The following is a 57,671-nucleotide window of genomic DNA, read 5'->3' on the forward strand; positions in this document are numbered from 1 at the left end:
CACCCCGGCCCGGCCAGAAGTACCGGCCGCCCGACCCGTCGAGGAAACACCAACCGCCTCGCCCATCCGAGCCACCGGCCCGCCAGGAAGCGCCGGCCCCGGCCCGGCCAGAAGTGTCGGCCCCCGGCCCGCCGGTCGCCCGGCCCGTCCGGAAGCTCCGGTCGCCCGGTCTGGTCGGAAGTGGGGGCCGGTCAGAACAGGCTGAGCAGGGCCTCTGCCGGGTCCGTCAGGCCCGTTTCGCCGTCCGGGAGGGGGAGTTCGAACCAGACCGTCTTGCCGCGGGGGGTGCGGCGCGAGCCCCAGGCCGCGCTGAGCAGGCCGACGAGCTGGAGCCCCCGGCCGCCCTCGTCCGTGTCGCGGGCGCGGCGGCGGCGCGGCTGGACCAGGCCGGAGTCCCACACCTCGCACACCAGGGTGCGGTCCAGCAGGAGCCGCAGCCTGATCTCACCCTCGCCGTACCGCAGCGCGTTGGTGACCAGCTCGCTGACCAGGAGTTCCGCCGTGTCGACGAGCGGTTCGAGGTCCCAGGCGAGCAGCCGGCCGCGCGCGTGCTCCCGCGCGCGGCCCACGCTGCGCGGCTCGCGCGGCAGCGCCCAGTCGCCGACGGACTCCGCGGGCAGCCCCTGGACGCGGGCCATCAGCAGCGCGATGTCGTCCTCGCCGTGGTGGGTGTCGAGGGTGTTGAGGACGTGGTCGCAGACGTCCTCCAGGGGCTGGGCCGGATCGGTGAGCGCGCCCACGAACGCCTGGAGCCCCTCGTCCAGCGGATGGTGGCGCGACTCGACCAGGCCGTCGGTGTAGAGGGCGAGCAGCGCGCCCTCGGGGAGTTCGACCTCGACCTCCTCGAAGGGCTCGCCGCCGACGCCGAGCGGCATGCCGGGCGGCACGTCGAGCATCAGCGCGTGCTCACCGGGTTCGACGAGGACGGGCGGCAGATGACCGGCGTTGGCGAAGGTGCAGCGCCGGGTCACGGAGTCGTACACCGCGTACACGCAGGTCGCGAGGTAGACCTCGGAGAGGTCGGCGTCGCGCGGCTGGCGGGCGGTGCGGGTGGCCTGCTGGACGCCGCCGGGCGTGCCGAGGCCGCGGGCGATCTCGTCCAGCGCGGAGAGGACCTCGGCGGGTTCGAGGTCGAGCAGCGCCAGGGTCCGTACGGCGGTGCGCAGTTCGCCCATCGCGACCGCCGCGCGCAGACCGCGGCCCATGACGTCGCCGACGACCAGCGCCGTGCGGTGCCCGGGGAGTTCGATGACGTCGAACCAGTCGCCGCCGACCTCCGTCGCCGCGTTGCCCGGCAGATAGCGGCAGGCGATGTCCAGGCCGGACGCCTCGGGGTCGCCGGGCGGGAGCAGGGACCGCTGGAGTATCAGCGCCCGTTCGTGCTCGCGCCGGTACAACCGGGCGTTGTCGATACAGACCGCGGCGCGCGCGGCGAGTTCCACCGCGAGCTCCCGGTCGCGGTCGCCGAACGGCTCGCTGCCCTTGGTCCGGGAGAACCGCGCGAGTCCGACGACCGTGTCGTGGGCGACCATCGGGACGGCGAGCGTGGACTGCACGAGCCCGCCCTCGTCGGCCGGGACGCTGCGCGGGCGGGCGGTGCGCAGGGCGTCGGCGCAGGGCGAGTTGAAGGCGAAGTGGTGGACCGAGCCGACGGGGACGGCGGCACCGCCGTCGCCGAAGGGGGCGTCGGAGACGGCGCTGGCGTAGGCGACGCGGCGCAGTTCCGCGCTGCCGTCGGCGAGGCCGGGCGGGGTCTCGTCGCCGGCCAGGAGGCCCTGGTAGAGGTCGACGGTGGCCAGGTCGCAGAAGCCCGGGACGACGACGTCGAGGAGTTCGCGGGCGGTGGTCTCCAGGTCGAGGGAGTTCCCTATCCGGGCGCCCGCCTCGTTGAGGAGGGCGAGGTTGCGCCGGGCGTTGGCGGCCTCGCGGGCGGCGGCGCGGCGGGAGGTGATGTCGGTGCCGAGCCAGGCGATGCCGATGGGCCGGCCGGTGCCGCTGTGCACGCGGTAGAGGTTGATGGCCCAGTGCCGGCGCTCCTCGGACCCCGGCAGGAAACCGCTGATGTGCATGTCCGTGATGGAGTCGCCGGTGGCCAGGACGCGGCGCATGACGGCGACGACCCGCTCGGCCTCGCTGCGGGGCAGGTAGTCGTGGACGCCCTTGCCGCGGTGGTCGTCGGGCGTGCCGCCGAAGATGGACGCGAAGCGCTGGTTGGCGCGGCGGACCCGCAGGTCGGGGTCGATCAGCAGGAAGCCGAAGGGAGATTGACCGAATATCGCCTGCGAGGCGGCGAGGTCGGTCTCGATGCTGCGCAGGGTGCGCACGTCGACGACGATGCAGACGGCGGCCCTGTCGCCCTCGGCGGTCCGGGTCGGCATGACGTAGACCTCGGCGAGCCCTTCCTCGCCGCGCCGGCCGTCCGGGGTGTCCGGCATCCGGAAGGGGACCACTCCGGTCCATTCGCGTCCGTCGAGGATCTCGGCCATCTTCCGCTGGCCCCGCTCGCGCTGGTCGGGGTCGACGAACGCCTCGATGGGGTCGAGGCCGACGGCGCGCTCGGCAGGGATGCCGAAGAGCTGTTCGGCGCGCAGGCTCCACTGCTCGACGTGCCCGCCGGGGCCGATGGAGAAGGACGCCACCCGGATGTAGTCGTAGATGGAACCGGGCGGGCTGCTCTGCCACATGGCGTCACCGGCCGGGGCGACGGCCCGACCGGCCCCCGCCCTCACCCGGTCCGACGGGTCCTCGGACTCCGTGGCCTTCGCTGGTATCTCGCTCACGCGAACCGTCCCCTCCAGCTCACCGCGTCCGGCACCGGTCACCGGGGGCGGCTGCCCGCAGTATCCAGCACTACGGCGCCGCACGGCACGGTGTTCACGATCACAGCACGGTCCGGGCGGCTCCCGGACCGGCCGACGACCGGACTGCGACAACACTTCCAGTCTTCTAACCAGGGAACACGGCGTCGAACCGCCCGCTCCGGTACCCGTCCTCGACCCGGGTCGCGCGCTCGACGCCGAGTGGGGGTGTGTACACCGGTTCCTCCCGGATTCCGGCACGGTCCGGGGCGACCTGAATCACCCGGCGATCGGCCGTTCGCCCGCGCGGTCGCTCGCCGCCCGGGACCGGGGGCCGGTTCGGGACCGGGGTCGGGTCGGAACCAGGGGTCAGGTCGGCACCAGGAGTTCGAACCAGACGGTCTTGCCGTTGTCGCCGGGGTGGGTGCCCCAGCGGCTGGACGAGCCGGCGACGAGCTGGAGTCCCCGGCCGTCCTCGTCCTCGGGCCGGGCGGCCCGTTCGTGCGGCAGGTCGGGCAGCGGGTCGGAGACCTCGACGCGGAGGGTGCCCGCGGGGTCGGCGGGGCGCAGCAGCCGGACGCCGATGGGGCCGGTGGCGTGCCGCAGGGAGTTGGTGACCAGCTCACTGACCAGCAGGGCCGTGATGTCGGCGACGCAGTCGAGGTCCCAGTCGCGCAACCGGTCGCGGACCGCGCGGCGGGCGGTGCGCACGGCGCCGGGCTCCGCGGGAAAGGTCCACTCGGCGCTGCCGCCTTCGGTGTCGATCACGCCGATCACTTCCCAGGCCAGCGAGCCCACCCATGCCGGAATTCATGGGGTCAATGGGCACATACCCCGGATCCGGCAGGCAGTACCGCCGGGATCGGCGCCCTGTGGAGGGCCGGGTGTTCGGCCTGTTCAGCGCGTTCCCGCGGCCATGCGGGCGGCCACCTCGCGGACGGCGGGCATGTCCTGGTCGAGCCAGTCCACGGACCAGACCTCGTCCGGGGCGAGCAGGCGGAGCGCGTCGTGGTCCTGGAGGGGCGCGGGGGCGGCGGAGCCGGGGCGCAGCCGGGCGGTGAACACCCGCAGCACGTACGGCGCCCGCAGTGGCCACTCCCCCGGGACGCGCTCGGTGATCTCCGCTTCGACGCCCAGTTCCTCGCGCAGTTCGCGCTCCAGGGCCGCCTCGGGCGTCTCGCCCGGTTCGACCTTGCCGCCGGGCAGTTCCCAGCGGCCCGCCAGCTCGGGGGGTGCGCTGCGACGGGCGGCGAGCAGCCGGCCGTCGTCGAGCAGGGCGGCGCCGACCACCACGATCCGTTCCGTCATGCGCAGGAGCCTATGGGAGCGCGCCCGGTCAGCGGCGCACGCCCTCTCCGGCCTGCTCGATGCGCTCGACCCAGTAGAGCTGCTTGTGGCCGCGGTCGTCGAGGCTGTCGGCTATCTTCTGCGCCTCGGCACGGGTCGCGTACCTGCCCACGCGGTAGCGATTGCCGTTGTCGTCCTGCCGTATGACCAGCCAGGGCAGCGGGACCGTGCCGCTGTCGCTCATCGAGCCCCCTCGCCGTACGCCGCCTCGCCCTCTAAGGAAACCGCAATCCGCATATGCCCGAGCGTACGCCTAACCTTCACGCTGCGAATACGGCTTTTCACAAAGAGGTACGCAACCAGCCAGAACGCCGGGGGCGCACGATACCGAACGCGCCCTCCGGGAACCGGGTGACACCGGAGGGACAGCATACCGGTGCCACCGCCGTCACCTGCGGGAACGCGCGAGCGGCCACAACCGGCGCGGACCGGCGGAGTGCATCGGACGGAGTGTCAACCGCCTTGGGGTGTGCGCTACTTCACTGGAAGGTGGTACGACACCCGGTAACGGTCGGCCGGAATCACCACGTCCGCGGTCTCCACCGGGCGGCCCGAGGCGTAGTACGTGCGCTGCACGACCAGGACGACATGGCCGGGGACGCCGCCGAGGGCGTGCAGTTCCTCGGCGAGGCCGGGGCGGGCGCCGACCTCCTCGGTGACGTTGTCGACGATGACGTCGATGGCGCGCATGCGCTCGACGACGCCCATGCCGCCGAGCGGGCCCTCCTCGGGCAGCATCACGGGGGTGCGCCCGGTGACGGCCAGGGGCTCCCAGGAGGTGGAGAGCATCATCGGCTCGCCGGCCTCCCGGAACAGGTACTTGGTGCACATCACACGGTCGCCCGGCCGGACGCCGAGCCGCTCGGCGATGGCCCGGCTCGCCTCGGTCTGGGCGCTGCTGGACTCCCAGGTGCCGCGCGCGCCGACGTCGGTCTGCTCCTGGCGGAACGGGGTGGCCCCACCGTCCGGGCGGTACCCGGAGCGGGCCACCCGCCGTGGCACCGGCCGCTCGCGCACATAGGTCCCCGAGCCGGAGCGGCCCTCCACCAGTCCCTCGGCCATCAGCACCTTGCGCGCCTCCAGGGCGACGGTGTCCGACACGCCGTACTCCTCGCGGATGCGGGCCTGCGAGGGCAGCCTCGTATGAGGCGGGAGCGAACCGTCGACGATCTTCCTGCGGAGATCACCCGCGACACGCAGGTACGCCGGCTGCTCACCGAAAGTCACTGGCCGCTCCCATCAGATTGTACAGACAGCAACAGCGTGGCAACCGTGGGTTGAGCCGTGCAAGCAAAGGCCAGAGAATCACTCGATGTGATGACAGTTGGCCGGGGAGGGCATCACCCAGGCACTTTCTCCCCCCTCTGGCCGACCTCACACCTGCATGCCGCCACCGTCGGTGCCACCGTCCGCGCCGCCGCCCTGACCGCCGCCCGCCGGGCCGTCGTCCGGCGGGGTCGTGGCGAGGCCCAGAGCCTTGCGCGCGGTGACCGTGCGGCCGGGGTCGAGGAGTCCGGCGCCCTTCTCGTAGTGGGTGGCGAAGGCGTCCGCGTCCGTGGCCTCCGCGGCCGCCGCCCACTCGTCGCGGGCCTCGGTCAGCGTGGGCAGCAGGTCCGTGACCGGGCGCTTCGCGCCGGCCGGCCAGTCGTGCGCGGCCAGCATCCGGGACTGCTCCGCGAGCGCCGCCGCGACCCGGCCCGCCCACGCGCGGTGACCCGGCAGGTCGTCCTCGACGTACTCGGCGACGGGCGCGCTGTCGAGGGCGGCGTTCAGGACGTGCGCGGCCCTCAGATAGGCGACCTGGTCGGCGTCGAGCACGGTCTCGTCGTTGCGCAGCGAGCCGGTCAGGTCCCCGCCGGCGTCGGCGCTGCCGAACACACAGGTGACCTCGTGGTCGCCGGCCCGCCAGCTCTCGGGGGTGGGGGTGAGGTGATAGAGGTCCACGTCGTCGGGCACGGCCCAGGAGTCCATGGCGTAGCCGTCCTGGAGGCCGTAGCAGCGCTCGTCCGCCGTGTCGGCGACCCGCCCCTCGCCGGGATAGGGGCCGGCCGGCAGCCGGAAGGTGGCGAACACCTCGCCGTCGTGGCGGCCCGCGCAGGACACGCGGTCGATGTCGTACGTCTCGCCCTCCAGCGAACCGCCCGGCTCGTCGAAGCACTCGCCCCGGCTCAGCGTGATCCCCGCGCCGCCGCGCGCGCCCTCCTCGACGCCCTCCCAGAAGGAGGAGGCGCCACCCGTGGCCAGCACCAGCACCCAGGCCGCGAGCCCGAGCCCGGACAGCACCGAACCGCCGATCGCCAGCCCCCGGCCGCGTTCGCCCCGCGCGCGGATCCGGCTCAGCGCGACGAGCCCGAGGACGAGTCCGACGCCCGGCACGCAGCACAGGACGCCGAGCACGAGGGAGGCGACGGCGAACCCGTCGACGGGCGCCGGGCTGGTGTACGGGCTGTAGCCCTGGCCCCAGGCCGGGTACGGCGAGGGCCCGTAGGGGCCCTGCGGATACGGTCCCGGGTCGTACGGCCCCTGAGCATACGGCTGTTGGCCGTACGGCCCCCCGGGGTGCGGCGGCTGCCCGGAGGAACCCTGCGGGTACTGCCCCGACCAGGGCTGCTGCCCTTCGGGCTGGTGGGGGCCGGTGGGCGGAGGTGTGGACACGGGTACCGTGCTCCTGGACTCGGACTGCGGCAGTGGGGAACTGACGTACGACTGGGCGCATGGTAAGCGGGTGAAGGGGTGGGGGCGTCATGCAGGTCGCACATCGGACGGTCGCCGCGGTGAACGGGCTGACCGCCCGCTGGGCGGGGACCGCCGCGGGGTCCACGGTGTTCTCGGCGGCGGGGGTGTGGCCGCTGCTGGGCTTTCTCGCGGACGGGGCCGACGGCCGCGCGCGGGCGGAGCTCGCGGCGGCGCTCGGGCTGCCGGCCGACGAAGCGGCGGACGCGGCGCGGGAGTTGCTGGACGCGCTGGAGTCGATGCCGGGCATGGCGGCGGCGCTCGGGCTGTGGACCGAGGGCACGCTGGAGCTGCGGGAGCCCTGGCTGAAGGGGCTGCCCGCGCAGGCCCACGGTGTGCTCACGAAGGACCTCGACGCCTGCCGCCGCGCCCTGGACGGCTGGGCGCACCACCGGACCGGCGGGCTGGTCGAGCGGCTGCCGGTCGCGCTCACCGAGGGCGCCCTCTTGCTGCTGGCGAGCGCGTTCGCCCTGCACACGGACTGGCCGCGCCCGTTCACCGAGGTGATGCGCCGCCCGGACGCGGGGCCGTGGCGCGGGCGCGCGCTGCTGGGCCTGCACCGCCGGGGCGTGCGCCCCGACCGGGCCGGGGTGACGAGCACCCGCGACGGCCGGGTCACCGTCCTGAAGGTCCCCGGCGACAACGGCCTGGACGTCCATCTGCTGCTCGGCGACGAGCACATGACGCCCGGCCAGGTGCTCGGCGCGGGCGTCGGCGTGCTGGAGCGCGGGCTCGCGGTGACGTCCGGGTGCCGGCTGCCGTACGGGACGGCGGGACCGGGGCTGAGCGTCACGCGGGAGCCCACCGACACCCCGCAGCCGCTGGCCCTGGACATGACGACCGTGGCGTTCGACGTGCGGGCGGACCACGATCTGCTCGCCCTGCACGGCCTGTTCGGACTCACCTCGGCCCGGGACGCGCGCCAGGGGCACTTCCCCGGTGTCACTCCCGCGCCGCTCGCGATCGGCGCGGCCGGGCAGTCGGCGGTCGCGCGGTTCGGTGCGCTCGGCTTCCGGGCCGCGGCGGTCACGGCCGTCATGGCCGCGCCGGGCGGCGTCCCGCCGCAGCCCCGGTACGAGACGACCGTCGTCCGGGCGGTGTTCGACCGCCCCTTCGGCTTCCTCGCCGTCCACCGCGAGACCCGTCTGGCCCTGACAGCGGGCTGGGTCGCCGAGCCGGCCGCGTACGGCGCGGGGCCCGCCGGGGGCTGAGCGCCGGCCGGAACCGCGTTGTCAGTGGGCCCGATTACTGTGACCGGCACCTGATCGAGAGATCGTTCGGCATGGGCCGGCGGAGGAGGGGCTGTGCGGCGCTGGGAGTTTGTCGACGACGGGTCGTCGAAGTTCTGGGAGGCGGAGGCCGAGGGCACCACGGTCACCGTGCGCTACGGGCGGGTGGGGGCCCAGGGGCGCACCCAGCTGAAGGAACTGGCGTCGGCCCCGGCCGCGTCGGCGTACCTGGCGAACAAGATCGCTGAGAAGGAGCGCACCGGCTACCGGGAGGTGACGGGGGACGCCTCTCCGGCGGTCGTCCCCGCGCCGGACCCGGCTTCCTCGGACCCGGCTTCTTCCTCGGACTCGGCTTCCGCGCACGCGGAGGAGTCGGTTGCGGCGGTGGGGCCCGCCGCCCCGGTCGAGCTCCCCGACGAGGACTCCTTCGTCCTGCCCGCCCCCTGGGCCCGCCAGGTGTTCCCCCGGCGGGGCGGGACACGGCGGAGCGTGGCCGAACCCCACCCGGAGGCAAGGAAGCTGACGGACGCCCGGCTGAAGGACGAGGCCGGGTGGGTCGAGGCGATGCTGGCCGCGCCCAAGAGCGACCCCGTGATCGTCGAGGCCACGCGCGCGCACCTCGCCGGCAGCCCGACTCCCCTGGGCGCCGCCGTGGTGGCGGCCCTGACCATGCACTGGAAGCTCCCCGACAACGTCTTCGTGGACACCTGGATCGAGGAGCACGGCACGGCCTTCGCCGCCCGCGCGGTGGTGGAGTACTTCTCGGTCGAGGCCCACTACCAGCAGTCCGGGGGCCATCGCCAGGACCCCTGGCTCGCCTTCCGCCCGGCCGGCTCCGCCGACGGCCACTGGGCCCGGCCCAAGTTCGCCGACCGGATGCGCTTCCTGCTGGCCGCGGCCGACGAGGAGACGTACGCGCGGGTGGTCACGGCGCTGGCGGACTGCCGCGACGACGCGACCCGCCGGATCGTCGTGTCGTACCTGCTGCCCGGCGAGCAGACCTGGGTCACCGACAGCTGCGCGGACGTGCAGCGGGCCGACGCGACCCTGCGCTCCATGCTGCTGTGCTCGGTCACCTCGCCCGAACAGCTGGCCGCCTTCGGCCGACGGGCCGGACTCGACTGGAACGGCTGGACGATGGCGACGGTCGCCACGCTCGCCGAGGGCACGGGCACGGCGTTCGCCCCGCTGCTGGACGAGGCGCTCGACACGGCGTACGGCTCGGACCGCACGAAGACGTTCGCGGGCGCCCTGCTCCAGGTGCCCACCGACGACGCCTTCCGCGTCCTCGCCGCGCGCGTGGAGGACAAGCACGTCCGCCCCGTCCTCCTGGAGGCGATGCGCCGCTACCCGGTGCGCGCCCTGCGGCTGCTGGCCGAGACCGCGCGCGGCCCCGCCAAGTACGCCTCCCTGGCCGGCCGGTTGCTCACCTCGCACGTGCTGTCCCACGCCGACCTGGCGGCGGCCGTACTGGCGGACCTGCCCGCGGAGACCGCCGCCGCGGTGGAACCCCTGCTCGACCGCGCGGACCGGGTGCCGCCCGCCCCGGCCGAGGCGCTGCCTCCGCTGCTGGTCGCCCCGCCGTGGACACGCAAGCGCACGGCCCGCAGGGCTCGTGTGGCCGCGAAGCCGCCCGCGGCCCCCGGACCGCTGGTCGACTGGCGGGACGGGGAACGGGAGGAGTGGGCGAACACCCAGTCCTGGTACGGCAGGTGGCGCACCGCGAACGACTGGGGCCGGGAGATCGAGACCCTGCGCACGGGCGGGCAGTTCAAGAACGTCCGTGACGTCCGGCTGTTCGTGGACGGGCCCGAGGACACGGTCCGCCCGCTGCTGGCCGTCTGCGCACCGGAGGACTACTGGAACGGCGAGGAGTCCCTCAAACCCGTCGCCGCCAAGTGGGGTGTGGCGGCCCTGCCGCTGCTGCTGCGCGCCGCCACCCGGCACCCCGCCACCCTGGGCTCCCTGCTGCTGCCCTACCGGGACAGCGAGGTCGCCGCGCTGGTGTGCGACTGGCTGGCACGCCTCAAGTCGGCCGACGCGACGGCCCGTTCCTGGCTGACCCGGCACGGCACGGCGGCCGTCCCCGTGCTCGTCCCGCACGCGGTGGGCCCGGCCGGCACGGTGCGGCGCGGCGCCGAGAAGGCGCTGCGGCTGCTCGCGGCCGCGCACGGCGACGAACCGGTGACGGCCGCCGCGGCCGCGAGCGGGGCCGAGACCGCGGAGATCGTCGCGGACCTGCTCGCCGCCGACCCGCTGGAGAGCGCCCTGCCCGCCCGGATACCCGCCGTCGGCGCCTGGGCCGACCCGGCGCTGCTCCCGCAGATCCTGCTCACCGAGGGCGGCGCGCTGCCCCCCGACGCGGTCCGGCACGTGGTGACCGTCCTCGCGCTGTGCAAGCCCGGTGATGCCTACCCCGGTCTGTCCGTGCTGCTCACGCACTGCACCGCCGACTCCCTCGCAGCCTTCGCCTGGGGTCTGTTCGAGCAGTGGCGGCTGGCCGGCATGCCGTCCAAGGACAGCTGGGCGCTGCACGCGCTGGGTCTGCTCGGGGACGACGAGACCGTACGGCGCATCACCCCCGTCGTACGGGCCTGGCCCGGCGAGGGCGCGCACCACCGGGCCGTGGAGGGCCTGGGCGTGCTTGCGGAGATCGGCTCGGACATGGCGCTGCTGCAACTGCACGGGATCGCGCAGCGGGTGCCGTTCAAGGCGCTCAAGGTGCGCGCGCAGGAGAAGATCGCGGAGGTCGCCGAGGGGCTGGGGCTCACCGGCGAGCAGCTGGGCGACCGGCTCGTCCCGGACTTCGGCCTGGACCCGGACGGCAGCACGGTCGTCGACTACGGCACGCGCCGCTTCACCGTCGGCTTCGACGAGCAGCTGCGGCCGTACGTGCTGGACGCCGACGGCAAGCTCCGCAAGGCCCTGCCCGCCCCCGGCGCCAAGGACGACCCGGAGCTGGCGCCCGCCGAGCGCAAGCGGTTCGCCGGGCTGAAGAAGGACGTCCGCACGGTCGCCGCCGACCAGGTGCGCCGTCTGGAGGCCGCCATGGTGACCGAACGGTCCTGGTCGGCCGCCGAGTTCAGGGACCTGTTCGTCGCCCATCCGCTGCTGTGGCACCTGGTCAGGCGGCTGGTGTGGCTCAGCGTGGGCGACGGCGCGGTGACCGCGTTCCGGGTGGCCGAGGACCGCACGTTCGCCGACGTGCACGACGACGAGCTGGAACTGCCCGAGGACACGACCGTGCGGCTCGCCCACCCGCTGCACCTCGGCGACGAACTGGCCTCCTGGTCCGAGCTGTTCGCCGACTACGAGATCCTCCAGCCGTTCCCGCAGCTCGGCCGCGCGGTGCACGCCTTCACCGAGGAGGAGGCGGCCGGCCACCGACTGACCCGCTTCGAGGGCGCCACCGTCCCGGTCGGCAGGCTGCTCGGTCTCACCAAGCGCGGCTGGGAGCGGGGCGAGCCGCAGGACGCGGGTGTGGAGCGCTGGTTCCACCGCCGTGTCGACGACGACCGCTATGTGGTGATCGGCCTGGACGGGGGCATCGCCGTCGGCATGGTCGACGCCTTCCCCGACCAGACCTTCGAGAACGTGTGGCTCGACAGCAGCCCGGGGGACTACTGGAGCAGCCGCTCGTATCCGCTGCGCTTCGGTGACCTCGGTCCCGTCGTCGCCTCCGAGATCATCGCCGACCTGACCGAGGTGACCGCCGGATGAGCGGCCCCGAGGAGGTCCTCCAGCGCCCGCCCGCGGAGGTCCGGTACGCCGGCGAGCTGGCCGCCCTGCGCGCCGCCGACGACGGTCACCGGCCGCCGGGCTGGCAGCTGAGCCTGCGCGCGGCGCGCACGTTCGTCGTCGGCGACGAACAGACGGGGATCAGCCGCAAGTTCGTCGGCAACGTCTCCCTGGTCGAGCGGGCCCTGGTCACCCTGGCCACCAACCGCGGTCTGATGCTGGTGGGCGAGCCGGGCACCGCCAAGTCGCTGCTGTCCGAGCTGATCGCGGCGGCCGTCAGCGGCAGTTCGGCGCTCACCGTGCAGGGCGGCGCGGCCACCACCGAGGACCAGATCAAGTACTCCTGGAACTACGCCCTGCTGGTCTCCGAGGGGCCGTCGGCCCGCTCGCTGGTGCCCGCGCCGATGCTGCGCGGGATGGCCGAGGGCCGGATCGTGCGCTTCGAGGAGATCACCCGCTGCCCGCCCGAGGTGCAGGACTGCCTGCTGTCGCTGCTGTCCGACCGGGTCATCACCGTGCCCGAGCTGGACGGGCCCGAGGGGCTGGTCTTCGCCCGGCAGGGCTTCAACGTCATCGCCACCGCCAACACCCGGGACCGGGGCGTCAACGAGATGAGCGCCGCCCTCAAGCGCCGCTTCAACTTCGAGACGGTGTTCCCCATCCCGGACTTCGACACCGAACTGGCCCTGGTCGAGGCCGAGGCGACGGCCCTGCTGCGGCAGTCCGGGGTACGCCCTGCGCCGCGCCGGGACGTGCTGGAGGTGCTGGTGGGCACCTTCCGCGAGCTGCGCGGCGGCACCGGGCAGGGCGAGCGGACGTCCACGGTGATGAGCACCGCCGAGGCCGTGTCCGTCGCCCACGCGGTCGGCGTGCGCGGCTGGTTCCTGCGCGGGGAGCCGGGCAGCGCGGCGGACGTGGTGGCGAGCCTCGCGGGCACCGCCGCCAAGGACAGCCCCGAGGACCTCGCCCGGCTGCGCCGCTTCCTGGAGCAGGAGGTGCCACGCCGTCCGGGCCCGCAGTGGCAGGCCCTGCACGACGCCCGCCATCTGCTGGCCGACTGATGGAGAGCGCCGCCGGCTCCGCCGTGTTCCTCGGCGTACGGCACCACTCGCCGGCGTGCGCCCGCCTGGTGCGCGAGACGATCCGGTCGCTGCGGCCGGCGTACGTCCTGGTGGAGGGCCCGGCCGACATGAACGCCCGGATGTCCGAGCTGCTGCTCGAACACCGGCTGCCCGTCGCCGTGTTCAGCCACTACCGCGACGAGGAGCGCGTCGCCACGTCCTGGGCTCCGCTGTGCGCGTACTCCCCGGAGTGGATCGCCCTGCGCGAGGGGCACGCCTCGGGGGCGCGGGTGCGGTTCATCGACCTGCCGGCCTGGCACCCGGCGTTCGCCGACCGCGGCGAGCGCTACGCCAACCGCTATGCCGACGCCGAGGCCCGCTACACGGAGGCGACCCGCCGCCTGTGCGAGCGCTTCGCGGTGGACTCGCCGGACGCCTTGTGGGACGGCCTGTTCGAGATCACCGACTTGGACGACGACCCGGGGGCGGGGCCGGCGAGACGCGGGACCGGGCCGGACGACCTCTGGCCGAAGCCGGACGGTCGCCGGGCCGGGTCGGAAGACGTCCGAGGCGGGTCCGACAGCCTCCGAAGCGGGTCCGACGGCCTCCGAGCCGAAACCGACGAACTCCGGGCGGAGCCGAACGACCCCCAGGCCGAGTCCGACGAACTCCGGGCCGGGCCGAACAACCTCCAGGCCAGATCCGACGCACTCCAGACCGAGCCGAACAACCTCCAAGCGGGGTCCGACGAACTCCAGACCGAAACCGACGAACTCCGGGCCGAGCCGAACGGCCTCCGGGCCAGGTCCGACGACCCCGCACCCCGTCCCCGCAGCCCCCGCTCCGATCCCGGCCACGTCCGAGCCGGGGCCCGTGACCTCGCGACCCGTCATGACGGCCGTGCAGTCGATCCCGACGGCCGCAGGACGGGCCCGGACGGCCTCCGGGCGCGGCTGGACGCCTACTTCGAGTTGGTGCGGGGGGATGCCGAGGCCGATGTCGGGGATCGGGTTCGTGAGGAGTACATGGCGGCCTGGGTGCGGGCGGCGGTCGCCGAGGCGGGTGGGCGGCCCGTGCTGGTGGTGACCGGCGGCTTCCACCGGCCCGCGCTGCGCGCCCTGGCGGCCGTGGACGGCCCGGCCGAGTGGCCCGGGGTGCCGGAGCCGCCGGAGGGCGCGCTCGGCGGGAGCTTCCTCGTGCCGTACTCCTTCCGGCAGTTGGACGCCTTCTCCGGCTACCAGTCCGGGATGCCCTCCCCCGGCTACTACCAGCGCCTGTGGGACACCGGCCCGCGGGAGGCGGCCAGGGACCTGCTGCGGACCGTCGTCGAACGGCTGCGGGCGCGCGGTCTGCGGGTGTCCACGGCCGATCTGATCGCCGCGCGCGGACTGTCCGAGGGGCTGGCGCTGCTGCGCGGGCACCCGTACGAGACACGGGTGGACGTCCTCGACGGGCTGGCCGGCGCGCTGATCGGCGACGACCTGGACCGGCCGCTGCCCTGGACCGGCCGGGAACCCCTCGGCGCGGGCAGCCACCCGGTGGTCGTGGAGATGGTCGCCGCGTGCGCCGGCGACGCGGAGGGCCGGCTGCATCCCGACACCCCGCTGCCGCCGCTGGTGCACGACGTGGCGGAGCAGCTGGCCCGGCTGGGCCTGGCGGACGCCGACGGCCCGTTCGGACTCGACCTCACCGACCCGGCGGACCTGTCCCGCAGCCGTGTGCTGCACCGGCTGCGGGTGCTCGGCGTCCCCGGCTTCACCCGGCTGTCGGGCCCGTCCCACGGCGCGGACCCCGACGCCCGCGAGCGCTGGGAACCCGGCCCCGGGGGCGGGCGCGAGGCCGCGCTCATCGAGGCCGGCGCCTACGGGGCACGCCTGGACGAGGCCGCGTCGGTGGCGCTCGGCGAGCGGGCACGGGCGGCGGACACCGACGTCGGGGCGCTGTCCGGGCTGCTGTTCGACGCGGTGCTGTGCGGGGTGGGCCCGCTCGGCGCCGATCTGCTGGGCACGCTCGCGGCCCGCGTCGGGCGGGTCCCCGCACCCGGCCCGCTCGGCGAGGTGCTGGCGAACACGCTGGGCCTGTGGCGGCACGACCGGGTGTTCGGCACGGCCCGCGACCCGCTGCTCGCGAGGATCGTCGCGAGCGCGGTCGAGCGGGTGTTCTGGCTGGTCGAGGGGGTGCCCGGCGGCACCGGCGTGGACCGGGCCCGGCTGCGCGCGCTGGCGGCGGCACGGGACGCGCTGCTGCACGCGCCCGAACTGCTGACCGTCACCCCGGAGTCGGCGGCCGGGGCCGCCGCCCGGATCGCCGGTGACCGCAGTGCCCCGGCCGACCTGCGGGGCGCCGCGTTCGGCCTGCGCCGGGCCCTGGGCCGCACCGACGACGCGGGTGCCGCGGCACGGTCGCTGGCCTCCACCGGTCCCGGCGTCCTCGGGGACTGGCTCGCGGGACTGTTCGCGCTGGCCCGCGAGGAGGTCGTACGGGGGGCGGACGGCGACGGCGGACCGCTGGTCGACGTCCTGGACCGGATCGTGTCGGCGCTCACCGACGACGAGTTCCTGACCGGACTGCCCGCGCTGCGCCAGGCGTTCGCCCACTTCCCGCCGCGGGAGCGCGAGCGGATCGCCGAGCGGCTGCTGGAGCTGCGCGGCGCGCGCGGCTCCGCCCGGACCCTGCTGCGCACGACGGCCGACCCGATGCTGCTGGCCCGTGCCAGGACCCTGGAGAACGACGTGACCCGACTCCTCGAACGCCACGGACTGGGGGCGGACCGATGACCGCGGACGGATCCCGGCCCGCCACACCGGGCGGGCCGGGGCACTCCACACCGGCCGGGCCGGTGGACTCCGCGCCGTCCGAGCCCGCTCCGGACCCGTCGCTGGAACGCTGGCGGCTGATCCTCGGTGCGGCGGCCGAGCGCTGCACCGGCGGTCTGCACGGCTCGGCCGCCGCGCGGGACGCGGCCCTGGACTGGCTCTACGGCCGGGACGAGGACCTGGCCCGCCGGGGTGTGCGGCGCGGCGCGGGCGGTTCGCGCGAGGGCGGCGACGGGCCGTCGCAGCTCACGGCCGTGGACTGGCTCGACGACGTGCACCGGCTGTTCCCGAAGGAGACGGTGGAGCGGCTGGAGCGCGACGCCGTGGAGCGGTACGGGATCCAGGAGATCGTGACCGACCCCGACGTCCTCGCCCGCGTCGAACCGAGCCAGACGCTGCTGCGCGCCGTGCTGCGCACCAAGCACCTGATGAGCCCCCAGGTGCTGGCGGCGGCGCGGCGGATCGTGGAGGCGGTCGTGCGGGACCTGCTGGAGCGGCTGAAGCCGGAGGTGCGGCGGTCCTTCACCGGCTCCCGCTCGCGCCGTCCCAGCCGTGTCCCGCTGGCCCGGGACTTCGACTTCAAGGGCACCGTCCGCGCCAACCTCGCCCACTACCAGCCGGAGGAACGCCGCCTGCTGATCGAGCGGCCGCGCTTCCACTCCCGTACCGCCCGCCACCTCGAACAGTGGCAACTGGTGCTGCTGGTCGACCAGTCGGGCTCCATGGCCGGTTCGGTGATCCACTCCGCGGTGACGGCCGCGTGCCTGTGGGGGCTGCCCGGTCTGAAGACGCACCTGGTCGCCTTCGACACCCAGGTGGTGGACCTGACGTCCGACGTGACCGACCCGGTGGAGCTGCTGATGCGGGTGCAGCTCGGCGGCGGCACCGACATCGCGCGGGCCGTGGACTACGGCGCCGGCCTGATCGACGGTCCGCGCCGGGCGATCGTCGCGATCGTGTCCGACTTCTTCGAGGGCGGCGACCCCTTCCGGCTGGTGCGCACCGTGCGGGGGCTGGTGGAGCAGGGCAGCACCGTGCTGTGCCTGGCCGCCCTGGACGAGGAGGCGGACCCCGTCTACGACCGCGACCTGGCCGGGCGGCTTGCCGAGGCCGGCGCGCACGTGGGGGCGATGACGCCGGGGCGGCTCGCGGAGTTCGTGGCCGAGAAGGTCGGCCGGGGAGGGACGGCGTGACGAGCCGCACGGATCTGCTGGCCCTGACGCCCGAGACGCTCGTGTCGCTGGCCAACCGGGGTCTGGTCAAGCGGGCGGAGAAGGACCTCGCCGCGGGGGCCGGGCCGGAGGTGAGCGCCGACGGCACCACCGTGCGCGGCCGGTTCCCGGACGGCACCGAGACCGTGCTGCCGCCGGGGACCGGCCTGGACGGGTCGACGTGCACCTGCGGCGCGGCCGGAGTGTGCCGGCACCGCGTCGGGCTGGTGCTGGCGTACCGGCGCGGCGCGGCGGCGGGCACGCGGGAGGAGGCGGGCGGGTACGAGGACTGGTCGCCGGGCGAGTTCGACGACGGGACGCTGGCCGAGGTGCTGGGCCGGCCGGCGCTGACCGCCGCGCGCCGCACCGCCGACCGCGGCTGCACGGTCCGGCTCCACCGGCCCACCGCGGAGGACCCGGTGCCCCGCGCCGAACTCCCCACGTGCACGGTGCGCTTCCCCGTCCCCCACGAACTGGGCTACGCCCTCACCGACGCGGCGGCCCCGCTGCGCGGTGAGGTCGTGACCCTGGCGGTCTGGGCGTTCCGCGCGAGCGACGCACACGACACGGAGCCCGACCGGCCGCTCCCCGCGGGGGGCACGGCGGACGGTACGACACCGGGAACCGGCCCCACGCCCGGCCCACCGCCCGGGACACCCGCGGAGGAACACCCCGCGGACGGGACACCCGCGGACGGACACGGGACGGCCCGAGCGACCCCGGACGAACGCACGACGCCCGAAGCCGCCACCGGCCGGCGTGGCACGGCCGGGGCAGCCTCTGGTGGGCGTGCCGTGTCCGGCCCGGCCGTCGGCAGGCCCCGGGCGAGTGACGTGAGTCTCGGTGGGCGCCCCGCACCCGGCACCGGCACGGGCGCCGGAGACAAGGACGGCCGGAAGGTTCTGCGGGAGGCGCTCGGGCTCGTGGACGAGTTGTTGCTGGACGGTGTGCAGCAGGCCGGTCCCGTCTTCGCGGGCTCCCTGAGCCGGACCCGGAAGGCGCTGACCGCCGCCGCCCTGCACTGGCCGGCCGGTGCCGTCGCGGAGCTGGAGGCCCAGCTCGACGCGTACACGGCGCGCGGTACCCGCTACGAACCCGGGCGGCTCGCGTTCCTCCTCGCCGAGCTGTACGCCCGGCAGCGCGCCGCCGCCCACGACCCGGTCGCGGTGCTGGGCACGGCCGAGGCGCCCGAGACACCGCTGCGCCGGGTGCGGCTGGTGGCCCTCGGCTGCCGCATCGGCGGCACGGCCCGGGACCGTACGGCCGAGACGTACTTCGCGCACCCCGCCGCCGGGATCGCCCTGGTGCTGCGCAGACGCTGGGAGCTGACGGAGGAACAGGCGCCCACCGGCCACGAGTTGGGCACCCGCCGGCTGCTCGGCTCGCCCCTCGGCGCGCTGGCCGCGTCGAACGTGGTGAGCGAGCACACCTCGCGCGCGGCGGACCGTACGGTGTCGATCTCGCGGGGCCGGATCGCGGCGACCAGTGTGACCCCCGTCGGCACCGCGTGGACGGAACTGCCAGGCGCGCTCCTGGTGCACGACACGGCCGCGCAGTTGCGCGCGCTCACCGGCGGGCCGCCCCGTCTGGTGCGCCCCCGGGTGGAGGCGGACGCGGTGCGGGTGGTCGCGGTCGACATGGTCGAGTCGGTCGGCTACGACCCGGCCGGCCAACTGCTGGAGGCCGCGCTGCGGGACCCGGCCGGCAACGAGGTGCTGCTGCGGGCCGAGTACAACCCGCTCGCGCCGGGCGGCCTGGACGCCCTGGCCGAGGCGCTGTCGGCCGACGGGGTCAGCCACGTCAGCGGCATGCTGACCCGTGCCCACGGCCGCCCGACCCTGACCCCGCTGGCGGTCCTCACCCCGGTGGGCGTCGTGATCCCCGACCTGGCGCCCGGCGCGGGCGACTCCCACCTGGCCACGGCGCCGCCGCGCCCCGCCGACCCGATCACCGCGGCCCTGCGCTCCGGCCTCGACGCGCTCGCGGACGCGGCCCACCGCGGGCTGCGCCAGGTCACGCCGGGTCGTCTGACGCGGAGCGCCGACCTCCTGCACCGCACGGGCCTCACCACGGCGGCCACACACCTGCGCACCCTGACCCACGCCCTCGCCTCCCGTCCCGCCCCGGCCGCGCCGCCCGCCTGGGCCACGGCCCAGATCCATCTGACGACCGCCCTGGACCTGCACGAACAGGACTGACCGGGCGCCACGGCCGGGCGAGGACCGCATCGGGAACGGATCGGGAACACGGCCCCGCAGGATGGAGACATCCCCGAGGAAGTGAGGCGCGAGGAATGACGAGAATCGTCCTGATCTCCGGCAGTCTGCGGCGCGACTCGCTCAACACCGTCGCGATCACGACGATCCGCGGAATCCTCGACGCGGCACCCGGGCCCGTGGAGTGCCGGGTGCTCCCCATCGACTCCCTTCCCCACTACGACCAGGACGTCGACGAGGAAGGGCGGGAGGCCGACGTCGTCCGGCACGCGCGCCGGGTGGTGGAGAACGCCGACGCCCTGATCGTGAGCACCCCGTCCTACAACGGCTCGATCCCCGGCGTGCTGAAGAACGCCCTGGACTGGCTCTCCCGCCCGTGGGGCGCCAGCGCGCTGACCGGCAGGACCGCCGCCGTCCTCAGCGCGTCCCCCGGACCGCGCGGCGCGGCCGACGCCCTGCCCGGTCTGCGGACCGTGCTGCGGCGGGCGGGCGCCCTGCTCGTGGAGGGCCCCGACCTCTCGCTGGGCAACGCCGCGGACATCCCCACGAGGGACGGCAGTTTCGTCGATCCGTGGACCCTCGCCCGGCTGGAGACGCTGACACAGGCGCTGCTGACCGGGCTGCGCTCCCGGCCACCCGGTCCACAGCCCTGTCCCGGGCCGGAGTCGGCGGCCGACGGCACCACGGCCGGCGGCACGGAGAGCGACGGCGCGACCGCCCGGGACGACGAACCCGGCACCGGCAGCCCGTCCCTGCTGCCGGCGCACAGCTGACCCGACCGGCCCGGGGCGTCACCGCCCCACGGCCGCACCGCACCGCGGCGGCACCCACGTGGGTCCCGCCGCCCCCGGAACCTGTCCTCGTACGCCCAGCTGTCGGGGACATGGCGCGTTGCTCGGAGCGAGCACGCTACCCGTTCGACCCGGAGAGGGGGTGTGTCCCATGACTCTCGTCCGCCGGACCTCGCGTCCCACCGTCTGAGCCCCACCGGCTCGCCCCACCGTGCACCGCTGCCGGCGAAGGAGGTGTGTCCCATGACTCTCATCCGCAGGGCGTCCCGGCCCACCGTCTGAACCACCGCGGAGACCACCGCGTTCGAGGCGTGATCCACCGCGATCCACGGCCTCGACCCTGCCCGGGGAGGCATCACGTCCTCCCCGGGCAGTACCGGTCCTCCCCGGGCAGTACCGCACGTCCCCTCCCACACACGCGTGACCGGCGCGGCTGCCGGCGACGACACCGGCTCGACAAGACTGAAGCGGGGTTCCAGCATGGAGATCCGAGAGAGGATCACACGGATCGTCAACCACCCGGACCGGGGCCTGCTGGCCGCGGACGCCCGGGGCGGCCTGCACTGGCTCGACGCCGAACTGAACGTCCGGCGCTCGTCGGTCGCCTCGGCGACGGCGCAGGCGACCGCGGCGCACCCCATCTACGCCCTGCAGATCGTCGGCGACTGGATCGTCACACGCGACAAGATGGGCAACATCTCCCGGTGGGACGCCGACTCGCTGCGGCTGCTGGACCGGCTGGACGCCAGGGCGACCGCGGACCGTTCGCTCCTCATGGAGGGGGAACAGCCCTCGCTCACCATGCTGCGCGGCATCGGCGTCTGGCAGGGCAAGGTCTACGTCGACAACGGCTACTACCAGCTGGTGATCCTCGACCTGGAGACCTTCACGGTCGACCGGATCGTCCTGTGGCCGCACGGCTACGACATGCTCGAATGGTTCTGCACCGACGCCCCGGGCGTACAGGCGGTCGGCGACCGCAACGGGCGGATACAGATCGGCGACCTGGCGGCCCTGGACTTCCCCACCGTGGTGAAGGTCGACAGCGCCAACATCCACCGGCTCGTGTACGACGGGCGGCACAACCGGTACTGGGCGACGCTCGACAGCGGCCTCGACGAGACGCTGCTCATCGCGAACGGCGTCCTGACCATGTCCCTCGACGGCACGGTCCAGGAACGCGTGCTGTACGCCCGCAACGACGTGGAGGCGCTGGCCTTCTCCCCCGCCTTCGACAAGGCGTACGTCGGCGGCTTCGACGGCGAGCTCATGATCTTCGACAACACCGAGCCGGAGATGAAGCTGTTCGACCGCGTCGGCGGCTTCAGCCACCAGCTCATCGACATCACCGTCGACCCCTCGGGACTCGTGTACGTCCTCACCCAGGACGGCGACATCACCGTCTGCACGCCCGAGGGCCGGTTCGTGCGCCGCCTCGGCTTCGAGCGCCACTGCGTGTGGGAGATCCAGCCGCTGCCCGGCGAGGACAACGCGCTGATCGCCTCGACCGACTCCGGCACCCAGGTCGTCCGGCTGACCGACCCCGCCCCCGGGCACCCCGCGCTGGTCCCGGGCGAGCGCTACACCAGCGGGCTGGGCTTCACCCGCCGGATCGTCCTCGCCGACGACGGCTGGGCGGGCGTGTTCTGGCCCCGCACGGTACGCCGGGTCGCCGGTGACGGCAGCACCCTGTGGGAACACGAACTGCCCGACCTCGTCCACACGCTGGCGATCTCGCCGGACTCGTCCAAGGTGCTGGTCGCGACCAACGCCGGCGCCTTCGAGTTCGACGGCCGCACCGGCGAACGGCTCACGGTGTTCGACCAGTTGCCCACCAGCGCCTGGGTCTGCGGCTATCTGCCCGACGGCCGGCGGCTGATCGGCGCCCGCAACGGCCACATGGCCGCCTTCGACGCGGACGGCACCCGGAGCTGGACGGTGGAGCTGGGCCACTACCCCAAGCGGATGTTCGTCCAGGACGACATGGTCCGCATCACCGGCGGCGTGGGCGTCAAGGAGTACTCGTTCGACGCGGAGAAGGAGGACCGCCAGTTCGTCGAACTGCTCGACAACACCGCCGAGAGCGCGGTCCTGGTCGACAACACGCTCTGCGTCGTGACGTACGGCTTCCAGCTGGCCGCCTACGACTACGGCACCGGGCAGGTCCTGGCGCTCAACGAGGACCTGCCGGACTTCGCCAAGGGCATCGCGGCCCTGCGCGGCAGCGACGGACAGCCGTACGTCGTGGTCGGCGGACGCGGCGGATACCTGCGGCTGTTCCGGCTCGAACGCGACGGGGCGAGCGCCGTGCTCACCCCGCTGCGGGACCTGTGGCTGCCCGGCGCCACCGCCGACTACCCGTCCCTGCCCGGTTCCGAGGCCGCGTCGCGATGACCCGGACGGACGACGTGGCGGCCGGCGAGCCGGTCGCCGCGGACGACGAGGCCGAGCCGTCGCCGCTGCGCGACCGGCGCTTCGTGGTCTTCGCCGTCGGCAATGTCGCGAACAACCTGGGCGAGGCCCTGTACGCGGTGGCGCTGCCGCTGTACGCCTACCACCGCACCGGATCCCTGGGCGTGATGGCGCTGCTGGCGGCGGCGGTGCCGGCCGCGACCCTGCTGGCCCCCCTGTTCGGCATGGTCGCCGACCGGCGCGGCACCAGGGAGCTGGTCCTCTACGGGCTCCTGCTCCAGGCCGCGGCAGCCACCGCGATGAACCTGCTGCTCCTCCAGGGCACCTCCCTGGTGCCGCTCATGGCCGGCGCGCTGCTCGTCGCGGTGGGCGGTGTCGCCTACCGCACCGGCTGGATCACCGGGGTGCCGTCGATGTTCCCCGCGAGCCCGGCCCGGGCGCGCGGCACCCTCAACAGCTCCTTCATCGCCACCACGATGGCCGGGCCGATGCTCGCGGCAGCGCTGCTCCCCTGGACGGGATACGCGGGCCTGCTGTGGCTGAACCTGCCCACGTTCTTCGCCCCGCTGGTGGTGTGGGCCGTGGGGGTGCACCCGCCCGCGCTCGCGCGGGCCACGGGCGCGGGCCGCCCGTCGCGGCAGTGGCGCCCCGCGTTCCGGGCGATCTTCACCGACCGCCGGGTGCTGGCCATGCTCGTCGTACAGCTCGTGGTGGAGATCGCCTGCGGCAACGGCCTCACCTCGCTGATCCTCTACGACCTGTCCCACGCGTGGCGGCTCAATGGTGAGCAGGCCGGCCTGGCCATCGCCGTGATGAACCTGAGCGGGCTCCTCGGCAACCTCTTCGTCTCCCAGCGCCGGCGCTTCCGTGCCTGGCGGTGGCTGACCGCCGGTCTCGTCCTGCGGGCGGCCACGCTGGCGCTGCTCGCGACGGACATGTGGCCGCTCTACGTCGCGGCGCTGTTCGTGGGCCAGTTCGGGGACGGCATGGTGACGGCCGTCGTCACCATGGGCCGGGTCAAGTACCTGCCGGCCGCGGTCCTGGGCCGGGCCTCCGGCCTGCTGTGGCTGCTCACCGGCACGGCGGGCCTGCTCTCGTCCACCACGGTCCTGCTGGTCGACGGGGCGCTGGGCACCCGCGCCGCCTTCCTCGTGCTCGGGCTCTCGTCCGCCACGGTCCTGTGGTACCTGGTCCGCTCCCGCTCCGCGTGGACGAGCCCCGGCCTCTCACCGCGATCAGGAATGGGAGAAACACCGTGAAAGAAATGGATCACCTCGATCACCTCGACGGGAATCACTCGCCGTGCGTCCCGCGCTACGCCTACCGGGACGCCCGGGCCGCACCCGCGCCCGCGTCCGGGCCGGCCCCCGCGAAGGTGCGCAGGAGCGTCGAGGTCCCCCTGGACCGGGGCCGGGGCGAGCTGCTCAGGGCCAGGCTGATCACCTTCGACGGACTCCTCGACGGCGCCGAGCACTTCGCGATCGGCCTCGGGGCCGAGCCGCAGGAGGTCCCGCTGGTCCGGGTGCACTCGGAGTGCATCACCGGCGAGGTGCTGGGGTCGGTCCGCTGCGACTGCGGACCCCAGCTCGACGAGGCGCTGCACCTGATCGACAAGGGCGGCGGCGTCCTGCTCTACCTGCGCCAGGAGGGCCGCGGCATCGGCCTCTACAACAAGCTCGACGCGTACGGCCTCCAGGACGGGGGCCTCGACACCTTCGAGGCCAACCGCGCGCTCGGCCTCGGCGACGACCTGCGGGACTACGCCGTCGCCGCCCAGATGCTCCGGGCCCTCGGGCACACGGAGATCGACCTCCTCACCAACAACCCCGACAAGCTGGCCCAGTTGCGCCGCTACGGCGTCGACGTGCGCAGGACGGTCGGCACCGGTGTCTTCCGCACCCCGCACAACACCGGATACCTCCGGGCCAAGGTCGCCCACACCTCCCACACCATCCGACTGGAGGAGACGGCATGATGCGTCATCACGGACCGATCAGCGGCGTGGCGGCCTTCGACGCGTCCCTGATCGCCACGGCCGGCTACGACAACCAGGTCGTCCTGTGGGACGCGCGCACCCGGACCCCGCTGGCCCGGGCCACCCACGACCACCTGGCCAACCAGGTGTCGTTCAGCCCCGACGGCGCCCTCCTGCTGACCTCCTCCAGCGACTACACCGCCCGGCTGTGGTCGGTGCCCGACCTCAGGCTCCGGGCGGTGCTGAGCGACCAGAAGGACGACGTGGAGATGGCCGTGTTCCATCCCACGCGCCCACTGATCGCCACCGCCTCCCGGGACCACCTCGTACGGGTCTACGACTTCTCCGGCCGGGTGGTGGCGCGGTTCCAGGGGCACACCGCCGACGTCATCTCCGTGGCCTGGCTCGGCCGGACGACGTACCTGCTCACCTCGAGCGACGACGGCACGGTCAAGCGGTGGTCGCTGGAGACGGGCGCGCTGGTCAGCGACGTCGACCTCGGCGGGGTGGAGACCGACACCATCGCGATCACCGGGGCCGGGGTGATCCACGCGGGCAACGACGACGGCGAGATCGTCACCATCACGGGCGAGGAGACCCGCAGGCAGCCGGCGCACGACGCCGGGATCAAGCGGCTCGTCCACCACGAGGCGACGGGGGCCCTGCTCAGCCTCAGCTACGACCGCACGCTGCGCGTGTGGGCCACGGACGACCCGTCGGGCGAGCTGGTCCTCAGGCACGAGGCCGAGTACCCGGCCGAGGTCTGGGCGCGCTCCTGCGCCTTCCTCGACGACCACACCCTCGTCTTCGGCACCTTCGGCTCGTCCTACGCCCGCTACGACCTCACCGACGGCTCGTGGGACCTCACCGGGGTGGAGCCGACGGCGTGCCTCAACACCGTCCTCACGGCACCGGACGGCGTATGGACGACCGGTGACGCCGGCATCGTCTGGCGGGACGGCACGGAGGTCGCGCGGCCCGGGAGCCTCTGCAACTTCCTCGTCGCCGCCGGCGGACGGGTGCTGACGGGCGGTCAGCTCGGGAAGGTCTTCGACGCCGCCGAGGGCACCGTCCTGCACCAGCACCGCTCGCCCCTGAACTGCGCGGCGGCGTTCACCCGCGACGGGACGCCGCACGTGGTGATCGGCGCCTACACGGGCGAGGGCCTGGTCTTCTCGCTCGGCGACCGGGTGGAGCACGTCGCGACGCTGCCCCTGCACACCAACGCGGTCAAGGGGGTCGCCGTCTCCGGCGACACGATCTTCGCCGTGTGCGCCGACACCTCCGTCTCCTGGTTCTCCACGTCCCGGCTGGAGGAGACCGGACGGCTCGACGCCGCGCACGGCCGCATCGCCAACGGCTGCGCCGCCCTGCCCGACGGGGGCTTCGCCAGTGTGAGCCGCGACCTCAAGCTCCGGCTGTGGCGGGGCCGGGCCTCCCGGACGGTGCCGACCCCGCACGACCACTCCGTCAAGTGCGTCGCGGTGTCGGACGACGGCAGGTACGTCGCCACCGGCTCCTACGCGGGCACCGTGGCGGTCTACGACCAGGAGACGGACACCTGGCCGCACATCGTGCGCCCGACCACCGCCGGGATCTCCTCCCTCCACCACGACACGGGTTCGGGCCGGTTCCTGGCGTCCTCCTACGACGGGTCCGTGTACACCCTGGCCCCGGAGAAGGGGCTGGTCCGATGAGCGTGGGCACCACGCGTCCGCCCGCGGTGGACGACGGCCTCGTCAATCCGAACGCGGTCGACGACCGGACCGCCATGGGGCTGCCCCCGTCCTTCGTCGAGCGGGTGGACCAGGCCGCGCTGCGCCGGCGCACCCGGGAGCTGGCGTCCGCCGCCCCGCCGGAGCTGGCGCTCGTGGTGGAGAGCGCGGAGGCCGACGTCGTCACCCGGCTCGCGGCCGGCCGGCTGCTGGCCCTGCTGGGCGACCCCCGCATCGACGTGGACGACCCGGCCATGATCGACATACCCGCGGCGCGGGTGCGCCTCGGGCTGCCCGCGGACCGCGTCGACGCCGTGGCGGACGGCTGGCGGCACGTCGGCGTGCGGCGGGAGTGGATCGCGAAGGAGAGCCCGCAGTACGAGGCGGAGGTGGCCGCCTTCCGGATCGCCCGTCATCCCGTGACGCACCAGGAGTACCGGGAGTTCCTGCTCGACGTGCCCTCGGCCCGGCCGCCCTCCTCGTGGGGCTTCGGCGTCTATCCGGCGCACTGGGCGAACCATCCGGTGTGGACGGTGGGCGCGCGGGACGCGGACGCCTACGCCGCGTGGCTGTCCGCCCGCACGGGGCGCCGCTTCCGGCTGCCCACCGAGGCGGAATGGGAGTACGCGGCGAGCGGCGGCGACGGCCGCGCCTATCCCTGGGGCGAGGACACCCGCACGGACTGTGTGAACACCGTCGAATCGGGCCCCCTGTCGACGACCCCCGTCGGCATGTACCCGGCCGGCCGCTCGCCGTTCGGCGTGGCCGACATGGGCGGCAATGTCGAGGAATACGTGGCCGACGACTACCACCCCTATCCCGGCGGCTCGGCGATCGACGACGACCTGGCCACGGAGAGCCGTACGCCGTACCGCGTCGCGCGCGGGGGCAGCTTCACCCGCTACGTCGACCTGGCCCGATGCCGGCGCCGGCACGGCCGCTACCACCGGGACCTGTACGTCATGGGCTTCAGACTGGCCGAAAGCATTCCCTAGTCCGCCGTCGCCGGGGGCCTCCCCGGCCGCCCGACGCGCGACCGCGTCCCGGCTGTTGCGTGGCCGTTCAGCGGCCTTTCGGCGGCCACTGGACGGTCATCGAGCGGTCATTCCGGCGGAGCGGGTGGCGCGCCCCCGGGCGGACCGGGGTCCGCATGGGCGCGTGTGCGGTTGGGAAGGTCATGGGCGTCAGCCACTCGACGAGAGCTGAGGCCCCCCACGTGAACGCTCACGCGAAACCCGCCGACCATTTCAAAGTCCTGGGCTCATTGGAGGTCTGGCACGACGGTTCTCGTGTGGCTCTGGGCGGCCCGACCAACAGGCTGGTCCTGCTCGCGCTGCTGCTGGAGGCGGACCGGGTCGTGCCCGTCTCCCGGCTCGTCGAGGCGGTGTGGGAGGCGGATCCGCCCCTCACGGCGACCCACCAGGTCCGCAAGGCCGTCGCGGACCTGCGCCGGCGGCTGCCCGGCGGGTCCGCGCTCATCCTCACCGACCCGCCCGGCTACCGGATCGCCGTCGACGCGGCCGGGCTCGATCTGACCCGGTTCAACTCCCTGACGGAGCAGGCCCGTACGGCCCAGGCGGAGGGACGCCCCAAGGACGCCGTCGAGCATCTGCGCACGGCGCTCGACCTCTGGCGCGGGCCGATGCTCCCGGACACCCACGGCGGGGCGCTCGCCGCCGCGGCCGAGGTCCTGAACGAGCGCCGGCTCGCGGCGAGCGAGAAGTTGCTCGGACTGCGCCTCGACGGGGGAGAGGCCGTGGAGGTCATCGGGGAGCTGCGGCAGCTCGTGGAGACCCACCCCTACCGGGAGAACCTGCGGTCCCAGCTGCTCCTCGCGCTCTACCGCTCGGGACGGCAGGCCGAGGCCGTGCAGGAGTACGCCCGCTTCCGCACGCTGCTGGCCGACGAACTCGGGGTGGGGCCCGGCCCCGGACTCGCCGCCCTGCACGACCTGATCCTGCGCAACAGCCCCGACCTGCTGCCGTCCCCCGTGAGACCGGTGGACCCGGTGGTTCCCGAACGGGAACACCGACCGCCGCACAACCTGCCGTACGACCTGACGGACTTCCACGGCAGGCAGGACGAGCTCCGGCAGATCCTGACCCCGCCGCCCGAGACCCCCGGCCGCGGCCCGCGGATCGTCGTCGTCGACGGCATGGGCGGCAGCGGCAAGACCGCCCTGGCCGTGCACGCGGCGCACCGGCTGGCCGACGCGTACCCCGACGGCCAGATCTACGTGGACCTGCGCGCCTTCGACTCCGACGAGGAGCCCATCTCCCCCGAGGCCGCGCTGGGCATCCTGCTGCGCGCCGTGGGCGTACCGGGCGCGGACATCGCCGACGACCTGCACGGCCGCCAGGGTCAGTGGCGGTGCTGGGGCGCGGCGAAGCGGGTGCTCCTGCTCCTGGACAACGTGTGCAACGCCGCCCACGTACGGCAGTTGATCCCGCCCTCGCCCCACGGCCTCGTCGTCGTGACCAGCCGGCGGCGGATCGCGGAGCTGGAGAGCGCGGAGAGCGTCTCCCTTGGCATGTTCGCCCCGCGGGAAAGCATCGCACTTGTCACCCGGCTGCTGGGCCGGGACCGGGTCCTGGCGGAACCGGAGGCGACGGGCGAACTGGCCGCGCTGTGCGGGCATCTGCCGCTGGCCCTGCGGGTGGTCGCCGCGCGCCTCGCCAAGCGCCCGCACTGGTCCGTCGGGCATCTGACGGAACGGCTGCGGGACATGACGCACCGGCTCGACGAACTCTGCTCGGGGGACCGCAGCGTGGCGGCGGTGCTCGGGATGTCGTACGAGATGATGCCGCCCGCGGCCCGCGACGAGTTCCGGCTGCTGTGCCTGCATCCCGGTGCGGACTTCGAGGTCCACGCCGCCGCGGCCCTGCTGGGGACGGGTGTGGCCGGCGCGGAGACGACCCTCGAGTACCTGCTCGACGTCCATCTGCTCCAGCAGCGGGAGCACGGCAGGTACTCGTTCCACGACCTCGTGCGGGTCTTCGGCCGGTCGCTGCCCGCCGACGGCTCCCGGCGTCCGGCGCACCAGGAGGCCGTGGCACGGCTGGTGGAGCACTGCCTGGCCGGCGTCGAGCAGGTCTGCGACGTCCTCTTCCCCGGGCGGGTGACCTATGCGGAAACGTCCGTGCGGAAGTCCGTGCGGGAGTCCGTGCGGGAGTCCGTGCGGGAGACGCCCCCCACCGTGCGGCCGCTCTCGGGCGTGGACGAGGCCCTCGACTGGTTCGGGCGCGAGCGGGCCGGGCTGACCTCGGTCATCGAACTGGCGGGCCGGCACGGGATGCACACGCAGGTCGCCCGGATGTGCCGGGGGGTCAGCTTCTGCCTGCACGGGCACGGCTCCTACGCGGAGTTCGAGGCGGTGGCACGGACGGCCGTCGCCGCGTCGCGCGAGGCGTCCGACCCGGTGCTGCTGTGCGTGTCGCTCGTCAACCTCGCCGTCGCCCAGTGGCAGCGCGACCAGTTCCGGGACGCGGTGGACTCGTCGCGGGAGGCGCTGGCGCTCGCGACCGAGCTGGGTGACGCGCGGACCGCGGCGGCCTGCCTCAGCCGCCTCGGGGTGTTCCTCATCAGCCTCGGCGATCTGCGCGGCGCGCAGTCCCACCTGGTGCGGGCCGCCGAGATCCACCACGCGCGGGCCAGTACGCGGGAGGAGGCGGAGGCCCTCACCAACCTGTGTGTCGTACGGCAGTTGCTGGGCGACCACGAGGCGTCGGTGCGGGCCGGGGAGCGGGCGGTGCGACTGGCACGCGACGGCGGGGACCAGAGCGTGGAGATCACCGCCCTCGCCAACCTCGCCAAGTCCCATCTCGGCGGGGACGAACTGGAGCAGGCCGCGCGCCATCTCGCCGCGGCGTCCAGGCTCTGCCGGAGGCTGCGCGCCCCGGCGCAGACGTCGCAGATGCTCACCGTGATGGCCGAGCTGCGGCTGCGGTCGGGGCGGCACGAGGAGGCGCTCACCTGCGCCACCAAGGCCCTGGACATCGCGCGCGAGCAGGGCAGCGTCTCCCGGCAGGCCACCGTCGAGAACCTCCTCGGGCGCATCTGCCGCGAGCAGGGCGAGTTCCACGCCTCGCTCCAGCGGCACTTCCGCGCGGTGCGGCTGGCGAGCTCCATCGGCCTGGCGGTCGACAAGGCCCGCGCCTTCCACGGCCTGGCCCTGGCGTCGTCGTCCCTGGGCCGCACGGAGGCCGCGACCCGCTGGCGCGCGGCGGCCCAGAACGGCCTGCGCACCCTCGGCCTCCCCACGGACTTCTTCCACCGCGAGACCCCGGCCACCCCACCGACCCTGGCGCCCTACCGCAGCAACTGCGTGGCCTGACGACCGGGCGGGACGGGCGACACGACCGGGCCGCGGACTTGGCGGGGCCGCCTACCAGTACGTGCGGGTGACCCGATCGGGCAGCCGCCCCTGCCGCCCCCACTCCTGGAGGATCACGGCCGCCACGATCACGAAGGACCGCACCGCCCCCGGATCGCCGTCGGGCCGCTCCACGTTGCCCACACGCCTTCTGAGAACCATGTCCCCGACCGCACTCCCCGACGCCGTACACGGCCGCACGACCGCCCCGCCGACGTCCACGAGAACATGCCCACCGCCCCCGTCCGCGTCCTCCCACGCATAAACCACCCCGTCCACACCGGAAAGAACCTTCGTGCACACCAAGGACGAGGTCACAGCGGCCAGGCCGACAGGAGGTCGACGGGGCCGTAGGCGGCGTCGAGCCCCGGGCAGTCGACGCCGCTGCGCGAGACCGCCACGACCGGAACGGGTTCGGCGGTGAGGGCGGCCCGGTGCCGGTGGAGAGCGGCCAGGTCGTGCCGGTCGAAGGGCGACCGTTCCAGCCACTTGACGGAGCCTACGAAGAACAACTCCTTGGCGACGGGGGCGCGGTCGGCCCCGACGACATCGATCTCGACGTCGTTGGTGCGGGTCCAGTAGCCACCCACCGCGGGGGCCGCGGGCAACCGATCGTCGGGCAGTAGCCGCGCCAGGGCCTCGCGGACCAGGGGCTCGACGGCCCGGCCGCGCCAGCTGGTCCAGGTCTCCCGGATGCGCGCCAGGGTCAGATCGCCCCGCCCCCGCTCGATCTCCTCCATGGAGGGGCCGAGCAGGTGCAGCCAGAACCGCAGGTAGGGGTCTGCCACCCGGTAACGGCGATCCTTCGACGGGCGCAGCGACACGGGCAGCTCCGCGGCGACGATCCGCTTGTCCGTGAGCAGTTCCAGGGCCCGCTGCAACGGCGTGGCTCCGATCCCGCCGGCCGCGCGGGCGATGTTGGTGAAGGTCCGCTCGCCGCTGCCGATGGCCGCCAGCACCTTGCGCGCCTGGGCCTGCGGGGGGAATTCGGCGGCCAGCGAGCGTTCGGCCGACACCAGCAGGGCCGAGACCGGGTCGCTCAGCGCCTCGCCGAGGAAGTCCCACAGCCCGGCGCCGTGCGGCCACTCCGCGCAGATCAGCGGCAGCCCTCCGGTCACCAGCGCGGCGTCGAAGGCTTCCGCCGGATCAAGGCCGAGCATCTGCCCCACCTCGGCGGGGTTCAGCGGTCCCAGCACCATCTCCCGGCCGCGCTGGTGGAAGGGCCGTCCGTAGCTGTTCAGCGCCTCCATCATCGACAGATCGGAGCCGATGAGGACCAGCAGCACCGGCTTGGTCTCCAGCACCCGGTCCCAGGCCCGTTGCAGCATGCCCTCGAAGGCGCCATCGACATCCATGAGGTACGGCACCTCGTCGATGACCAGCACGCTCGCCCGGTCGGCGGGCAGGGCCGCGGCCAGCACGTCGAACGCCGCGTCCCAGCTCTCCGGGCGCGCCGCGGCCACCAGCCCCGCCGACGGCAGCGTCGACGCCCGGGCGTCCCTGGCCAGCCGTGCCAGATCGTCCCCGGGGGACGCGCCGGTCGCCGCGTAGAACAGGAATGGGGCTCCGGAACGCTCCGCGAACCGCTCGACCAGCCGCGACTTGCCCACCCGGCGCCGCCCACGCAACATCACACACCGCCCGGGCCGCTCCCCCCCGACCCCACCCACCACCTTCCGAAGCTCCCGCTCCAAGGTCGCCAACTCCTGCCGCCGCCCCACAAACTCAGCCACACCCACCCACCTCCCACACACAACTAACCGAGATGTTAGTAACACCTACGTTAGCAACTGAGATCGAGTCTAGCGGGACGAGGACACCCAGGCCGGGGGCCGCAGGCATTGTGTACACACTCGGTACCTTTGAGGCATGACTCAGCCGCTGCCCATAGAGTCCATCCGCGATGTACGCGCCCACTTGGCCGAAGTCGTCGAACGGGCCGACCGTGACGACGTGCCCACTGTCATCACCCGCCGCGGCAAGCAGGTCGCCGCCGTGGTCTCGATCGAGGTGCTGCGCAAGTACCAGGAGTGGGAGGAGCGCGAGATCAACCGGATCATCGACGAGCGCATGGCGAGCCCCGCCGCCGGCGTCCCGATCGAGGACGTGATGAGGGAGACGCTGGCACGCAGTGAGTGACTACCGCACGGTGTTCCGGCCCGAGGCCCAGGCCGAGTTGCGCAAGATCCCGCGGGACACGGCGCTTCGCATCCTGGCCAAACTGACAGAGCTGGAGAGCGACCCCTTCGGCTTCAACACCACCGCACTCGTGTCCCAGCCCGAGCGCCGCCGCCTTCGGGTCGGCGACTATCGCGTCGTCTACACCATCGACAACGGGGAGCTGGTGGTGTGGGTCGTACACGTCGGACACCGCTCCACGGTCCACGGCACGTAGCCGCGCCAGGCTCTGCGGACAGCTACGGACCGCAACACAACGGCCTGACCTGCTTTCTCGCAGGTCAGGCCCTTTGTTCACGCCCCATCACACGTTGAAGCGGAATTCCACCACGTCGCCGTCCTGCATGACGTAGTCCTTGCCCTCCATGCGGGCCTTGCCCTTGGCTCGGGCCTCGGGGATCGAGCCGGTTTCGAGGAGGTCCGCGTAGGAGACGACCTCGGCCTTGATGAAGCCCTTCTGGAAGTCCGTGTGGATGACTCCGGCGGCCTCGGGAGCCGTCGCGCCCTTCTTGATCGTCCAGGCGCGGGCCTCCTTGGGGCCGGCCGTGAGGTACGTCTGGAGGCCGAGGGTGTCGAAGCCGACGCGGGCGAGGGTGGCCAGGCCCGGCTCCTCCGCGCCCACCGACTCCAGCAGCTCCATCGCGTCCTCCTCGTCCAGCTCGGCGAGGTCCGCCTCCAGCTTGGCGTTGAGGAAGATCGCCTCGGCCGGGGCGACCAGGGCGCGCTGCTCGTCCTTGAAGGCGTCGTCGGTCAGCTCGTCCTCGTCGACGTTGAAGACGTACAGGAACGGCTTCGTGGTGAGCAGGTGCAGGTCGTGCAGGAGCTCCGCGCGCTCACCGCCCTGGACGAAACCGTGCGCGAAGAGCGTGTCGCCCTTCTCCAGGATCTCCTTGGCCTCCTCGACGGCCTTGACCTTGGGCGCGACGTCCTTCTTGATGCGCGACTCCTTCTGGAGGCGCGGCAGGACCTTCTCGATGGTCTGGAGGTCGGCGAGGATCAGCTCGGTGTTGATGGTCTCGATGTCGTCCTTGGGCGAGACCTTGCCGTCGACGTGGACGACGTTCTCGTCCTTGAAGGCGCGGATGACCTGGCAGATCGCGTCGGACTCACGGATGTTCGCGAGGAACTTGTTGCCCAGGCCCTCGCCCTCGGAGGCACCGCGCACGATGCCGGCGATGTCCACGAAGTCCACGGTCGCCGGCAGGACGCGCTGCGAGCCGAAGATCTCCGCCAGCCTGGTGAGCCGCGCGTCGGGCACGCCGACCACGCCGACGTTGGGCTCGATCGTGGCGAACGGGTAGTTGGCCGCCAGCACGTCGTTCTTGGTCAGGGCGTTGAACAGGGTCGACTTGCCGACATTCGGCAGACCGACGATTCCGATCGTGAGCGACACGTTGCGACTTCCCGTAGTGGAGTGGGCCAGGAGGCCAGGGGACCCGGCCGATCCACCAGTTTACGGCGTACCGGGGCCCGCCCGTGGGCCCCGTCGAACCCTCGGCCGAGCTCCGCCCACGGCGTGTCTGATGGGCGATTCGACACATAAGCCGACCTAAGTTGGTCCAGTGGAGCAACACAGGACCCGACCCTCGCAGCCCGGGCCGCGCCGCGGCACACCGTCCGCGCCCCTGCCGCCGCAGGCGAGACGCCGCCCCGCGGGCGTCCGGCCGCCCGCCGCGGCACCGGCACGTCCCGTGCCGCCGGCGAAGGGGATGCCGAACCCGCGGCTGACGGGGCTCGGCGGCGGCCTGTTCTGCGCGGTGCTGATGCTGCTGCTCGGTTTCCTGGACGAGTTGCTGTTCGGGGCGTCCCTGACGCTGTACGGCGTGCTGTTCCTGCCGGTGTGCGCGCTGACCGCGCTGTGGGTGCGCGGCAGCGACCTGACGACCCCGCCGGTCGTCGTGCCGATCGCCTTCGCCGTGGGTCTGCTGCCCGTCGCGGGCGGCGGCGGGGGCAGCGCGGGCCGGCTGATGGGCCTGGTGACCGCGCTGGCCACGCAGGCGGTGTGGCTGTACGGCGGGACGCTGATCGCCGGGGTCGTCGTCCTGGTCCGCCGGGTGCGCCTGGTGCGGCGGCGCAGGCGGACCTGAGGCGTCACCGCAGAGGGACCCGAGACCGCTGGGACGCCCGGGTCGCCCGGGGCGTCGGTCAGCCCCCGTGCCCGTCCCGGGAGGCGTGCATCGCCGCGCCGACGATCCCGGCGTTGTTCTGGAGCTGGGCCGGCACGATCTCGGCCTTGATGCCCTCGATGTGCGGCAGGAACTTGTCCGCCTTGCGGCTGACACCGCCGCCGATGATGAACAGCTCCGGCGAGAACAGCATCTCGACATGGGCGAGGTACTTCTGGACGCGGCGCGCCCAGTGCTCCCACGTCATGTCGTTGTCCTCCTTGACCTTGCTGGAGGCCCGCTTCTCGGCGTCGTGCCCGCCGAGTTCCAGGTGGCCGAGCTCGGTGTTGGGCACGAGCGCGCCGTCCAGGAAGAGGGCGCTGCCGATGCCCGTGCCGAACGTGAGCAGGATGACCGTGCCCCCGCGGCCGCGGCCCGCGCCGAAGCTCATCTCGGCGACGCCCGCCGCGTCCGCGTCGTTGACGACCGTCACCTCGTGGCCGCCGAGCCGATCGCTGAACAGCGTGCGCGCGTCCGTGTCGATCCAGCTCTTGTCGACGTTGGCCGCCGTGCGGATCGTGGACCCGCCGGTGACCACGCCGGGGAAGGTGAGGCCGACCGGGCCCGTCCAGCCGAAGTGCTCGACGACCTCCTTCACGCCGTCGGCCACCCCGTCAGGCGTCGCCGGGTGCGGAGTCAGCACCTTGAAGCGCTCCTGGGCCAGGTCGCCCCGCTCCAGGTCCACGGGGGCGCCCTTGATCCCGGATCCGCCGATGTCCACGCCGAAGATCTGCATGGCCCTACGTTACGACGGACGACTGACAGTCACGCACCGGGCCGGGGGAACGCTCACGCGTCCGCCGTACCCGATCCGCCCCGCTCGGCGACCAGCGTGGCCGCCTCCTCGCGCAGGTCGCGGCGGAGTTCCTTGGGCAGCGAGAAGACGATGGACTCCTCGGCCGCCCTGACGATCTCCACGTCGCCGAAGCCGCGCTCGGCGAGGAACTCCAGGACCTGCTCGACCAGGACCTCCGGGACGGAGGCGCCCGAGGTGACGCCGACGGTGCTCACGCCCTCCAGCCACGCCTCGTCGATCTCGCTCGCGAAGTCCACGAGGTACGCCGCGCGGGCGCCGGCAAGCTTGGCGACCTCGACCAGCCGCTTGGAGTTGGAGGAGTTGCGGGAGCCGACCACGACGACCAGGTCCGCGGCCTCGCCCATCTGCTTCACGGCGAGCTGGCGGTTCTGCGTGGCGTAGCAGATGTCGTCGCTGGGCGGGGAGATCAGCTGCGGGAACTTGTCCTTGAGGGCGTCGACGGTCTCCATGGTCTCGTCCACGGAGAGCGTGGTCTGGGAGAGCCAGACGACCCTGGAGGGGTCGCGGACCTCGACCTTGGCGACGTCCTCGGGGCCGTCGACGAGCTGGATGTGCTCGGGGGCCTCGCCGGAGGTGCCGATGACCTCCTCGTGGCCCTCGTGCCCGATCAGGAGGATGTCGTAGTCCTCCTTGGCGAAGCGGACGGCTTCCTTGTGGACCTTGGTGACCAGGGGGCAGGTCGCGTCGATGGTGGCGAGCCGGCCGCGCTCGGCCTCCTCGTGGACGACGGGGGCCACGCCGTGCGCCGAGAACATGACGATGTTCCCGGGCGGCACCTCCTCCGTGCGTTCGACGAAGATCGCACCCTTCTTCTCCAGGGTCTGCACGACGTACTTGTTGTGGACGATCTCGTGCCGGACGTAGATCGGGGCCCCGTACTGCTCCAGGGCCTTCTCGACGGCGATCACGGCGCGGTCCACGCCCGCGCAGTAGCCCCGGGGGGCGGCGAGCAGGACACGGCGGCCAGACGAAGCGGTCATGGCTACCATCGTAAGGCCGCCCCCGAACCCCGAAGATCGCCTCCACGTGACGGTCCCGCGAAGACGGACGACGAACCGGGCGGAGCAGGCAAGGGGCGGCCGGGAGAAGGCAAGACAGGGCCGGAAAGGTACGGCCGGGGGCGCGCGGACGCGGGACGCCGCGGGCCACGACGCGATGCACGGCGGTGATCACCCTGGCCGCAGCGATGCCGACGGCCCGCGCGGGCGAAGGAGTGGACCGTTCGGTGCCGGTGGCCGACCTCGCGCAGGCGTCGGGGACGGCCCGGACGGAGGCGCGCGAAGCGGGGGTGCCGTGGGGCGCGCTGTCGTGTGCGGGGGTGATCACCCCGGTCGGGGCTGCGTGGGGCGGCCCGTGGTGGCGGGTGGGGGGGATTGTCACAGGTGGCCGTTACGCTCGGCGCATGGCTGCCAACACGTCTCCCGAGGCCCCGCTGCCCGTGGGTGAGGTCTCCCGGCTCATCGGCGGGTGGATCGACCGGCTCGGCGCGGTGTGGGTGGAGGGGCAGATCACCCAGCTGTCGCGCCGGCCGGGCGCCGGGGTGGTGTTCCTGACGCTGCGCGATCCGTCGTACGACATCTCGGTCGGCGTGACCTGCTACCGGCAGGTGTTCGACACGGTGGCGGACGTCGTCGGCGAGGGCGCCCGGGTGGTCGTGCTGGCGAAGCCGGAGTGGTACGCCCCGCGCGGGCAGCTGTCGCTGCGGGCCGCCGAGATCAAGCCGGTCGGCGTCGGTGAGCTGCTGGCCCGGCTGGAGCGGCTGAAGAAGACGCTGGCGGCCGAGGGCCTGTTCGCCGCCGACCGCAAGAAACCGCTGCCGTTCCTGCCGCAGCTGATCGGCCTGGTCTGCGGCCGGGCGTCGGCCGCGGAGCGGGACGTGCTGGAGAACGCCCGGCACCGCTGGCCGGCCGTCCGCTTCGAGGTGCGCAACGTGCCGGTGCAGGGCGTGCACGCGGTGCCGCAGGTCGTGCAGGCCGTGAAGGAGCTGGACGAGATCGACGAGGTGGACGTGATCGTCGTCGCGCGCGGCGGCGGCAGCGTGGAGGACCTGCTGCCGTTCTCGGACGAGCAGTTGGTGCGCGCGGTGGCCGCGTGCCGTACGCCGGTGGTGTCCGCCATCGGCCACGAGCCCGACACCCCGCTGCTGGACTACGTGGCGGATCTGCGCGCCTCCACGCCGACGGACGCCGCGAAGAAGGTCGTACCGGACGTGGGCGAGGAGTTCGAGCGGGTGCGGCTGCTGCGGGACCGGGCGCGGCGCTGTGTGGGGGCGTTCGTGGACCGCGAGGAGCGGGGCCTGGCGCACGCGCTGGCCCGGCCGTCGATACAGGACCCGCACCGGATGGTGGACGAGCGCGCGGACCACGTGGCCTCGCTGGTGGAGCGCTCGCGGCGCACCCTCGGCCACCTCCTGGACCGCGCCGACTCGGAGCTGACGCACACGCACGCGCGCGTGGTGGCGCTGTCTCCGGCGGCGACGCTGCGGCGGGGGTACGCGGTGCTCCAGAAGTCCGACGGCCAGGTGGTGCGCGGTCCGGACGAGGTGACGGACGGCGAGTCGCTGCGCGCGCGGGTCGCCGGGGGCGAGTTCTCGGTTCGAGTCGATGTCTAGGGTGGGCGGATGACCGGCAAGGTGCAGGAAGAGGCGCTCTCGTACGAGCAGGCGCGGGACGAGCTGATCGAGGTCGTACGGCGGCTTGAGGCGGGCGGGACAAGCCTGGAGGAGTCCCTCGCCCTGTGGGAGCGCGGCGAGGAGCTGGCGAAGGTGTGCCGGCGCTGGCTGGAGGGGGCGCGGGCACGGCTGGACGCGGCACTCGCCGAGGAGGAGGACGGAGCCGCGGAGGGGGCGGCGCCCACCGGGGGCGGGGACGCGGACGGGGAGTGACCGGGCGGGCCGGGCCTGTGAAGCAGATCACCACTCCCCGGCTTTGATTGAACATTGAACTTCTCTCGCGTACGGTCGGACACGTCAGAAGGCCCGGCTCGCCGGATCCGGACACACACGCCTAGGAAGTCCTCATGTCTCTCGTTCTTGACCCCGCCGCTCAGGACCTGCTGTTCCGCGAGGCGCGCACCGCGAACTCCTTCACCGACGAGCCGGTGACCGACGAGCAGGTCCAGGCGATCTACGACCTGGTCAAGTACGGTCCCACGTCCATGAACCAGTCGCCGCTGCGCGTCACCCTGGTCCGCTCCCCCGAGGCCCGCGAGCGCCTGGTGCGCCACATGGCCGAGGGCAACCAGCCGAAGACCGCCGCGGCCCCGCTGGTCGCGATCCTGTCCGCGGACAACGAGTTCCACGAGGAGCTGCCGCAGCTCTTCCCGCACTTCCCGACCGCCAAGGACCTCTTCGGCGACCGTGGCGCGCGTGAGAACAGCGCCGCGCTGAACGCGACCCTCCAGGCCGCGTACTTCATCATCGGCGTCCGTGCCGCCGGTCTGGCCGCCGGCCCGATGACCGGTCTGGACTTCGAGGGCGTCCGCAAGGAGTTCCTCGACGAGGACCACACCCCGCTGATGGTCGTCAACATCGGCCGCCCCGGCCCGGACGCCTGGTTCCCGCGCTCCCCGCGGCTGGAGTTCGACCAGGTGATCACCACCGTCTGAGCCCCCTCGGACACGAGAGGCCCCCGGCGACACCGCCGGGGGCCTCTTCTCGTGTGGGGACGCGACGGCGTCACGCCATCTTCAGCGCGCCGGCCATCTTCGCCAGCTCGGCGAAGGACGCCGTGCCCGCGACGACCGTCGTGGAGCCCGGGGTGTCCTCCAGGACGAGCGCGTCGTAGCGGCCGCCCGTGTAGCGGGTCCAGGTGCGGTCGCCGATCCTGTCCTTGACGTCGGTCGCCCTGCCGCCCTGGCTCGCCTGGTCGATGAAGGCCCCGCGCTTCTGAGTGGACTGCTCGATCTGCACGTACTGACCGTCGGGGTTCTGGAAGCCCAGGTGCCAGCGGTCGGAGTCGGTGCCCTGGAAGCGGACCGAGGTCGCCTTCCAGGTGCCGGGCAGGCCCTCGGGGGCCGCCACCGGGTAGCTCGCCGCACGCCGTGCCGTGAGGAGTTCGACCCGGTAGTCGACCCGCTTGATGTCGGGAGCGTGGTCGTCGTGCGGGATAAAGAGATAGATGACGCCCGCCGCGATCCCGATGAGGCCCAGGGAAAGAATCATGTCCCGGACCGTCTTCTGCCTGCCGTTCGAACCTGCCACGCCCCCCATCGTCGCAGGTGCCCGGTCCGCTCATCCGTGGGGGCCCCTGCTCATTCTGTCTGCCCGGCGATAGAGTCGGTACGAAACCCTCATCCGGCCGTCGTCGTATCAGAAAGGTGCGCACCGATGACCGAGAATCACCAATTGCCGTCCGAACTCGACGTCCCCTCCGAAGCCCCCGACCGCAACCTCGCCATGGAACTCGTCCGGGTCACCGAAGCCGCCGCGCTGGCCGCAGGCCGCTGGGTCGGACGCGGTGAGAAGAACGGCGCCGACGGCGCCGCGGTGCGCGCGATGCGGACCCTCGTGTCGACCGTGTCCATGAACGGCGTCGTCGTCATCGGCGAGGGCGAGAAGGACGAGGCGCCGATGCTCTTCAACGGGGAGCACGTCGGCGACGGCACCGGGCCCGAGGTCGACATCGCGGTCGACCCGATCGACGGCACGACGCTGACCGCCAAGGGCATGCCCAACGCGATCGCCGTCCTGGCCGCCGCCGAGCGCGGCGCCATGTTCGACCCCTCCGCCGTCTTCTACATGGACAAACTGGTCACAGGCCCCGAGGCGGCCGACTTCGTCGACATCAACGCCCCCGTCGCGGTCAACATCCGCCGGGTCGCCAAGGCCAAGCGGGCCACGCCCGAGGACGTCACCGTCGTCGTCCTCGACCGGCCGCGGCACGCGAACCTCATCCAGGAGATCAGGGAGACCGGCGCGCGCATCAAGCTGATCACCGACGGCGACGTGGCCGGCTCGATCCTGGCGCTGCGCGAGGGCACCGGCATCGATCTGCTGCTGGGCGTCGGCGGCACCCCCGAGGGCATCATCTCGGCCTGTGCGGTCAAGTGCCTCGGCGGGACCATCCAGGGCAAGCTGTGGCCCAAGGACGACGAGGAACGGGCGCGGGCGGTCGCCGCCGGGCACGATCTGGACCGGGTGCTCACCACGGAGGACCTTGTGACCGGGGAGAACGTGTTCTTCGTGGCCACCGGGATCACGGACGGGGAGCTGCTGCGGGGGGTGCGGTACCGGTCGGAGACCGCGACCACCGACTCCATCGTGATGCGCTCCCGCTCCGGGACGGTGCGCCGCATCGACTCCGAACACCGGCTGAGCAAGCTGCGGGCCTACAGCACGATCGACTTCGACCGCGCCAAGTAGCGCCGAGCGGCGGCTGAGCCGAGCGGTACGCAGCGCCGAGCGGAAGCCGTGGGGCGCCCCTGTCGTGTGCGGAAGGGGCGCCCCACATCCGTCCGTCGCGGTCGTCAGCCCGCCGCCGCTATGCGGCCCGCCCGTGCGGCCTTCTTGAGCTCGATGTCGCGGCGCCGGCGCCGGGCCAGGACCACACGGCGCTCGGCCGCCGTCAGGCCGCCCCAGACGCCGTACGGCTCCGGCTGGAGCAGCGCGTGCTCGCGGCACTCGACCATCACCGGACAGCGGGCACAGACCCGCTTGGCCGCCTCCTCCCGGGACAGCCGGGCCGCCGTAGGCTCCTTGGAGGGCGCGAAGAAGAGGCCGGCCTCGTCGCGCCGGCACACCGCCTCGGTGTGCCAGGGCGCGTCCTGGTCCCTGTCGCGCGCCGGACCCCGCTGGGCCGGCACGGCAGCTGCCTTCAGGGACGAAAGCGGCGGTTGCAGCACGGTCTACTCCTGACGACGGCTTCGCGAGCGAGAGACGATGCAGCAAGCCCTACCCGCTGTGCGCGGGCCTATGCACTGCGTCCACCGCGGCGGGCGCACGGCGGCCGGTTCACCACCCCCCGCCCCCGCGCCCGCCCCCGCGCACACCGCCCGGCCCCGTCCGCGGACGCGCCGGATTCACGACCGTCAACGGTCGAGGTGTTTGCGCAACGTCCGGTCGACCTTGTCCTGCACCCGGTCGAGGATGTCCGCGACCCGCTTGCCGCGCCTGCCCCGCGCCTCGACGTTGCCCAGAACGGCCCACCCGTCGACGTAGATGACGGGCGCCTCGGGCTCGACCGAGTCCAGGGTGTCCACCTCGAAGTTGCCGAGCACACCGCCGCCGGTGCCGCGCAGCGCCACGTTCTCCGGGACCCGGATCTGGACGTCGCCGAAGACCGAGACCGCCTTGACCACCACCTGCTGGTACTCGAAGATCGCCTCGCTCAGGTCGATCTCGACGCTGCCGAAGACGGCGTACGCGTGCAGTCGGCGCCCCGCGCGCCAGCGGCCCTTGCGGCTGGCCGCGCTGAACACGGCGACCACGTTGGCGTCCGCCTCGGCCGGGACGGCGCCGGGCGTCGGGCGGGGCGGCACCGGTGCGTACGCCGGGGCCTCGGGGCGCCGGTGGGCCGCGGGCAGGTCCCGGATGAAGACCTCCAGCTCGCCCACCGTCTTGGCGTTCAGCACCCCCTCCACGCGCTCGGCGTGCTCGTCGGCGGTGAGACGCCCCTCGGCCAGGGCCTCGCGCAGGATGTCGGCGATGCGGTCGCGTTCGGCGTCCGAGGCGCGCAGTTCGGACATGCGCGGCGCCGCGCCCCCGGGTGCCCCGTCCTTGGATTCGACGTGCTTCTGAAGGTCCACGGCAGCAGCGTACCGAAACGCGATAGATCGCGACTAGGGGTGGGGTCCGGTCGCGTGGCGCGAACTGAGCCTTACCTCACAAGGGCCCCGTCCGCCGCACGTCCTACGCTGGTGGGCGCTGCCCATGGAGGCCAGCCGCTGTTGTCGAGTGAGGAATGGGCACCGATGCCTGAGTTCGAGTACACCGATCTGCTCCCCCAGGGAGAGGACACCACTCCCTACCGGCTGGTGACCTCCGAGGGTGTCTCCACCTTCGAGGCCGACGGGCGGACGTTCCTCAAGGTCGAGCCCGAGGCGCTGCGCAAGCTCGCCGAGGAGGCCGTCCACGACATCCAGCACTACCTGCGGCCCGCGCACCTGGCGCAGCTGCGGCGCATCGTCGACGACCCCGAGGCGTCGTCGAACGACAAGTTCGTCGCCCTCGACCTGCTCAAGAACGCGAACATCGCCGCGGCAGGCGTGCTGCCGATGTGCCAGGACACCGGCACCGCGATCGTCATGGGCAAGCGCGGCCAGAACGTGCTCACCTCCGGCGAGGACGAGAAGGCCCTGTCCCACGGCATCTTCGACGCGTACACCAGGCTCAACCTGCGCTACTCCCAGATGGCCCCGCTGACCATGTGGGAGGAGAGGAACACCGGCTCGAACCTGCCGGCGCAGATCGAGCTGTACGCGACGGACGGCGGCGCCTACAAGTTCCTCTTCATGGCGAAGGGCGGCGGCTCCGCCAACAAGTCCTTCCTCTACCAGGAGACGAAGGCCGTCCTCAACGAGGGCTCCATGATGACGTTCCTGGAGCAGAAGATCCGCTCGCTCGGCACGGCCGCCTGCCCGCCGTACCACCTGGCGATCGTGGTCGGCGGCACGAGCGCCGAGTACGCGCTGAAGACCGCGAAGTACGCCTCCGCGCACTACCTGGACAACGCGCCCACCGAGGGCTCGCCGCTCGGCCACGGCTTCCGGGACAAGGAGCTGGAGGAGAAGGTCTTCGAGCTGACGCAGAAGATCGGCATCGGCGCGCAGTTCGGCGGCAAGTACTTCTGCCACGACGTGCGCGTGATCCGGCTGCCGCGGCACGGCGCGTCCTGCCCGGTCGCCATCGCCGTCTCCTGCTCCGCCGACCGCCAGGCCGTCGCGAAGATCACCGCCGAGGGCGTGTTCCTGGAGCAGCTGGAGACCGACCCGGCGCGGTTCCTGCCGGAGACCACCGACGAGCACCTGGACGAGTCCTCCGACGTCGTCCGCATCGACCTGAACCAGCCGATGGACGACATCCTCGCCGAGCTGACCAAGTACCCGGTCAAGACCCGGCTGTCCCTGACCGGCCCGCTGGTCGTGGCGCGGGACATCGCGCACGCGAAGATCAAGGAGCGGCTGGACGCGGGCGAGGAGATGCCGCAGTACCTCAAGGACCACCCGGTGTACTACGCCGGTCCCGCCAAGACCCCCGAGGGCTACGCGTCCGGTTCGTTCGGCCCGACCACGGCCGGCCGCATGGACTCCTACGTCGAGCAGTTCCAGGCGGCGGGCGGCTCCAAGGTGATGCTGGCGAAGGGCAACCGCAGCAAGCAGGTCACGGACGCGTGCGACGCGCACGGCGGCTTCTACCTCGGCTCGATCGGGGGGCCCGCGGCCCGGCTCGCCCAGGACTGCATCAAGAAGGTCGAGGTCGTCGAGTACGAGGAGCTCGGCATGGAGGCGGTCTGGAAGATCGAGGTCGAGGACTTCCCGGCGTTCGTCGTGGTCGACGACAAGGGCAACGACTTCTTCCAGGACCCGGCCCCCGCTCCGACGTTCACGTCGATTCCGGTCCGGGGCCCCGGGCTGGCGTAGCGCCTCGGGTGCGGCGGGGATGGATCTCGCCCCCGCCGCCCCTACCCGTCCCGTCCCCAGGGGCTGCCGCCCCTTCGACCCCGCTTCCTGGGGGCTCCGCCCCCCAGACCCCCGTCGGCCCTTGAGAGGACCTCGTCCTCAAACGCCGGACGGGCTGAGTGGTGCGGCGGGGCGGGACTCGCTCCCGCCGTTCCGGCCCCTGCCGGCGACGGCGGGATCCGGCCGGATCGGTGGGGCCGTCCGCCAGGAATACGCTCGGCACGAGGGGTGCTGATGCGGGCGGAGGTGGTCGGTCGTGGCCGAGGGGCAGGACGACGAGCGGGCGTACCGGGTCGAGCACGACTCGATGGGAGAGGTGCGGGTCCCCGCGGACGCCAAGTGGCGGGCGCAGACGCAGCGGGCGGTGGAGAACTTCCCGATCTCCGGGCAGCGCATCGAGCGCGCCCACATCGAGGCGCTGGCCCGGATCAAGGGTGCCGCCGCGAAGGTGAACGCCCGGCTCGGAGTGCTGGACGAGGACCTGGCGCGGGCGATCCAGGACGCCGCGGCCGAGGTCGCGGAGGGCGCGTGGGACGCGCACTTCCCGGTCGACGTGTTCCAGACCGGGTCCGGGACCTCGTCGAACATGAACACCAACGAGGTCATCGCCACCCTCGCCACCGAGCGGCTCGGCCGGGACGTGCACCCCAACGACCACGTCAACGCCTCGCAGTCGTCCAACGACGTCTTCCCGTCGTCCCTGCACATCGCCGCCACCGCCGCGGTCACCCGTGATCTGATCCCCGCCCTGGAGCACCTGGCCGCCGCGCTCACCCGCAAGTCGGAGGAGTTCGCGGACGTCGTGAAGTCGGGCCGCACCCACCTCATGGACGCCACGCCGCTCACGCTCGGCCAGGAGTTCGGCGGCTACGCGGCCCAGGTGCGCCACGGCGTCGAGCGGCTGCGTTCGTCCCTGCCCCGGCTGGCCGAGCTGCCGCTGGGCGGCACGGCCGTCGGCACCGGCATCAACACCCCGCCCGGCTTCTCCGCGGCCGTCATCGAGGAGGTGGCCCGCGTCACCGGGCTGCCGTTCACCGAGGCCAGGGACCACTTCGAGGCCCAGGGCGCCCGGGACGGCATCGTGGAGACCAGCGGGCAGCTGCGCACCGTCGCCGTCGGGCTGACGAAGATCGCCAACGATCTGCGCTGGATGTCCTCGGGACCGCGCACCGGCCTCGCCGAGATCCGGCTGCCCGACCTCCAGCCCGGCTCCTCGATCATGCCGGGCAAGGTCAACCCGGTGATCCCGGAGGCCGTCCTGATGGTGAGCGCGCAGGTCATCGGGAACGACGTGACGATCACGACCGCGGGCGCGGCGGGCAACTTCGAGCTCAACGTGATGCTCCCGGTCCTCGCCCGCAACGTCCTGGAGTCCGTGCGGCTGCTCGCCAACGTCTCCCGGCTGCTGGCCGACCGCACGGTGGACGGCATCACGGCCGACCGGGAGCGCGCCCGCGAGTACGCCGAGTCGTCGCCGTCCGTGGTGACACCGCTGAACAGGTACCTCGGGTACGAGGAGGCCGCCAAGGTGGCCAAGAAGGCGGTGGCGGAGCGCAGGACGATCCGTCAGGTGGTGCTGGACGGCGGGTACGTGGAGCGCGGTGACCTCACCCTGGAGCAACTGGACGAGGCCCTGGATGTCCTGCGCATGACGCATCCGTGACGGGCCGCGGGCCATCGCGCGGCACGCGGCGAGAACCGTGACGCGCGCCGCAGCGTCGTATGCCTGCGGCACCTAATATCTGTGCATGGCAGACGGTGGTGGAGCGGTGAGACGCGTGGAGCGCGGTACGGCGACGGGCCCGGTGGACTTCTGGGCGCCGGGCGACCAGATCCTGTGGCGGTACCGGGAGAACGCCGGTGCGCGCGTCCACATCGCGCGCCCGGTCACCGTCGTGCGGGACGACGCGGAGCTGCTGGCCGTGTGGCTGGCGCCGGGCACCGAGTGCGTCAAGCCGGTGCTGGCCGACGGGACGCCCGTGCACGTCGAGCCGCTGGAGTCCCGGTACACCAAGCCCCGCGGCGTGGCGCACGGGCGCTGGCTCGGCACCGGTGTGCTGAAGCTGGCCAGGCCGGGCGAGCCCTGGTCGGTGTGGCTGTTCTGGGAACCGGGCTGGGAGTTCAAGAACTGGTACGTCAACCTGGAGGAACCGCTGGCCCGTTGGCACGGCGGTGTGGACTCCGAGGACCACTTCCTGGACATCTCCGTGCATCCGGACCGCAGTTGGCACTGGCGGGACGAGGACGAGTTCGCGCAGGCGCAGCGGGACGGGCTGGTGGACGCCCCGCTCGCGGCGCGGGTGCGGGAGGCCGGCCGCGCCGCGGTGTCGGTGATCAGGGCGTGGGGCGCGCCGTTCAGCGAAGGCTGGCAGCAGTGGCGCCCGGACCCCTCCTGGGAGGTACCGTCACTGCCCGAGGACTGGGACCGTACGCCCGCGCACGTGTCCACATGAGACCCTTGATGCGCCCCCGGTCCACAACCGTAGGATCGTCCTCCGCAAGGGCGCACGCACAACTCCCGGACTCTGCTCCGGGCTTGACCGAACGTCACCGAGGGGCGGCAGGACGTGAGCGAGGGGTACGAGGGCAACGCCGGTACGGGCCGCACCAGGGCCGCCGGCGGCACAGGAACAGCCTCTGACCACGTGGGAATTCCGTTCCCCGGGCACGTATTGCGGGTATCGGGATTTCTGCGGGACGAACTGCGCGCGCGGCGCGCAGCCCCGGACGGATGGATTCGACACGCGTGACGGAGCACCCCACCTCCTACGAACGCCCGCAGCCGGGCGCCGACCCCGCGGAGCCCCGCGGGGCGCTGCTGCATTCCTCGAAGCCGGCCGGCGCCGCATTACCCGCACAGGCCCGTACCGGCGAGACGCCCTCCGCACCGGCCACGGACACGCCCGGCGGCAAGGGGAAGGAGCCCCCAGTCAACGGCCCCGAACACTCCCAGCCGGCCACGGCGGAGACCGACGCGCACCGTCCGCGTCCCACGCCCGAGGCCATCCCGCCCCAGCCCGGCGCCGAGCAGGAGCGGGCCGGCGACGGCCAGGACCGCCGCACCGGGCGCGGGCTGCCGCCCGGACGCCCGATGCCGATGCGGCGGGACGGCGACCGGCTGCGCTTCGTGGGCGCCGCGACCCGGCGGATCGCCCGCGGCATCGACCTGGACGAGATCGTCATGGGCCTGTGCCGGGCGACCGTGCCGACGTTCTCCGACGCGATCCTGGTGTACCTGCGCGATCCGCTGCCCGTCGGCGACGAGCGTCCCACCGGGCCCGTGGTGCTGCGGCTGCGCCGCACCGACCGGATACCGGAGGACCGGGAGACCGAGGGCGGCTTCCTGTCGGCCCCGGTGCCGGAGTCGGACGCGGAGCTGGCGGGTCTCACGGGGCTGTCGGCGCTCACGTCCGAGCTGTGCGAGGTGCGGCCGGGCGGCGCGCTGAACGAGGTGCTGCGCGGTGTGCGGCCCGTGTTCGCGGACGCCCCTGCGGCGCGCGCCGCGCTGCCCGAACTGCTCGGCGAGGGCGGCGAGTCGCTGGTGCCCGGCGGCCAGCGGGCGATCCTGGCACCGCTGCGCGGCCGCCGCCGGGTGATCGGCGCGGCGCTGTTCCTGCGCCGGCCGGAGCGGATGGCCTTCGAGGCGGACGACCTGCTGGTGGCCGCCCAGCTGGCCACGCACAGCGCGCTCGGCATCGACAAGGCGGTGCTCTACGGCCGTGAGGCGTACATCGCCGACGAACTCCAGCGCACGATGCTGCCCGAGACCCTGCCGCGGCCGACGGGCGTGCGGCTGGCGTCCCGCTATCTGCCCGCGGCCGAGACGGCCCGGGTGGGCGGCGACTGGTACGACGCCATTCCGCTGCCGGGCAGCCGGGTCGCGCTGGTGGTCGGCGACGTCATGGGGCACTCCATGACCTCGGCGGCGATCATGGGCCAGCTGCGCACGACGGCGCAGACCCTGGCCGGGCTCGACCTGCCGCCGCAGGAGGTGCTGCACCACCTCGACGAGCAGGCGCAGCGGCTGGGCACCGACCGCATGGCGACGTGTCTGTACGCGGTGTACGACCCGGTCTCGCACCGCATCACCATCGCCAACGCCGGGCATCCGCCGCCGGTGCTGCTGCACCTGGGCGGCCGGGCCGAGGTGCTGCGGGTGCCCGCGGGCGCGCCGATCGGTGTGGGCGGGGTGGACTTCGAGGCCGTCGAGCTGGAGGCGCCGGCCGGGGCGACCCTGCTGCTGTACACGGACGGTCTGGTGGAGTCCCGGCTGCGGGACGTGTGGACCGGCATAGAGCAACTGCGCGAGAAGCTGGCCGCGACCGCGCAGCTCACCGGGCCCGACCATCCGCCGCCCCTCGAAGCGCTGTGCGACGAGGTGCTGGACATGCTCGGTCCGGGGGACCGGGACGACGACATCGCGCTGCTCGCGGCCCGCTTCGACGGGATCGCGCCGAGCGACGTGGCGTACTGGTTCCTGGAGCCGGAGGACGCGGCGCCGGGGCGGGCGCGGCGGCTGGCCCGGCGCGCGCTGTCGCGCTGGGGCATGGAGGAGCTCAGCGATTCGGTCGAGCTCCTCGTCAGCGAGGTCGTGACCAACGCCGTGCGCTACACGTCACGGCCGGTGACGCTGCGGCTGCTGCGGACGGACGTGCTGCGCTGCGAGGTCGGCGACGACGTGCCGCAGCTGCCCAGGCTGCGGCAGGCGCGGGCGACCGACGAGGGCGGGCGCGGGCTGTACCTGGTGAACCGCCTGGCCAGGCGGTGGGGCGCGACACGGCTGAGCACGGGCAAGGTGGTCTGGTTCGAGCTGAACCGGAATTAGATCTCGTCCAAAAGTTGCCGATGTCCCGATGGAGGAGTTCACTGACTGGGGTGAGCGAAACGGCCTGAGACCCACGTGCACGACGGGAGGACGCTCGTGACGCAGGCACCCCAGCAGGTCCCGTACACGACGAACAACGCCGGCATCCCGGTGGAGAGCGACGAACACTCGCTCACCGTCGGGTCCGACGGACCGATCCTGCTCCAGGACCACTACCTGATCGAGAAGATGGCCCAGTTCAACCGGGAACGGGTCCCCGAGCGGGTGGTCCACGCCAAGGGCGCGGGAGCGTACGGATTCTTCGAAGTCACCAACGACGTCAGCCAGTTCACCAGGGCCGACCTCTTCCAGCCCGGGAAGCGCACGGAGATGCTGGCGCGCTTCTCGACGGTCGCCGGGGAGCAGGGCTCGCCGGACACCTGGCGCGACCCGCGCGGTTTCGCGCTCAAGTTCTACACGGAGCACGGCAACTACGACCTGGTGGGCAACAACACACCGGTCTTCTTCGTCCGTGATCCGCAGAAGTTCCAGGACTTCATCCGCTCGCAGAAGCGCCATCCGGCCACCGGGCTGCGCAACAACGACATGCAGTGGGACTTCTGGACGCTGTCCCCCGAGTCCGCGCACATGGTGACGTGGCTGATGGGCGACCGCGGCATCCCGAAGACCTACCGGAACATGAACGGCTACTCGTCCCACACCTACATGTGGGTCAACGCCGGCGGCGAGCGGTTCTGGGTCAAGTACCACATCAAGACGGACCAGGGCATCGACCACCTCACCCAGGAGGAGGCGGACCGGCTCGCCGGCAGCGACGGCGACGTCCACCGCCGTGACCTGTACGAGGCGATCGAGTCCGGGAACGCGCCGAGCTGGACCATGTACGTCCAGGTCATGCCGTTCGAGGACGCGCCGGACTACCGGTTCAACCCGTTCGACCTGACCAAGGTGTGGCCGCACGGCGACTACCCGCTGATCGAGGTCGGCCGGATGACGCTGGACAGGAATCCGGACAACTACTTCGTCCACATCGAGCAGGCCGCGTTCGAGCCGTCCAACATGGTGCCGGGCATCGGCCCGTCGCCGGACAAGATGCTGCTCGGCAGGCTGTTCTCGTACCCGGACACCCACCGGTACCGGATCGGCCCCAACTACGCGCAGCTGCCGCCGAACCGCCCGCACTCACCGGTCCGTTCGTACGCCAAGGACGGCCCGATGCGCTACGAGGCGGCGGCCACCGGCGCGGTGTACGCGCCGAACTCCTTCGGCGGCCCCGCGGCCGGGGAGCAGTTCGGCGACATCGCCGGCTGGCGGACGGCGGGCGAGATGGTGCGCGAGGCGTACGCCCTGCACGCCGAGGACGACGACTGGGGCCAGCCCGGCACGATGGTGCGCGAGGTCCTGGACGACGCGGCCCGCGACCGGCTGGTCTCCAACGTCGGCGGGCACCTCCGCCAGGGCGTGAGCGCCCCTGTGCTGAGCCGGGCGTTCCAGTACTGGCGCAACATCGACAAGGAGACCGGCGACCGGATCGCCCACCAGGTCAACGGCGACGCGGGCTGACCGGTCCGCCTCGTCCTACTGGTCGTCACCTGGGCGGACGGGGTCCAGGGTGATCCCGTCCGTCGGGCTCTGCGTCGGCGGGGTCGGTGTCTCGGTCGTGGGTGACTGGGACGGCGGCTCCGTCGTCGGGGACTCGGACGGGGTGTTCGACGGGCTCTCGGAGGTCGGCGGGGCCGACGTGGGGGTCTCGCTCGGGCTCTCGGAGGTGGGCGGCGCCGAGGTCGGGGTGCGGGTCGGCTCGACCGCCGCGCCCTGGTCGGTGTCCAGGTCGAACTTCGCCCGGTCGGTCACGCCGAAGGTGTACGCCGCCCAGATCTGCGCCGGGTAGCCGCCGCCGTTGATGCGGCCCTTGCCCGGGATCAGGCCCGTCGCGCCCGCGAGGGAGACGTGGTTCTGCGTCTTGGCGTCCTCGCCGAACAGACCCACCGAGGTGACCAGGTCGGGCGTGTACCCGGTGAACCAGGCCGACTTGTTCTCGTCGGACGTACCGGTCTTGCCCGCCACCTGCTGGCCGTCGCGCTCCGGGTTGTTGGCCACCGACTGCCGCGCCGTGCCGTCGTCGACCACGCCGGTCAGCACCGACGTCACGGTGTCCGCCGCCGTGCGGCTGATCACCCGGTCGCCCACGGGGTCGGGGATCTCGACGCTGCGGTTCTTCTTCTCCGCCGACTTCAGGATCGACGGCGTGACCTTCTTGCCGTGGTTGTCGAGCGTGGCGTAGATCCCGGCCATCTCCAGGGGGCTCGCGCCCATGGAGCCGAGGGTCTGCGCGGGCACGGCCTGCATGCCCTTGGTGTCCATGCCGAGTTCCTTGGCGGTGTCCATCACGCGCTGCATGCCGACGTCCACGCCCATCTGCGCGAACACCGAGTTCACGGACTTGTTCATCGCCTGCTGGACCGTGATGTCGCCGTAGTCCTGGTCGTCCTCGTTGGGCGGGCCGAAGCCGACCTTGGCGCCGTGGTCGAGGACCTGGCGGCCGCTGGTGCCGTCGTACACCGCGTCGGGGTCGATCGGATCGCCGTCCTGGGTCCTGGCGTCCGCCTCCATGGCGGCGGCCAGGATGACCGGCTTGAACGTCGACGCGGGCTGGTAGTCCCGGCGGGTCGCGTTGCTGAAGTAGTGCTTGTAGTAGTCGACGCCGCCGTACAGCGCCACGATGCGGCCCGTCTTCGGGTCGACCGAGACGGCGCCGGCCTGCACGTTCCCGTCGACCTTGCGCTTCTTCGGGTCGAGCTTGCCGGTCAGTTCGCCCTTGACCGCCCGCTCCAGCTGCGCCTGCTTCTTGCGGTCGACGTTGAGGGTGATGGTCCAGCCCTGGTCGACGACGGCGCTCTCCGCCTGGGACGGGGTGAGGCCCTCCTGATCCATGAGCTGCCGTTCGAGCTGCTGGTTGGCCAGCTCGACCAGATAGCCCTTCTGCCCCTCCAGGCCCGGCGCCCCCTTGGGTGTCAGCGGCACCGGGAACTTCATGCCCGCCCGGTCGGACCGGTTCAGCCAGCCCTCCTCCACCATGTTGTCGAGGACGTAGTTCCAGCGCGCCTGCACCAGCCGCTTGCTCGTGTCCGAGGCGACGGCCCAGTCGTACTGGCTCGGCGCCTGGAGCAGCGCGGCGAGGTAGGCGCCCTGCTCGACCGTGAGGTCCTGCGCGTCGACGCGGTAGTACGCCTGGGCGGCGGCCTGGATGCCGTAGGCGTTGCGGCCGTAGTAGCTGGTGTTGATGTAGCCCGCGAGGATGTCGTCCTTGGACGTCTGGCGGTCCACCTTCAACGAGATGACCAGCTCCTTCAGCTTGCGCGTGACGGTCTGGTCCTGGTTGAGGTAGTAGTTCTTGACGTACTGCTGGGTGATCGTCGAGCCGCCCTGCTTGCCCCTGCCGGACAGGGTGTTGAGCAGACCGCGGGCGGTGCCCCTGAGGTCGACGCCGGCGTCCTTGTAGAAGGTCTTGTTCTCGGCGGCGACGAAGGTCAGCTGGACCTTGCGCGGCACCTTGGACAGGTCGACGATCTCGCGGTTGACCTCGCCCTTGCGGGCCAGGACCGTGCCGTCGCTGTACTTGTAGACGTTGCTCTGGCGCTGGGCGGCGACGTTGCCCGCGGGAACGTCGACGACGAGGTAGAGCACGACGAACGCGCCGATGCACAGCAGACAGAAGCCGAGGAACGTGCCGAGGATCTTCTTCCAGGTGAAGAGTCCGCGTATGCCGCCCTTGCCCGAGCGGTTCCTGGGCGCCGCGCGGCGCCGTCCGGCGCGCTTGCGCGCTCGTCTCTCGTCCGCTCGTCCCATGGGTTCCTACGCTCCGCTTCCGTCTCACCTGGCTCAGGTCGGCTCGGGTCAGCTCTGAAAACTAACACCGCCGTATGCGACAAAGGGCCCTCGATCCGCTCTTTTGCGGACGTGACAATCAGCACCCGTTCCATGGGAACCGACGGCCGACGGCGCCGGATGGTTGCCTCCGGGACACGCCCCCGCCGGGCCGTCCGCTGTGACAGAACCGTGACAATCGGTTCCCACCTGCACATCCGCACACGGGGCCAGGGTCTGCGCACTCCGCGTATACACCCCGCGTATACACCGTGTGTAGAGTGCTCGCATGTCCATCGGTCACACCCTCCTAGGGCTCCTGGAGTCCGGCCCCCGACACGGTTACGACCTGAAGCGGGCCTTCGACGAGAAGTTCGGTCACGACCGGCCGCTGCACTACGGCCAGGTCTACTCGACGATGTCGCGCCTGCTGAAGAACGGGCTCGTCGAGGTCGACGGGATCGAGGCCGGCGGCGGCCCCGAGCGCAAGCGCTACGCCATCACCGACGCCGGGATCACCGACGTCGACAGCTGGCTGGCGAAGCCCGAGAAGCCGGAGGAGTACCTCCAGTCGACCCTCTACACCAAGGTCGTCCTCGCGCTCCTCACCCACCGCGACGCCGCCGACGTCCTCGACACCCAGCGCGCCGAGCACCTGCGCAGCATGCGCGCCCTGACCGAGCGCAAGCGCAAGGGCGACCTCGCCGACCAGCTCATCTGCGACCACGCCCTCTTCCACCTGGAGGCCGACCTGCGCTGGCTGGAACTGACCGCCGCGCGGCTCGACAGGCTCGGTGCGGAGGTGACCCGATGACGCCTCCCGCGGGTTCGCTGCTCACCGCCGAGGAGCTGCGCAAGACGTACGGCCCGACCGTCGCGCTCGACGGCGCCGAGTTCTCCATCCACCCCGGCGAGGTCGTCGCCGTGATGGGCCCCTCCGGCTCCGGCAAGTCGACGCTGCTGCACTGCCTCGCCGGCATCGTGCCGCCCGACTCCGGTTCGATCCTCTACGACGGCCGGGAGATGGCCACGATGGGCGACGCGCAGCGCAGCAGGCTGCGGCGCTCCGAGTTCGGCTTCGTCTTCCAGTTCGGCCAGCTCGTCCCGGAGCTCACGTGCGTGGAGAACGTGGCGCTGCCGCTGCGGCTGAACGGCACCTCCCGCAAGGAGGCCGAGCGGACCGCGCTCACCTGGATGGAGCGGCTGGAGGTCGACGACCTGCGGGGCAAGCGGCCCGGTGAGGTCTCCGGCGGCCAGGGGCAGCGGGTCGCCGTGGCCCGGGCGCTGGTCACCGGCCCCCGGGTGCTGTTCGCCGACGAACCGACCGGCGCGCTGGACTCCCTCAACGGCGAACGCGTCATGGAACTGCTGACCGACGCGGCCCGCTCCACGAACGCGGCCGTCGTCCTGGTCACCCACGAGGCCCGGGTCGCCGCCTACTCCGACCGCGAGATCGTCGTGCGCGACGGCAGGTCCCGGGACATGGAGCGGACCGCGTGAGGGCGGGGCGGTGGGGGCGGGACCTCACGATGGGGGCCCGGTTCGCGTTCACCGGCGGGCGCGAGGGGTGGGTCAGGGTGCTGCTGACCGCCGTCGGCGTCGGCCTCGGCGTGGCGCTGCTCCTGCTGACGACCGCGGTCCCCCATGTGATGAAGGTCCGGCACGACCGCGAGGAGGCCCGGCTCGACTACACCTACGCGCAGGAGGTGCCGCCGCGCGCCGACAACACGTTCGTCGTGGCCGACGTCGACACGACGTTCCGGCACGAGGACGTCCGCGGCCGGCTGGTCGAGCCCGAGGGCCCGCGCGCCCCGCTGCCGCCGGGTGTGGCGGCGTACCCGGCGGCCGGCACGATGGTGGTCTCGCCCGCCCTGCGGGACCTGCTCGCCTCCCCCGACGGCCGGCTGCTGCGGGAGCGGCTGCCCTACGACGTCGTCGGCACCATCGGCGAGAGCGGGCTCATCGGCTCGCACGAACTCGCCTACTACGCGGGCGCCGAGGGGCTCGCCGCGCGACTCGACGGTGCGCGGGTGGCCCGCATCGACCGGTTCGGCAACCCCCACCCGACCCCGCAGCAGACCGACCCGGTCCTCGTCCTGCTCACGCTCGTCATGTTCATCGTGCTGCTGATGCCGGTCGCCGTGTTCATCGCCGCGGCCGTACGGTTCGGCGGCGAGCGGCGCGACCGCAGGCTCGCCGCGCTCCGGCTGGTGGGCTCCGACAGCGGGATGACCCGGCGGATCGCGGCGGGCGAGGCGATGGCCGGGGCGCTGTTCGGACTGGTCCTCGGCACCGGCTTCTTCCTGGCGGGGCGGCAGGCCGCGGGCTCCGTCGAACTGCTCGGGATCAGCGTGTTCCCCAGCTATCTCGACCCCTCACCGCTGCTGGTCGCGCTGGTCGCCGTGGCGGTCCCGGCGGCCGCGGTGCTCGTCACCCTGTTCGCGCTGCGCGGGGTCGTCATCGAACCGCTCGGCGTGGTGCGCACCGCCCGGCCCGCGCGCCGGAGGCTGTGGTGGCGGCTGCTGCTGCCGCTGGCCGGGCTCGCGATGCTGTACCCGATGGTCGGCCAGGGCCGGGACGGCGGGAACTTCAACCAGTACCTGGTCACCGGCGGTGTCGTCCTCATCCTCGTCGGGGTCACCGCGCTGCTGCCGTGGATCGTGGAGGCGGTCGTCGCCCGGCTGGGCGCCGGCTCGGTCTCCTGGCAACTGGCCGTACGGAGGCTCCAGTTGAGCAGCGGCACGGCGGCCCGCATGGTCAACGGCATCGCGGTGGCGGTGGCCGGGGCGATCGCGCTCCAGATGCTGTTCGCCGGGGTGCAGGGCGACTACACGAAGCAGTCGGCCAAGGACCTCAGCCGGGCGCAGATGGAGGTGAGCGTGCCGGGCGGGGCCGGACTCACGGCGGCGGCCGGCCGGTTCGCCCGCACCGAGGGGGTGCGCCGGACCGTCGCGCTGTCCACGGACTACCTCGGCGACCGGCGCGTGAACCCCGAGCACAGCTCGCAGACGACGGTCGGGGACTGCGCGGCCCTGCGCGAGGTGGCGACGCTGCCCTCCTGCCGCGACGGTGACGTGTTCCTGGTCCGCGGCGGCGAATACGACACCGACACCCCGAAGCTCGCGACGGCCGGGCGGCAGCTGTTCTTCGACCCCTCCTACGACGACGAGCACCACCGCGAGATCGCGTGGACCGTACCGGCCGGGATGAAGGAGGCGCGGGCCGTCGAGGATCCGACCGGGGTGCGGCGCGGCGGCTTCCTGATGACGCCGAGCGCGCTGCCGAAGGGTGCCGCACAGGTTCTCCAGGGCTCGGTGTTCCTGTCGCTGGACCGGTCGGTCCCCGACGTCGAGGAGCACGTGCGCAACACCGCGGCGGCCGTGTCGCCGCTGGCGTACGCGATGACGTGGGCGGCCACCGAGCAGTCGGACCGGTTCACGTCGATCCGGACCGGGCTGTTCGTCGGCGCGACCTGTGTGCTGGCGCTGATCGGGGCGAGCCTGCTGGTGTCGCAGCTGGAGCAGTTGCGCGAGCGCCGCAAGCTGCTGTCGTCGCTGGTCGCCTTCGGCACCCGGCGGCGCACGCTGGGCATGTCGGTGCTGTGGCAGACGGCCGTTCCCGTCGCCCTCGGGCTGGTGCTGGCCACGGTGGTGGGCCTGGCCCTCGGCGCGGTGCTGCAGCGGCTGACCTCCGTGCCGGTGGGCGTGGACTGGGCGAGCGTGGGGGCGATGACCGGCATCGGCGCGGCGGTCGTCCTCACCGTGACCCTGCTGAGCCTCCCCCCACTGGCCCGCCTGATGCGGGCCGAGGGCCTGCGCACCGAGTAGCCCGGCACCGCACGGGCCCCGCCCCCTCGCGTGATGCGCACCGCGCGGACCACCGCCGGTGCGCATCACGCCGCGGCCCGCGCCCCAGGGCTTGTGCCGGTCCCGCGACGAGCCCGGACGGAGGTCACTCGCGCAGGCCCGCCGACTGCACCGCCCCGCGGCGCAGGGCGAGGCCGGCCGGGACGACCGCAGAGAGCACGGCGAGCACCGCGCAGGCACCCACGGCCGCCGCGAGCGCCGCCCAGGGCATCTCGACGGACGTCCGCACCGAGAGCAGGCGCAGCGCGCCCCACATGCCCCACAGGTTGGCCCCGGCGACCAGCGCTCCCAGCAGTCCGCCGACCGCGACCACCAGCAGCGCCTCGGCGCCCACCAGGCGCAGTACCTGCCCCCTGGTGGCGCCGGCCAGCCGCAGCACAGCCAGGTCGCGGACCCGGTCGGCGGTGGCCGTCACCATCGTGTTGGCCAGCGAGATGCCGGTGTAGAGGAGCGCGATCCCGAGGACCAGGAAGAAGCCCGCCCGGGTCGTCCGGTCGGTCGCGGGACGCGTCGCCCGCACCCAGGCGTCCCCGGTGCGGACCTCCCCGCCCGACCCCCGCGCCGCCGCCCGCAGACCGGCCGCCACGGTGCCCGCGTCAGCACCTTCCGCGAGGCGCACGTCGACCCGGTCGGCAGGCGCCGCGGGGGCGTTGCGCGGGGTGACGTAGACGCCGTTGTCGCCGGTGCCGACGGTCATGACCGCGGCGATCCGCAGGGACTTCCTCGTGCCGTCGCCGAGCCACACGTCCACCCGCTCGCCCACGGTGTGCTCCTCCCACTCCTCGTTGACGATGATCGAGTCGTCGTCCAGGTCACGCGCCCTCCCCGCGGCGAGCGGGAGCCGGGCCGTCGCCGCGAGCGGCCCCGGTTCGACGGCCCTGGCATCGGACCTGATGAGGGCCGCGCCGTCCTCCAGGACGTAC

The 57,671-nt window shown here is 73.1% G+C and carries 44 protein-coding genes (1 of these 44 running past the window's edge); 28 read left to right on the forward strand and 16 right to left on the reverse strand.

Going from position 1 to position 57,671, the window contains the following annotated elements:
- Positions 1–191: 191 nt before the first annotated feature.
- The 6 genes from AB0F77_RS00725 to AB0F77_RS00750 all read right to left on the reverse strand — a co-directional run bounded on the left by AB0F77_RS00725 (position 192) and on the right by AB0F77_RS00750 (position 6,800).
- Positions 192–2,780 (reverse strand): SpoIIE family protein phosphatase, encoded by a 2,589-nt coding sequence (locus tag AB0F77_RS00725; protein WP_361939090.1) that lies wholly within the window; start codon positions 2,778–2,780, stop codon positions 192–194.
- A 387-nt stretch (positions 2,781–3,167) separates the two neighbouring features.
- Positions 3,168–3,596, reverse strand: coding sequence for an ATP-binding protein (locus AB0F77_RS00730; RefSeq protein ID WP_361939093.1), 429 nt, complete (start codon positions 3,594–3,596; stop codon positions 3,168–3,170).
- Between the two features lie 99 nt (positions 3,597–3,695).
- Complete coding sequence (locus AB0F77_RS00735; protein WP_361939096.1) at positions 3,696–4,106, reverse strand: (deoxy)nucleoside triphosphate pyrophosphohydrolase; 411 nt, start codon at positions 4,104–4,106, stop codon at positions 3,696–3,698.
- A gap of 28 nt (positions 4,107–4,134) precedes the next feature.
- Positions 4,135–4,329 (reverse strand): SPOR domain-containing protein, encoded by a 195-nt coding sequence (locus tag AB0F77_RS00740; protein WP_361939099.1) that lies wholly within the window; start codon positions 4,327–4,329, stop codon positions 4,135–4,137.
- A 290-nt stretch (positions 4,330–4,619) separates the two neighbouring features.
- Entirely contained in the window at positions 4,620–5,372 is a 753-nt protein-coding gene (locus AB0F77_RS00745; RefSeq protein ID WP_361939102.1) for a GntR family transcriptional regulator, read from the reverse strand.
- Between the two features lie 147 nt (positions 5,373–5,519).
- Positions 5,520–6,800: a DUF4190 domain-containing protein gene (locus AB0F77_RS00750; RefSeq protein ID WP_361939105.1), complete on the reverse strand. Its 1,281-nt coding sequence runs from the start codon at positions 6,798–6,800 to the stop codon at positions 5,520–5,522.
- Between the two features lie 89 nt (positions 6,801–6,889).
- Between AB0F77_RS00750 and AB0F77_RS00755 the strand changes: the two genes are divergently transcribed.
- The 13 genes from AB0F77_RS00755 to AB0F77_RS00815 all read left to right on the forward strand — a co-directional run bounded on the left by AB0F77_RS00755 (position 6,890) and on the right by AB0F77_RS00815 (position 30,375).
- A complete protein-coding gene (locus AB0F77_RS00755; protein ID WP_361939108.1) occupies positions 6,890–8,089 on the forward strand; it encodes a serpin family protein in 1,200 nt (399 codons plus the stop codon).
- 93 nt (positions 8,090–8,182) lie between these two features.
- Positions 8,183–11,827 (forward strand): DUF4132 domain-containing protein, encoded by a 3,645-nt coding sequence (locus tag AB0F77_RS00760; RefSeq protein ID WP_361939111.1) that lies wholly within the window; start codon positions 8,183–8,185, stop codon positions 11,825–11,827.
- The gene (locus AB0F77_RS00765) at positions 11,824–12,906 is read left to right on the forward strand and encodes an AAA family ATPase (protein ID WP_361939113.1); all 1,083 of its coding nucleotides are present in this window, start codon (positions 11,824–11,826) and stop codon (positions 12,904–12,906) included. The genes AB0F77_RS00760 and AB0F77_RS00765 overlap by 4 nt, the downstream gene beginning before the upstream one ends.
- The gene (locus AB0F77_RS00770; protein WP_361939116.1) at positions 12,906–15,683 is read left to right on the forward strand and encodes a DUF5682 family protein; all 2,778 of its coding nucleotides are present in this window, start codon (positions 12,906–12,908) and stop codon (positions 15,681–15,683) included. Before AB0F77_RS00765 ends, AB0F77_RS00770 begins: the two co-directional genes overlap by 1 nt.
- A complete protein-coding gene (locus AB0F77_RS00775; protein ID WP_361939119.1) occupies positions 15,680–16,915 on the forward strand; it encodes a VWA domain-containing protein in 1,236 nt (411 codons plus the stop codon). The genes AB0F77_RS00770 and AB0F77_RS00775 overlap by 4 nt, the downstream gene beginning before the upstream one ends.
- Positions 16,912–19,131: a hypothetical protein gene (locus AB0F77_RS00780; protein WP_361939122.1), complete on the forward strand. Its 2,220-nt coding sequence runs from the start codon at positions 16,912–16,914 to the stop codon at positions 19,129–19,131. Before AB0F77_RS00775 ends, AB0F77_RS00780 begins: the two co-directional genes overlap by 4 nt.
- 95 nt (positions 19,132–19,226) lie before the next feature.
- On the forward strand, positions 19,227–19,922 hold the full coding sequence (locus AB0F77_RS00785) for an NAD(P)H-dependent oxidoreductase (RefSeq protein WP_361939125.1): 696 nt from the start codon (positions 19,227–19,229) through the stop codon (positions 19,920–19,922).
- A 498-nt stretch (positions 19,923–20,420) separates the two neighbouring features.
- Entirely contained in the window at positions 20,421–22,334 is a 1,914-nt protein-coding gene (locus AB0F77_RS00790; protein WP_361939128.1) for a WD40 repeat domain-containing protein, read from the forward strand.
- Positions 22,331–23,611: an MFS transporter gene (locus AB0F77_RS00795; protein ID WP_361939131.1), complete on the forward strand. Its 1,281-nt coding sequence runs from the start codon at positions 22,331–22,333 to the stop codon at positions 23,609–23,611. The genes AB0F77_RS00790 and AB0F77_RS00795 overlap by 4 nt, the downstream gene beginning before the upstream one ends.
- A 5-nt stretch (positions 23,612–23,616) precedes the next feature.
- The gene (gene ribA, locus AB0F77_RS00800) at positions 23,617–24,327 is read left to right on the forward strand and encodes a GTP cyclohydrolase II (protein ID WP_361939134.1); all 711 of its coding nucleotides are present in this window, start codon (positions 23,617–23,619) and stop codon (positions 24,325–24,327) included.
- Positions 24,324–26,024, forward strand: coding sequence for a WD40 repeat domain-containing protein (locus AB0F77_RS00805; protein WP_361939137.1), 1,701 nt, complete (start codon positions 24,324–24,326; stop codon positions 26,022–26,024). Before ribA ends, AB0F77_RS00805 begins: the two co-directional genes overlap by 4 nt.
- A complete protein-coding gene (locus AB0F77_RS00810) occupies positions 26,021–27,037 on the forward strand; it encodes an SUMF1/EgtB/PvdO family nonheme iron enzyme (protein WP_361939140.1) in 1,017 nt (338 codons plus the stop codon). The genes AB0F77_RS00805 and AB0F77_RS00810 overlap by 4 nt, the downstream gene beginning before the upstream one ends.
- A 296-nt stretch (positions 27,038–27,333) precedes the next feature.
- Complete coding sequence (locus AB0F77_RS00815; protein WP_361939143.1) at positions 27,334–30,375, forward strand: BTAD domain-containing putative transcriptional regulator; 3,042 nt, start codon at positions 27,334–27,336, stop codon at positions 30,373–30,375.
- A gap of 51 nt (positions 30,376–30,426) precedes the next feature.
- Here the strand turns inward: AB0F77_RS00815 and AB0F77_RS00820 are convergent, their stop codons facing one another.
- Positions 30,427–30,576, reverse strand: coding sequence for a hypothetical protein (locus tag AB0F77_RS00820; RefSeq protein WP_361939146.1), 150 nt, complete (start codon positions 30,574–30,576; stop codon positions 30,427–30,429).
- Positions 30,577–30,728: 152 nt separating this feature from the next.
- A complete protein-coding gene (locus AB0F77_RS00825; RefSeq protein ID WP_361939149.1) occupies positions 30,729–32,147 on the reverse strand; it encodes an ATP-binding protein in 1,419 nt (472 codons plus the stop codon).
- A 136-nt stretch (positions 32,148–32,283) separates the two neighbouring features.
- On the opposite strand from AB0F77_RS00825, the gene AB0F77_RS00830 reads away from it, so the two are divergent.
- The gene (locus AB0F77_RS00830; RefSeq protein WP_060180502.1) at positions 32,284–32,553 is read left to right on the forward strand and encodes a type II toxin-antitoxin system Phd/YefM family antitoxin; all 270 of its coding nucleotides are present in this window, start codon (positions 32,284–32,286) and stop codon (positions 32,551–32,553) included.
- Entirely contained in the window at positions 32,546–32,809 is a 264-nt protein-coding gene (locus AB0F77_RS00835; RefSeq protein ID WP_361939152.1) for a type II toxin-antitoxin system RelE/ParE family toxin, read from the forward strand. Before AB0F77_RS00830 ends, AB0F77_RS00835 begins: the two co-directional genes overlap by 8 nt.
- A gap of 87 nt (positions 32,810–32,896) precedes the next feature.
- On the opposite strand, the gene ychF is transcribed toward AB0F77_RS00835, so the two are convergent.
- Positions 32,897–33,985, reverse strand: a complete 1,089-nt coding sequence (ychF, locus tag AB0F77_RS00840) for a redox-regulated ATPase YchF (protein WP_361939155.1) — start codon at positions 33,983–33,985, stop codon at positions 32,897–32,899.
- Positions 33,986–34,154: 169 nt separating this feature from the next.
- On the opposite strand from ychF, the gene AB0F77_RS00845 reads away from it, so the two are divergent.
- Positions 34,155–34,679, forward strand: a complete 525-nt coding sequence (locus AB0F77_RS00845; RefSeq protein WP_361939158.1) for a DUF6542 domain-containing protein — start codon at positions 34,155–34,157, stop codon at positions 34,677–34,679.
- 58 nt (positions 34,680–34,737) lie between these two features.
- On the opposite strand, the gene ppgK is transcribed toward AB0F77_RS00845, so the two are convergent.
- Both ppgK and AB0F77_RS00855 read right to left on the reverse strand, forming a co-directional pair.
- On the reverse strand, positions 34,738–35,493 hold the full coding sequence (ppgK, locus tag AB0F77_RS00850; RefSeq protein WP_361939162.1) for a polyphosphate--glucose phosphotransferase: 756 nt from the start codon (positions 35,491–35,493) through the stop codon (positions 34,738–34,740).
- 53 nt (positions 35,494–35,546) lie between these two features.
- Entirely contained in the window at positions 35,547–36,563 is a 1,017-nt protein-coding gene (locus AB0F77_RS00855) for a 4-hydroxy-3-methylbut-2-enyl diphosphate reductase (protein WP_361939165.1), read from the reverse strand.
- Positions 36,564–36,976: 413 nt separating this feature from the next.
- Between AB0F77_RS00855 and xseA the strand changes: the two genes are divergently transcribed.
- The 3 genes from xseA (at position 36,977) to AB0F77_RS00870 (ending at position 39,180) form a co-directional block, all read left to right on the forward strand.
- Positions 36,977–38,185: an exodeoxyribonuclease VII large subunit gene (xseA, locus tag AB0F77_RS00860; RefSeq protein WP_361939168.1), complete on the forward strand. Its 1,209-nt coding sequence runs from the start codon at positions 36,977–36,979 to the stop codon at positions 38,183–38,185.
- A gap of 9 nt (positions 38,186–38,194) precedes the next feature.
- Positions 38,195–38,458 (forward strand): exodeoxyribonuclease VII small subunit, encoded by a 264-nt coding sequence (locus AB0F77_RS00865; protein ID WP_361939170.1) that lies wholly within the window; start codon positions 38,195–38,197, stop codon positions 38,456–38,458.
- A 134-nt stretch (positions 38,459–38,592) separates the two neighbouring features.
- The gene (locus AB0F77_RS00870; RefSeq protein WP_361939172.1) at positions 38,593–39,180 is read left to right on the forward strand and encodes a malonic semialdehyde reductase; all 588 of its coding nucleotides are present in this window, start codon (positions 38,593–38,595) and stop codon (positions 39,178–39,180) included.
- A gap of 70 nt (positions 39,181–39,250) precedes the next feature.
- On the opposite strand, the gene AB0F77_RS00875 is transcribed toward AB0F77_RS00870, so the two are convergent.
- A complete protein-coding gene (locus AB0F77_RS00875; protein ID WP_361939175.1) occupies positions 39,251–39,775 on the reverse strand; it encodes a DUF4245 domain-containing protein in 525 nt (174 codons plus the stop codon).
- A gap of 126 nt (positions 39,776–39,901) precedes the next feature.
- Here AB0F77_RS00875 and glpX point away from each other — a divergent pair, with 126 nt between their 5' ends.
- Positions 39,902–40,936 (forward strand): class II fructose-bisphosphatase, encoded by a 1,035-nt coding sequence (gene glpX / locus AB0F77_RS00880; RefSeq protein WP_361939178.1) that lies wholly within the window; start codon positions 39,902–39,904, stop codon positions 40,934–40,936.
- Positions 40,937–41,040: 104 nt separating this feature from the next.
- Here glpX and AB0F77_RS00885 read toward each other — a convergent pair whose 3' ends face one another.
- Both AB0F77_RS00885 and AB0F77_RS00890 read right to left on the reverse strand, forming a co-directional pair.
- Positions 41,041–41,415 carry a WhiB family transcriptional regulator gene (locus tag AB0F77_RS00885; RefSeq protein ID WP_361939181.1) on the reverse strand — a complete coding sequence of 125 codons (375 nt, stop codon included), beginning with the start codon at positions 41,413–41,415 and terminating at the stop codon, positions 41,041–41,043.
- Positions 41,416–41,601: 186 nt separating this feature from the next.
- Entirely contained in the window at positions 41,602–42,258 is a 657-nt protein-coding gene (locus AB0F77_RS00890) for a DUF1707 domain-containing protein (protein ID WP_361939643.1), read from the reverse strand.
- Positions 42,259–42,483: 225 nt separating this feature from the next.
- Between AB0F77_RS00890 and AB0F77_RS00895 the strand changes: the two genes are divergently transcribed.
- The 5 genes from AB0F77_RS00895 to AB0F77_RS00915 all read left to right on the forward strand — a co-directional run bounded on the left by AB0F77_RS00895 (position 42,484) and on the right by AB0F77_RS00915 (position 50,578).
- Positions 42,484–44,151, forward strand: coding sequence for a fumarate hydratase (locus AB0F77_RS00895; protein WP_361939184.1), 1,668 nt, complete (start codon positions 42,484–42,486; stop codon positions 44,149–44,151).
- A gap of 295 nt (positions 44,152–44,446) precedes the next feature.
- The gene (locus AB0F77_RS00900) at positions 44,447–45,853 is read left to right on the forward strand and encodes a class II fumarate hydratase (RefSeq protein ID WP_361939186.1); all 1,407 of its coding nucleotides are present in this window, start codon (positions 44,447–44,449) and stop codon (positions 45,851–45,853) included.
- Between the two features lie 85 nt (positions 45,854–45,938).
- Positions 45,939–46,643, forward strand: coding sequence for a DUF402 domain-containing protein (locus tag AB0F77_RS00905; protein WP_361939189.1), 705 nt, complete (start codon positions 45,939–45,941; stop codon positions 46,641–46,643).
- Between the two features lie 278 nt (positions 46,644–46,921).
- The gene (locus AB0F77_RS00910; protein ID WP_361939192.1) at positions 46,922–49,015 is read left to right on the forward strand and encodes a SpoIIE family protein phosphatase; all 2,094 of its coding nucleotides are present in this window, start codon (positions 46,922–46,924) and stop codon (positions 49,013–49,015) included.
- A gap of 96 nt (positions 49,016–49,111) precedes the next feature.
- A complete protein-coding gene (locus AB0F77_RS00915; protein ID WP_361939195.1) occupies positions 49,112–50,578 on the forward strand; it encodes a catalase in 1,467 nt (488 codons plus the stop codon).
- Between the two features lie 15 nt (positions 50,579–50,593).
- On the opposite strand, the gene AB0F77_RS00920 is transcribed toward AB0F77_RS00915, so the two are convergent.
- Complete coding sequence (locus AB0F77_RS00920) at positions 50,594–52,864, reverse strand: transglycosylase domain-containing protein (RefSeq protein ID WP_361939198.1); 2,271 nt, start codon at positions 52,862–52,864, stop codon at positions 50,594–50,596.
- 307 nt (positions 52,865–53,171) lie between these two features.
- On the opposite strand from AB0F77_RS00920, the gene AB0F77_RS00925 reads away from it, so the two are divergent.
- Genes AB0F77_RS00925 through AB0F77_RS00935 form a run of 3 tightly spaced genes read left to right on the forward strand, consistent with a single transcriptional unit; the run spans position 53,172 to position 56,709 of the window.
- Complete coding sequence (locus AB0F77_RS00925) at positions 53,172–53,696, forward strand: PadR family transcriptional regulator (protein ID WP_361939201.1); 525 nt, start codon at positions 53,172–53,174, stop codon at positions 53,694–53,696.
- On the forward strand, positions 53,693–54,382 hold the full coding sequence (locus tag AB0F77_RS00930; protein ID WP_361939204.1) for an ABC transporter ATP-binding protein: 690 nt from the start codon (positions 53,693–53,695) through the stop codon (positions 54,380–54,382). The genes AB0F77_RS00925 and AB0F77_RS00930 overlap by 4 nt, the downstream gene beginning before the upstream one ends.
- A complete protein-coding gene (locus tag AB0F77_RS00935) occupies positions 54,379–56,709 on the forward strand; it encodes an ABC transporter permease (RefSeq protein ID WP_361939207.1) in 2,331 nt (776 codons plus the stop codon). The genes AB0F77_RS00930 and AB0F77_RS00935 overlap by 4 nt, the downstream gene beginning before the upstream one ends.
- Before the next feature lie 124 nt (positions 56,710–56,833).
- On the opposite strand, the gene AB0F77_RS00940 is transcribed toward AB0F77_RS00935, so the two are convergent.
- Positions 56,834–57,671, reverse strand: partial view of an ABC transporter permease gene (locus AB0F77_RS00940; protein ID WP_361939210.1) — the final stretch only. The gene runs 1,619 nt beyond the window's last position; 838 of the gene's 2,457 nt are visible here — the last part of the coding sequence; the start codon falls outside the window, past its right edge; it ends in the stop codon at positions 56,834–56,836.

It is taken from the genome of Streptomyces sp. NPDC026672 (assembly GCF_040638185.1).
GTDB lineage: Bacteria > Actinomycetota > Actinomycetes > Streptomycetales > Streptomycetaceae > Streptomyces.

Excerpts from the sequence above, each read along its gene's own strand:
- AB0F77_RS00735 (WP_361939096.1), bottom strand. The coding sequence starts at position 4,106 with ATGACGGAACGGATCGTGGTGGTCGGCGCCGCCCTGCTCGACGACGGC.
- AB0F77_RS00740 (WP_361939099.1), bottom strand. The coding sequence starts at position 4,329 with ATGAGCGACAGCGGCACGGTCCCGCTGCCCTGGCTGGTCATACGGCAG.
- AB0F77_RS00755 (WP_361939108.1), top strand. The coding sequence starts at position 6,890 with ATGCAGGTCGCACATCGGACGGTCGCCGCGGTGAACGGGCTGACCGCC.
- AB0F77_RS00765 (WP_361939113.1), top strand. The coding sequence starts at position 11,824 with ATGAGCGGCCCCGAGGAGGTCCTCCAGCGCCCGCCCGCGGAGGTCCGG.
- AB0F77_RS00770 (WP_361939116.1), top strand. The coding sequence starts at position 12,906 with ATGGAGAGCGCCGCCGGCTCCGCCGTGTTCCTCGGCGTACGGCACCAC.
- AB0F77_RS00775 (WP_361939119.1), top strand. The coding sequence starts at position 15,680 with ATGACCGCGGACGGATCCCGGCCCGCCACACCGGGCGGGCCGGGGCAC.
- AB0F77_RS00785 (WP_361939125.1), top strand. The coding sequence starts at position 19,227 with ATGACGAGAATCGTCCTGATCTCCGGCAGTCTGCGGCGCGACTCGCTC.
- AB0F77_RS00790 (WP_361939128.1), top strand. The coding sequence starts at position 20,421 with ATGGAGATCCGAGAGAGGATCACACGGATCGTCAACCACCCGGACCGG.
- AB0F77_RS00795 (WP_361939131.1), top strand. The coding sequence starts at position 22,331 with ATGACCCGGACGGACGACGTGGCGGCCGGCGAGCCGGTCGCCGCGGAC.
- ribA (WP_361939134.1), top strand. The coding sequence starts at position 23,617 with ATGGATCACCTCGATCACCTCGACGGGAATCACTCGCCGTGCGTCCCG.
- AB0F77_RS00805 (WP_361939137.1), top strand. The coding sequence starts at position 24,324 with ATGATGCGTCATCACGGACCGATCAGCGGCGTGGCGGCCTTCGACGCG.
- AB0F77_RS00810 (WP_361939140.1), top strand. The coding sequence starts at position 26,021 with ATGAGCGTGGGCACCACGCGTCCGCCCGCGGTGGACGACGGCCTCGTC.
- AB0F77_RS00820 (WP_361939146.1), bottom strand. The coding sequence starts at position 30,576 with ATGGTTCTCAGAAGGCGTGTGGGCAACGTGGAGCGGCCCGACGGCGAT.
- AB0F77_RS00830 (WP_060180502.1), top strand. The coding sequence starts at position 32,284 with ATGACTCAGCCGCTGCCCATAGAGTCCATCCGCGATGTACGCGCCCAC.
- ppgK (WP_361939162.1), bottom strand. The coding sequence starts at position 35,493 with ATGCAGATCTTCGGCGTGGACATCGGCGGATCCGGGATCAAGGGCGCC.
- AB0F77_RS00855 (WP_361939165.1), bottom strand. The coding sequence starts at position 36,563 with ATGGTAGCCATGACCGCTTCGTCTGGCCGCCGTGTCCTGCTCGCCGCC.
- xseA (WP_361939168.1), top strand. The coding sequence starts at position 36,977 with ATGGCTGCCAACACGTCTCCCGAGGCCCCGCTGCCCGTGGGTGAGGTC.
- AB0F77_RS00865 (WP_361939170.1), top strand. The coding sequence starts at position 38,195 with ATGACCGGCAAGGTGCAGGAAGAGGCGCTCTCGTACGAGCAGGCGCGG.
- AB0F77_RS00870 (WP_361939172.1), top strand. The coding sequence starts at position 38,593 with ATGTCTCTCGTTCTTGACCCCGCCGCTCAGGACCTGCTGTTCCGCGAG.
- glpX (WP_361939178.1), top strand. The coding sequence starts at position 39,902 with ATGACCGAGAATCACCAATTGCCGTCCGAACTCGACGTCCCCTCCGAA.
- AB0F77_RS00890 (WP_361939643.1), bottom strand. The coding sequence starts at position 42,258 with ATGTCCGAACTGCGCGCCTCGGACGCCGAACGCGACCGCATCGCCGAC.
- AB0F77_RS00895 (WP_361939184.1), top strand. The coding sequence starts at position 42,484 with ATGCCTGAGTTCGAGTACACCGATCTGCTCCCCCAGGGAGAGGACACC.
- AB0F77_RS00905 (WP_361939189.1), top strand. The coding sequence starts at position 45,939 with ATGGCAGACGGTGGTGGAGCGGTGAGACGCGTGGAGCGCGGTACGGCG.
- AB0F77_RS00910 (WP_361939192.1), top strand. The coding sequence starts at position 46,922 with ATGGATTCGACACGCGTGACGGAGCACCCCACCTCCTACGAACGCCCG.
- AB0F77_RS00920 (WP_361939198.1), bottom strand. The coding sequence starts at position 52,864 with ATGGGACGAGCGGACGAGAGACGAGCGCGCAAGCGCGCCGGACGGCGC.
- AB0F77_RS00925 (WP_361939201.1), top strand. The coding sequence starts at position 53,172 with ATGTCCATCGGTCACACCCTCCTAGGGCTCCTGGAGTCCGGCCCCCGA.
- AB0F77_RS00930 (WP_361939204.1), top strand. The coding sequence starts at position 53,693 with ATGACGCCTCCCGCGGGTTCGCTGCTCACCGCCGAGGAGCTGCGCAAG.